Annotated in this window: 42 protein-coding genes and 1 tRNA gene (1 of these 43 cut by a window edge); 15 read left to right on the forward strand and 28 right to left on the reverse strand. The window is 69.3% G+C overall.

Going from position 1 to position 44,578, the window contains the following annotated elements:
- The 10 genes from BQ8420_RS08070 to BQ8420_RS08115 all read right to left on the reverse strand — a co-directional run.
- Positions 1–775: the 5' portion of a thymidine phosphorylase gene (locus tag BQ8420_RS08070; protein ID WP_087097197.1), read on the reverse strand. The gene continues 515 nt to the left of window position 1, outside the view; the window shows 775 of its 1,290 coding nt (coding positions 1–775); its start codon is at positions 773–775; its stop codon lies beyond the left edge, outside the window.
- 103 nt (positions 776–878) lie between these two features.
- A complete protein-coding gene (locus BQ8420_RS08075) occupies positions 879–1,298 on the reverse strand; it encodes a cytidine deaminase (RefSeq protein WP_087097198.1) in 420 nt (139 codons plus the stop codon).
- Positions 1,277–2,533, reverse strand: coding sequence for an ABC transporter permease (locus BQ8420_RS08080; RefSeq protein WP_087097199.1), 1,257 nt, complete (start codon positions 2,531–2,533; stop codon positions 1,277–1,279). The genes BQ8420_RS08075 and BQ8420_RS08080 overlap by 22 nt, the downstream gene beginning before the upstream one ends.
- Entirely contained in the window at positions 2,530–4,119 is a 1,590-nt protein-coding gene (locus BQ8420_RS08085; RefSeq protein WP_087097200.1) for an ABC transporter permease, read from the reverse strand. The genes BQ8420_RS08080 and BQ8420_RS08085 overlap by 4 nt, the downstream gene beginning before the upstream one ends.
- Complete coding sequence (locus tag BQ8420_RS08090) at positions 4,116–5,717, reverse strand: ABC transporter ATP-binding protein (RefSeq protein WP_087097201.1); 1,602 nt, start codon at positions 5,715–5,717, stop codon at positions 4,116–4,118. Before BQ8420_RS08090 ends, BQ8420_RS08085 begins: the two co-directional genes overlap by 4 nt.
- 189 nt (positions 5,718–5,906) lie before the next feature.
- On the reverse strand, positions 5,907–6,962 hold the full coding sequence (locus BQ8420_RS08095) for a BMP family protein (RefSeq protein ID WP_087097202.1): 1,056 nt from the start codon (positions 6,960–6,962) through the stop codon (positions 5,907–5,909).
- 347 nt (positions 6,963–7,309) lie between these two features.
- Positions 7,310–8,041, reverse strand: a complete 732-nt coding sequence (locus BQ8420_RS08100; protein WP_087097203.1) for an alpha/beta fold hydrolase — start codon at positions 8,039–8,041, stop codon at positions 7,310–7,312.
- 159 nt (positions 8,042–8,200) lie between these two features.
- A complete protein-coding gene (locus BQ8420_RS08105; RefSeq protein WP_087097204.1) occupies positions 8,201–8,542 on the reverse strand; it encodes a biotin/lipoyl-containing protein in 342 nt (113 codons plus the stop codon).
- A 5-nt stretch (positions 8,543–8,547) separates the two neighbouring features.
- The gene (locus tag BQ8420_RS08110) at positions 8,548–9,570 is read right to left on the reverse strand and encodes an alpha-ketoacid dehydrogenase subunit beta (RefSeq protein ID WP_087097205.1); all 1,023 of its coding nucleotides are present in this window, start codon (positions 9,568–9,570) and stop codon (positions 8,548–8,550) included.
- Complete coding sequence (locus BQ8420_RS08115) at positions 9,567–10,604, reverse strand: thiamine pyrophosphate-dependent dehydrogenase E1 component subunit alpha (RefSeq protein WP_087097206.1); 1,038 nt, start codon at positions 10,602–10,604, stop codon at positions 9,567–9,569. The genes BQ8420_RS08110 and BQ8420_RS08115 overlap by 4 nt, the downstream gene beginning before the upstream one ends.
- 749 nt (positions 10,605–11,353) lie before the next feature.
- Between BQ8420_RS08115 and BQ8420_RS08120 the strand changes: the two genes are divergently transcribed.
- Positions 11,354–11,848, forward strand: a complete 495-nt coding sequence (locus tag BQ8420_RS08120) for an Lrp/AsnC family transcriptional regulator (RefSeq protein WP_087097207.1) — start codon at positions 11,354–11,356, stop codon at positions 11,846–11,848.
- 12 nt (positions 11,849–11,860) lie between these two features.
- Here BQ8420_RS08120 and BQ8420_RS08125 read toward each other — a convergent pair whose 3' ends face one another.
- The 7 genes from BQ8420_RS08125 to deoC form a co-directional block, all read right to left on the reverse strand.
- Positions 11,861–13,534: a phospho-sugar mutase gene (locus tag BQ8420_RS08125; protein WP_087097208.1), complete on the reverse strand. Its 1,674-nt coding sequence runs from the start codon at positions 13,532–13,534 to the stop codon at positions 11,861–11,863.
- A gap of 31 nt (positions 13,535–13,565) precedes the next feature.
- Positions 13,566–14,363, reverse strand: coding sequence for a purine-nucleoside phosphorylase (locus BQ8420_RS08130; RefSeq protein ID WP_087097209.1), 798 nt, complete (start codon positions 14,361–14,363; stop codon positions 13,566–13,568).
- A complete protein-coding gene (locus BQ8420_RS08135; RefSeq protein WP_369825485.1) occupies positions 14,360–14,962 on the reverse strand; it encodes a GNAT family N-acetyltransferase in 603 nt (200 codons plus the stop codon). Before BQ8420_RS08135 ends, BQ8420_RS08130 begins: the two co-directional genes overlap by 4 nt.
- Before the next feature lie 2 nt (positions 14,963–14,964).
- Positions 14,965–15,600, reverse strand: coding sequence for an N-acetyltransferase (locus BQ8420_RS08140; RefSeq protein ID WP_235006000.1), 636 nt, complete (start codon positions 15,598–15,600; stop codon positions 14,965–14,967).
- Between the two features lie 65 nt (positions 15,601–15,665).
- On the reverse strand, positions 15,666–16,592 hold the full coding sequence (locus tag BQ8420_RS08145) for an aldehyde dehydrogenase family protein (RefSeq protein ID WP_087097212.1): 927 nt from the start codon (positions 16,590–16,592) through the stop codon (positions 15,666–15,668).
- Positions 16,585–18,015 carry an aldehyde dehydrogenase family protein gene (locus tag BQ8420_RS08150; RefSeq protein WP_087097213.1) on the reverse strand — a complete coding sequence of 477 codons (1,431 nt, stop codon included), beginning with the start codon at positions 18,013–18,015 and terminating at the stop codon, positions 16,585–16,587. Before BQ8420_RS08150 ends, BQ8420_RS08145 begins: the two co-directional genes overlap by 8 nt.
- Before the next feature lie 2 nt (positions 18,016–18,017).
- Entirely contained in the window at positions 18,018–18,965 is a 948-nt protein-coding gene (deoC, locus tag BQ8420_RS08155; protein WP_087097214.1) for a deoxyribose-phosphate aldolase, read from the reverse strand.
- Positions 18,966–19,322: 357 nt separating this feature from the next.
- Here deoC and BQ8420_RS08160 point away from each other — a divergent pair, with 357 nt between their 5' ends.
- On the forward strand, positions 19,323–20,009 hold the full coding sequence (locus BQ8420_RS08160; RefSeq protein WP_087097215.1) for a hypothetical protein: 687 nt from the start codon (positions 19,323–19,325) through the stop codon (positions 20,007–20,009).
- A gap of 9 nt (positions 20,010–20,018) precedes the next feature.
- On the opposite strand, the gene BQ8420_RS08165 is transcribed toward BQ8420_RS08160, so the two are convergent.
- From BQ8420_RS08165 to BQ8420_RS08185, 5 genes are all read right to left on the reverse strand, one after another.
- Positions 20,019–21,278, reverse strand: coding sequence for a heparan-alpha-glucosaminide N-acetyltransferase domain-containing protein (locus BQ8420_RS08165; protein ID WP_087097216.1), 1,260 nt, complete (start codon positions 21,276–21,278; stop codon positions 20,019–20,021).
- 168 nt (positions 21,279–21,446) lie between these two features.
- The gene (locus tag BQ8420_RS08170) at positions 21,447–23,459 is read right to left on the reverse strand and encodes an acetoacetate--CoA ligase (RefSeq protein WP_087097217.1); all 2,013 of its coding nucleotides are present in this window, start codon (positions 23,457–23,459) and stop codon (positions 21,447–21,449) included.
- A gap of 190 nt (positions 23,460–23,649) precedes the next feature.
- Positions 23,650–24,327, reverse strand: coding sequence for an HAD family hydrolase (locus BQ8420_RS08175; RefSeq protein WP_087097218.1), 678 nt, complete (start codon positions 24,325–24,327; stop codon positions 23,650–23,652).
- Between the two features lie 53 nt (positions 24,328–24,380).
- Positions 24,381–25,043, reverse strand: a complete 663-nt coding sequence (locus BQ8420_RS08180) for a DUF4126 domain-containing protein (protein ID WP_087097219.1) — start codon at positions 25,041–25,043, stop codon at positions 24,381–24,383.
- A 118-nt stretch (positions 25,044–25,161) separates the two neighbouring features.
- A complete protein-coding gene (locus BQ8420_RS08185) occupies positions 25,162–25,407 on the reverse strand; it encodes a DUF2630 family protein (RefSeq protein WP_087097220.1) in 246 nt (81 codons plus the stop codon).
- Positions 25,408–25,685: 278 nt separating this feature from the next.
- Here BQ8420_RS08185 and BQ8420_RS08190 point away from each other — a divergent pair, with 278 nt between their 5' ends.
- Together BQ8420_RS08190 and BQ8420_RS08195 are read left to right on the forward strand one after the other, a co-directional pair.
- Positions 25,686–25,976, forward strand: a complete 291-nt coding sequence (locus tag BQ8420_RS08190; protein WP_087097221.1) for a metal-sensitive transcriptional regulator — start codon at positions 25,686–25,688, stop codon at positions 25,974–25,976.
- A 70-nt stretch (positions 25,977–26,046) separates the two neighbouring features.
- The gene (locus BQ8420_RS08195) at positions 26,047–26,742 is read left to right on the forward strand and encodes a metal-sensitive transcriptional repressor family protein (protein WP_087097222.1); all 696 of its coding nucleotides are present in this window, start codon (positions 26,047–26,049) and stop codon (positions 26,740–26,742) included.
- Here the strand turns inward: BQ8420_RS08195 and BQ8420_RS08200 are convergent.
- Entirely contained in the window at positions 26,730–28,103 is a 1,374-nt protein-coding gene (locus BQ8420_RS08200; RefSeq protein ID WP_087097223.1) for an NAD(P)/FAD-dependent oxidoreductase, read from the reverse strand. The genes BQ8420_RS08195 and BQ8420_RS08200 overlap by 13 nt on opposite strands.
- A 314-nt stretch (positions 28,104–28,417) precedes the next feature.
- On the opposite strand from BQ8420_RS08200, the gene BQ8420_RS08205 reads away from it, so the two are divergent.
- On the forward strand, positions 28,418–28,963 hold the full coding sequence (locus BQ8420_RS08205) for a hypothetical protein (RefSeq protein ID WP_087097224.1): 546 nt from the start codon (positions 28,418–28,420) through the stop codon (positions 28,961–28,963).
- 61 nt (positions 28,964–29,024) lie between these two features.
- On the opposite strand, the gene BQ8420_RS08210 is transcribed toward BQ8420_RS08205, so the two are convergent.
- Entirely contained in the window at positions 29,025–29,612 is a 588-nt protein-coding gene (locus tag BQ8420_RS08210; protein ID WP_087097225.1) for a TetR/AcrR family transcriptional regulator, read from the reverse strand.
- A 102-nt stretch (positions 29,613–29,714) separates the two neighbouring features.
- Between BQ8420_RS08210 and BQ8420_RS08215 the strand changes: the two genes are divergently transcribed.
- The 3 genes from BQ8420_RS08215 to BQ8420_RS08225 are packed head-to-tail and all read left to right on the forward strand — an operon-like array spanning position 29,715 to position 34,583.
- Entirely contained in the window at positions 29,715–31,340 is a 1,626-nt protein-coding gene (locus tag BQ8420_RS08215; RefSeq protein ID WP_369825484.1) for a carboxyl transferase domain-containing protein, read from the forward strand.
- A gap of 7 nt (positions 31,341–31,347) precedes the next feature.
- Positions 31,348–33,429: a biotin carboxylase N-terminal domain-containing protein gene (locus BQ8420_RS08220; protein WP_087097227.1), complete on the forward strand. Its 2,082-nt coding sequence runs from the start codon at positions 31,348–31,350 to the stop codon at positions 33,427–33,429.
- Entirely contained in the window at positions 33,426–34,583 is a 1,158-nt protein-coding gene (locus tag BQ8420_RS08225; RefSeq protein ID WP_087097228.1) for an acyl-CoA dehydrogenase family protein, read from the forward strand. The genes BQ8420_RS08220 and BQ8420_RS08225 overlap by 4 nt, the downstream gene beginning before the upstream one ends.
- 89 nt (positions 34,584–34,672) lie before the next feature.
- Here the strand turns inward: BQ8420_RS08225 and BQ8420_RS08230 are convergent, their stop codons facing one another.
- The gene (locus BQ8420_RS08230; protein WP_087097229.1) at positions 34,673–35,455 is read right to left on the reverse strand and encodes an NAD(P)-binding domain-containing protein; all 783 of its coding nucleotides are present in this window, start codon (positions 35,453–35,455) and stop codon (positions 34,673–34,675) included.
- A 104-nt stretch (positions 35,456–35,559) separates the two neighbouring features.
- On the opposite strand from BQ8420_RS08230, the gene BQ8420_RS08235 reads away from it, so the two are divergent.
- The 4 genes from BQ8420_RS08235 (at position 35,560) to BQ8420_RS32280 (ending at position 38,556) form a co-directional block, all read left to right on the forward strand.
- A complete protein-coding gene (locus BQ8420_RS08235; RefSeq protein ID WP_087097230.1) occupies positions 35,560–36,147 on the forward strand; it encodes a TetR family transcriptional regulator in 588 nt (195 codons plus the stop codon).
- A 317-nt stretch (positions 36,148–36,464) separates the two neighbouring features.
- On the forward strand, positions 36,465–37,316 hold the full coding sequence (locus BQ8420_RS08240; protein WP_235006002.1) for a serine/threonine-protein kinase: 852 nt from the start codon (positions 36,465–36,467) through the stop codon (positions 37,314–37,316).
- A 298-nt stretch (positions 37,317–37,614) separates the two neighbouring features.
- Positions 37,615–38,295: a hypothetical protein gene (locus BQ8420_RS08245; RefSeq protein WP_087097232.1), complete on the forward strand. Its 681-nt coding sequence runs from the start codon at positions 37,615–37,617 to the stop codon at positions 38,293–38,295.
- Positions 38,296–38,394: 99 nt separating this feature from the next.
- Positions 38,395–38,556 carry a hypothetical protein gene (locus BQ8420_RS32280; protein WP_200815854.1) on the forward strand — a complete coding sequence of 54 codons (162 nt, stop codon included), beginning with the start codon at positions 38,395–38,397 and terminating at the stop codon, positions 38,554–38,556.
- Positions 38,557–38,631: 75 nt separating this feature from the next.
- On the opposite strand, the gene thrS is transcribed toward BQ8420_RS32280, so the two are convergent.
- The gene (thrS, locus tag BQ8420_RS08250) at positions 38,632–40,605 is read right to left on the reverse strand and encodes a threonine--tRNA ligase (protein ID WP_087097233.1); all 1,974 of its coding nucleotides are present in this window, start codon (positions 40,603–40,605) and stop codon (positions 38,632–38,634) included.
- A gap of 575 nt (positions 40,606–41,180) precedes the next feature.
- On the opposite strand from thrS, the gene BQ8420_RS08255 reads away from it, so the two are divergent.
- On the forward strand, positions 41,181–41,492 hold the full coding sequence (locus tag BQ8420_RS08255) for a PGPGW domain-containing protein (protein ID WP_087097234.1): 312 nt from the start codon (positions 41,181–41,183) through the stop codon (positions 41,490–41,492).
- Positions 41,493–41,631: 139 nt separating this feature from the next.
- On the opposite strand, the gene BQ8420_RS08260 is transcribed toward BQ8420_RS08255, so the two are convergent.
- Positions 41,632–41,705 (reverse strand) — tRNA-Val (locus tag BQ8420_RS08260).
- Positions 41,706–42,189: 484 nt separating this feature from the next.
- On the opposite strand from BQ8420_RS08260, the gene BQ8420_RS08265 reads away from it, so the two are divergent.
- Positions 42,190–42,612 (forward strand): SsgA family sporulation/cell division regulator, encoded by a 423-nt coding sequence (locus BQ8420_RS08265; protein ID WP_087097235.1) that lies wholly within the window; start codon positions 42,190–42,192, stop codon positions 42,610–42,612.
- A 127-nt stretch (positions 42,613–42,739) separates the two neighbouring features.
- Here the strand turns inward: BQ8420_RS08265 and BQ8420_RS08270 are convergent, their stop codons facing one another.
- The gene (locus BQ8420_RS08270) at positions 42,740–43,582 is read right to left on the reverse strand and encodes an aminotransferase class IV (protein WP_087097236.1); all 843 of its coding nucleotides are present in this window, start codon (positions 43,580–43,582) and stop codon (positions 42,740–42,742) included.
- A 363-nt stretch (positions 43,583–43,945) separates the two neighbouring features.
- On the opposite strand from BQ8420_RS08270, the gene BQ8420_RS08275 reads away from it, so the two are divergent.
- Positions 43,946–44,377, forward strand: a complete 432-nt coding sequence (locus BQ8420_RS08275; protein WP_087097237.1) for a roadblock/LC7 domain-containing protein — start codon at positions 43,946–43,948, stop codon at positions 44,375–44,377.
- Positions 44,378–44,578: the final 201 nt, after the last annotated feature.

Here is a 44,578-nt window from a genome sequence, read left to right on the forward strand (position 1 = left end):
CCTCCACGGCCTCGGCGACCTCCAGGGCGTTGCCGACCTGGCGGCCCAGCGGGCTCTCCATGTCGGTCAGCAGCGCCACGGTGCGCACCCCGTGGTCGTTGCCGATGTCCACCATGGTGCGGGCCAGCTCGGTGGCGGCGGTCAGGTCCTTCATGAACGCGCCCGAGCCCACCTTGACGTCGAGCACCAGCGATCCGGTACCCTCCGCCAGCTTCTTGCTCATGATGGAGGCCGAGATGAGCGGGATGGACTCGACGGTGCCGGTGACGTCGCGCAGGGCGTAGAGCTTGCGGTCGGCGGGTGCCAGTCCGGCACCGGCCGCGCAGATCACCCCGCCGGTGTCGACGATGACCCGGCGCATCTCCTCGGTGGACAGCGACGCCTGCCACCCCGGGATCGACTCCAGCTTGTCGAGGGTGCCGCCGGTGTGACCGAGCCCGCGCCCGGACAGCTGGGGCACGGCCGCCCCGCAGGCCGCCACGGTGGGCGTCAACGGCAGGGTGATCTTGTCGCCCACCCCACCGGTGGAGTGCTTGTCGGTGGTGGGTCGGGCCAGGTCGGAGAAGTCCAGGCGTTCCCCCGAGTCCAACATGGCCTCGGTCCAGCGGGCCACCTCGGCGCGGTTCATTCCCTTGAGGAAGATCGCCATGGCCAACGCCGACATCTGTTCCTCGGCGATCTCGCCACGGGTGTAGGCCCCGATCACCCAGTCGATCTGTTCGGGGGCGAGCTCTCCCCCGTCACGCTTGGCACGGATGATCTCGATGACGTCCATGTCATGTCCCTTCCATGGCTGTCCTCCGACGGAGAACGTGGCTGAAACGACGTCTCCCCGACCACGCGGGGCGGGGCCGGGGAGACGCCTGGTGATCGACTGATCAGGTGAGGTTGTGCGGTCCGAACGCCTGGGGCAGCACCCGTTCCATGGGGAGGATCCCCTCGGGGGTGTCCAGGAGCATCTCGGGACCGCCGTGTTCGTACAGCAGCTGGCGGCAGCGCCCGCACGGCATCAGGGCCTCGCCCCGGCCGTCCACGCAGGCGAAGGCGACCAGCCGGCCGCCCCCGGTGGCGTGCAGGGCGCTGACGAGCCCGCACTCGGCGCACAGGCCCACGCCGTAGGAGGCGTTCTCCACGTTGCAGCCGCTCACGACCCGGCCGTCGTCGACCAGCGCCGCCGCACCCACCGGGTACTTCGAGTAGGGCGCGTAGGCACGGCCCATGGCCTCCCGGGCGGTCTCTCTCAGGGCCGCCCAGTCCACCGTCGTCTCGGATGCGCTCATGACCGGCTCGCCCTCCATTGTTTACCGACCCCGGCGGGTGCCCGTAGCCGTTGCGAGGCCAGGGACAGCACCAGCAGGGTGGCGATGTGCGGGCTGTAGGTGGCCAACTCGCGCGGCAGCGAGTCGGTACTGAAGTACCACAGCAACAGCACGACCGCCGTGAGGAACCCGGTGATGGCGATGCCCTTGCGGTCCTTGCGCACCTGCCAGACGGCCACCACCAGCAGCACCACGGCCAAGAGCAACAGCAGGGCGTGGATGGCCGCGCCACCGCCGCGCACCTGGAGGGCGTCGGTGTAGCCGAACAGGCCCGCGCCCATCGCCAGGCCGCCCGGGCGCCAGTTACCGAAGATCATCGCGGCCAGACCGATGTAGCCGCGGCCGCCGGTCTGCCCCTCCTGGTAGATCTGCGAGGCGACGATCGCCAGGAACACGCCGCCCATGCCGGCCAGGCCACCGGAGACGACCACGGCGATGTACTTGAGGGTGTACACCGGCACACCGAGGGACTCGGCGGCGTCGGGGTTCTCGCCCACCGACCGCAGCCGCAGCCCGAAGGTGGTCTTCCACAGCACCAGGTAGGTGATCGGGATCAGCAGGATGGCGATGAGGGTGAGCGCGGACATGCGGGTGGTGAGTCCGATGACCAGCGACGCCAGGTCGCTGACCAGGAAGATCCCGCTCTGGGCTACGGGGGCGAGGACCTCGGGCAACCAGGGCACGTTCAGCGTCGGGAACGACGGCGCCACCGGGGACTGGGCCGCGCCCGCGCCCGGGATGTCGGAGTAGACCAGGATCGACATGTAGCGCATGGCGCCGAGGGCGAGGATGTTGATGGCCACACCGGACACGATGTGGTCCACGGCGAAGGTCACCGTGGCCACCGCGTGCATGAGACCGCCGAGCATGCCTCCCAGGGTTCCCGCGAGCAGACCGATCCACGGGTTGTCGAAGCTCCACGCGAAGTAGGCCCCGAACCAGGTCCCGAAGATCATCATGCCTTCGAGACCGATGTTGATGATGCCCGCGCGTTCGGCCCACAGACCACCCAGGGCGGCCAGACCGATCGGGACCGCGAAGGTCAGCGTGGTGCGGACGGTGCCCGCGTCGGTCAGCATGTCCTGGCCGGTGATGACCCGCAGGCCCGCCAGGGACACGAAGACCGCCATCAACAGGGTGAGGACGCGCCAGCGCGCCCACCCCTTGGGTCGGCGTTTGGTCACCGACTCCATCACGTTGAGTTCCTGGCTCACTGTGTCTCCCCACCGCTCTTGTCGTCGGTGCCGTCTTCCTCGGAGCGGCCGGGGGCGCCGTCGGCACCCGCGTCGGAACCGTGCTCCGGGCCGTGGGACACGGCCGCGGGCTCCGGTGTGGTCTCGGTCGTCCGACCGAGTTGCCTACCGATCTGCTGTTGCTGGTAGCGACGGCCCCAGCGGTGGACCACCTCGTAGACCACGACGACCGTGAGGACGATGGTGGCCTGCGCGATGACCGCGATCTCCTGGGGGATGCCGTCGAAGGGCAGGATCCCCGCCGCCTGGTTCAGGAAGGCCCAGAACAGGGAGGCGAAGACGATGCCCACCGGGTGGTTGCGGCCCAGCAGCGCGATGGCGATACCGATGAAGCCGATCCCGGTCGGGAAGTCCAGCGCGTAGTAGTGGGAGCTGCCGAGCAACTGCGGCAGACCCACCAGCCCCGCGACCATGCCGGAGAAGAGCATGGACAGGAAGACCATCTTCTTGACGTCGACACCGCTGGCCTCGGCCGCCGTCATGGACTGGCCGGTGGCCCGCAGTTCGAAGCCGAACCGGGTGCGGTTGAGCATGATCCAGTAGGCGATGCCCACGGCCACGGCGAGGAAGAGCAGACCGAAGATCTCCCGCTCCGAGCCGAGGAAGGTCGCCGGGATGCCGGGGACCCAACCGGACTCGGGGATGGGCGGGGTGCCGATGTTGTTGGTGCTGATCTCGACCGCGAGGCGCCCCTCGGTCAACAGGTAGGCGGTGATGCCGGTGGCGATCGAGTTGAGCATGATCGTGGAGATCACCTCGGACACGCCACGGGAGACCTTGAGGTAACCGGCGATGCCCGCCCACACGCCACCGACCGCGACCGCGGTGACGATGACGACGAACTGGCTGATCACCGGCGGCAGGACCAGGTAACCGCCGACCGCGGCCGCCAGCAGCGCCGCCAGCCGGTACTGGCCGTCGACGCCGATGTTGAACAGCTTCATCTTGAAGCCGATCGCCACGGCCACGGCGGCCAGGTAGTAGGTGACGCCGTCGTTGATGATCTGCACCATGCTGTTGGGCCTGGTGCCGTATTCGAGCATCCGCTCGAAGGTGGCCAGCGGCGGGATGCCACTGAAGTACAGCACCGCGGCGGTCACACCGATGGCGAGGATCCCCGCGGCGAACACCGCGGCGAAGGACAGCGCCAACATGGTGGACAACCGGTGGAACAGCACGAACGCCAGCGCCGATCCGATGGCGCCGCCGATCAGGGCTGCGGCCCACTCCTGGAGTTGCAGGTCCAGCAGCCAGGCGGACAGCAGGCCGGTCACCACGGCCAGGAGCAGCGCCGTGGGCACCACCAGGGTGTTGTGGAGGGCGGTCCCCTCCTCCTTGGCGCCGTCGGCCCCCGATCTGCTCTCCTCGGGTACCAGCGGGGCGGACCAGGCCACGAAGCCGAAGGCCACCACCACGCCGATGATGAGCGCCACCCACCACAGCAGCGCCAGGTCGAGCCCCACGGTGACCCCGGTACCCAGGACCACCGCGATCGCGGCGGCCACGGGTCCGGACATGGTCGTGTCGGGGCGGGGAAGCTTACTCATGCGCCGCCCTCGTTCTCTTCCGCGTCGGTGACGTCGCTCGCACCGGACTCACTTTCCTGGTCGCCCTCCAGACCGGCGCCGGTCATGGCGGAACCGAGCTGCTCGGGGGTGACGTTGGTCGGGTCGGCCTCGGCCACCAGACGGCCGCGCAGGATGACGTGCAGCGTGTCGGACATACCGATCAGCTCGTCCAGGTCCGCGGAGACCAGTAGCACGGCCAGACCTTCGGCCCGGGCCTCGCGCAGCTGCTCCCAGATCGCGTTCTGAGCACCCACGTCCACGCCCCGGGTGGGATGCGCGGCCACCAGGAAGCACGGTGTCCCGCTCATCTCCCGGCCGATGATGAACTTCTGCTGGTTGCCACCGGAGAGCGCGTCGGCGATGACGTCGATGCCGGGGGTGCGCACGTCGTACTCGGCGACGATGCGCTCGGAGTCCTGTCTGGCCCCCGCCCGGTCGATCCAGGGCCCGCGCACGCTGGGTTCGCGGGTCTGGTGGCCCAGAACGCGGTTCTCCCACAGCGGGGACTCCAGCAGCACACCGTGGCGGTGCCGGTCCTCGGGGATGTAGCCGACGCCCGCCTCTCGGATGCGCAGTGTGGACCACGAGGTGACGTCGTGCTCCTCCAGGCGGATGTGGCCGGAGGAGACCCGACGCATGCCCATGATGGCCTCGATGAGCTCCGACTGGCCGTTGCCCTCCACACCGGCGATGCCGACGATCTCGCCCTTGTGGATGTCCACGCTGACGTCGTCGACCACGTTGCGACCGTCGTTGGAGGTGACGGTGACCCCGTCCAGGGACAGGATCACGTGGTCGGTGACGGTGGACTCGCGCAGCTCGGGGACGGGCAGTTCGCCACCGACCATCAGTGTGGCCAGCTCCCGCGCAGTGGTGGTGCGCGGGTCCGCGGTGGCGACGGTGGTGCCGCGTCGGATGACGGTGATCTCGTCGGCGACCGACAGGACCTCGTCGAGCTTGTGCGAGATGAAGATGACGGTCAGGCCCTCGCGCTTGAGTTCGCGCAGGTTGTCGAAGAGTTCGTCGACCTCCTGCGGGACCAGGACCGCGGTGGGCTCGTCCAGGATGATGGTCTCGGCGCCTCGGTAGAGGACCTTGAGGATCTCCACACGCTGGCGGTCACCGACGCCCAGGTCCTCCATCAGGCGATCGGGGTCCACCCCGAGGCCGTACTGGGTGGACAGGGCACGGATCTGCACACGCGCCTTGTTGCCGATGCCGTGGCGGCGTTCGGCGCCCAGGACCACGTTCTCCAGGACGGTGAGGTTGTCGGCGAGCATGAAGTGCTGGTGCACCATGCCGATGCCGGTCTTGATCGCGTCGGAGGGCGAGTGGAACCGCACCTCTCGACCCTTGACGTGGATGGTGCCCTCGTCCGGCTTGTGCATGCCGTACAGGGTCTTCATCAGCGTGGACTTGCCCGCACCGTTCTCGCCGACGATGGCGTGCACGGTACCGGGAGCCACGGTGATGTCGATGTCGTGGTTGGCCACGACGCCGGGAAAACGCTTGGTGATCCCGCGCAGCTCAACGGCGGCGGGTCCATTCGACCCGCCGCCCGATGGCGTGCTGCTCATCAGACTCCTCTTGGGGAACTTGCGGCGAGGCGTGGGCGGGCCGGGATCGGCCACGTCCGGACACCTTCGTCGCGGTACGGCTACCGGGCGGAGCCGAAGGGGCGCAGGGCCCCCTTCGGCTCCGTTCCTCGTGACCGATGGGCCACGGCGCGGGCCCGGTGCCCGCTCGGTGATGGGTTCCGTGCCCGTTTACGGCTCGGTGGGAACCTCGATGTCACCGGCGATGATCTGTTCCTTGAGCTCGTCGAGCTCCTCCTGGATCGGAGCGATCGCCTCCTCGTTGGAGGTGGTGTAGTCGACGCCGCCCTGCTCGAGGTCGAAGCGCTGGATACCGCCCTCGACGTTGTCCTCGGTGGCGGCGCTGATGAGATCGAAGACCGAGACGTCGACCTGCTTGATGGCGGAGGTCAGCACGTAAGGCTTCTGCTCGTCCTCGGCGCTCTCGTACTGGTCGCTGTCCACACCGATGAAGGTGAAGTCGTTGTCGACGGCCGATTCCAGGACACCGTTGCCGGAGGCGCCGGCGGCGTGGTAGATGACGTCCGCGCCGCGGTCGTACTGAGCCTGGGCGACCTCGCGGCCACGCGCCGGATCCCCGAAACCACTGTCGTCTGGTGGCTGGCTCAGGTAGTCGATCTCGACGTCGATGTCCTCGGTCACGTGCTCGGCCCCGGCGGTGAAGCCGGCCTCGAACTTACGGATCAGTGGAACTTCAACACCTCCGACGAAGCCGACGTGGTCCTCCTCGGTGGTCAGCGCCGCGGCGGCACCGGCCAGGAAGGAGGCCTGCTCCTCGGCGAAGACCAGACTGGTGACGTTGTCGATCCCGTCGACCTCGGAGTCCACGATGGCGAAGTGGACCTCCGGGTACTCGGGCGCGATCGCCTGGATGGCGGAGTCGTAGGCGTACCCGACGGCGATGACGACGTCGTAGCCCTCCTCGGCCATGGTGGCCAGGCGCTCTTCCTTGGCGGAGTCCGGCTCGCCGTCGGCCGGCTCGAAGTCCTGGGTCTCCACGCCCAGTTCCTCGGCCGCCTGCTCCAGACCGCGGAACGCGGAGTCGTTGAAGGAACGGTCGCCGCGACCACCGACGTCGTAGGCCAGGCCCACGCGTACTTCGGAGGCCTCGTCCCCGCCGTCGGCACCGCCGTTGTCGCCGTCTTCGACCGCGCTGTCGCACGCGGTGAGTGCCAGCATGCCCGCCGCGGCCGCGGCGGCGAACTTGGCTGCGTTACTACGCTTCACTTGGGTAACTCTCCCCTTCGCCCTCTCAGCGGTGCCGCATTCCGCGCGGGACCGGCCTGAGTTCTGCTGCCGGACAATATCCCGTGACGGAAAGTACACCTAACCCACGGCCTGAGTTGTTATGAAGGCGAGAGCCAAGTGACACGGGGCCTTACTCGGAAGTTACCAAGAGCACACCGGGATCGGCCCGCCCTTCGGCTTTTCCCGGTTTTCGACCCCCTCTTCCAGGAAGAACACGGGCTTACCACCGGTTGTGCTGCGACCCTCACCTTTGGTCACACACCCACGTGGCAGCCGGCCGGTCTAGACCGGCCTGACCCAATTTCGGGCCCTTCGACTCCCACGGGTCAGTCGGCGAGGAAGTCCACCACGGCCTGCTTGAACACCCTGGAGGAGACCGCGTTGGCGTGGTCACGCCCGGGGATCTCCACGAAGGCGCTTTCGCGGGAGCCGGCCAGGTCCGCGGCGCCCTCGGCCACCGTGTCCTTCGCCCCGGCCACCAGCAGGAGCGGTACGCCCTCGGGCCCGGGTTCGACGGTGAAGGGGTCGGCGGCCTGGCCGCGCGCGCAGGCGGCGAGCGCCTCGGGGTCGTTTCCGGGCAGCCCGCTGACCGCGCGGAAGACGTGGTCGAAGGGGGTGTCCCCCGCCCCGGGTTCGTGCTCACCGAGCCCGGCCAGCGCGTCGACCGGGCCGAACCCTCCCAACACCACGCGACGCACCCGTTCGGGGGCGGTGAGCGCGAGCGCCCAGGCCAGCCTGGACCCCATGGAGTAACCGACCACGTCGACGCTCCCCAGACCGAGCTCGTCGAGGAGGCGGAGGAGGTCGGCGACGAAGTGTTCGGGCAGATAGAGCCCGCTGTCGGTGGGCTTGTCGCTGCCCCCGTGGCCGCGCAGGTCCGGACCGATCACACGGCGGCCCGCGGACTCCAGTGCGCGAGGCCAACCGGTGGCCCGCCAATTCATGTCGAAGGAGCTTCCGAAACCGTGCAACAGAAGCACCGGCACGGAGCCGCTCGGGGCCTGCGGCGGCAAATCCGCATAGCTTATTTTCACGTCTCCGGCGAGATTCGCGGTCATGAATCTTTCCGTGCCTTTCACGGGTTCGGGCATTTCACCAAAGAAAACGGAGGCCTATTCAGATGTTCCCATGAATGAATAACCCTGGCACGGGCCGGCACTCGTGTCGACATCCGAACAGGCCTCCAATAAAGATGGGACCTTTGACCGATCGGTTGATCAGTCCGTCGGGGGTTTGAGACGGACCCGGCGGCGCGGCGTCGCCTCCTCGGTGGGCACCTTGCCCACGATGCCGGCCCGTGGAGCCTCCGCCACCTCGACCGCGAAGGTCACCAACGGATCGCCCACGGGAACGACCGTCTCCTCCTCCGCGTGCAGTTCCACCACACGTCCGGCCTTGGGCGAGGGGATCACCACGGCGGACTTGGTGGTCTCCACCTCCACCAGCGGGTCGTTGCGGCCGATCACGTCACCGACCGCCACCTGCCACTCCAGGACGGTCGCCTCGACCAGCCCCTCACCGAGGTCGGGGAGGGTGAAGGTGATGTTCTCTTCTGCCATGTGGGCTAGTACTCCAGGGTGCGCTGGACCGCGAGCAGGACGCGGTCGATCGTCGGCAGGTACTGGGACTCCAGTGGGCCGGCCGGGTAGGGGACGTCGAACCCGGTGACACGTTGGACCGGGGCCGCCAGGTCGCGGAAGCAGCCGTCGGTGATCAGGGTGGCCACCTCCGCGCCCAGCCCCGCGGTGAGCGGCGCCTCGTGCACGACCACGGCGCGCTTGGTGCGCGAGACCGAGGCCGCGAGCCCGGCGGCGTCGATCGGCTTGAGCCAGCGAAGGTCGAGGACCTCCAGCTCCACGCCGTCCTCGGCCGCCAGTTCGGCGACCTGCACGCACTTGTGCACCATCGCGCCCCAGGCGACGAGGGTGGCGTGCCGGCCCGGGCGGACGATCCGGCTGGTTCCGATGGGGTCGGTGGGTTCGCTCAACCGGACCGGTCGACGGTCCCAGTAGCGGGCCTTGGGCTCCATGTACACGACCGGGTCGTCGGAGCGCACCGACTGGAGCAGCAGGCTGTAGGCCTCGGCCGGGTCGGAGGGCGCGGCGACCTTCAGGCCGGGGGTGTGCGCGAAGAGCGCCTCCAGGCTCTCACCATGGTGTTCGGGGGCCTGGATGCCACCGAAGGAGGGCAGACGCAGGGTGATCGGCATGGGCGCGGCGCCGCGGGTGCGGTAGTTCATACGCGCCACCTGGTTCACGATCTGGTCGATGGCGGGGTAGGCGAAACCGTCGAACTGGAGCTCGGGGACGGGCCGCCAGCCGTTCATCGCCAGACCGACCGCCATGCCCATGATGGCGGACTCGGCCAGCGGGGTGTCGAAGACACGCTGCTCTCCGAACTCCTTCTGCAGGCCGTCGGTGACGCGGAAGACACCGCCGAGGGCGCCGACGTCCTCGCCGAAGACGAGCACCTCCGGGTCCTCGTCGAGCAGGACGCGCAGGGCCCGGTTGATGGCCTGCTGCATGGACAGTTCGACCGTCTCGCCCTCGGTGCCCGGGGCGGCGGCGCGCTCGATCAACTCGGTCACAGCTCGACCTCTTCCTGCCAGGTGCGGTGCTGCCGGGTCAGATCCTCGGTGGTCTCCCGGAACACGTGGGTGAACAGTTCGGAGCCGTGGGGCTCGGCGGCCTCGGCGACACCGTCGCGGATCTCCTCGGCCCGCTTCGCGGACTCGGCGTCGATCCGGTCGAGGTGGTCCTCGTCGGCGTGGCCGGCCTCGATCATGGCGGCGCGCAGCAGGGTGAGAGGGTCGCGTTCACGCCAGCGGTCGGCCTCGGCCTCGTTCCGGTACCGACCGGGGTCGTCGGAGGTGGAGTGCGGTTCGACCCGGTAGGTGAGGGCCTCGATGACGGTGGGACCGCCGCCCTCCCTCGCCCGCCGAACGGCCTCGGCGGTGGCGGTGTGGACGGCGCCGACGTCGTTGCCGTCCACCAGGACGCCCTCGATGCCGTAGCCCTGGGCGCGCGCGGCGATGGAACCACCGGCGACCTGACGGTGGTTGGGCACCGACAAAGCCCACTGGTTGTTCTGGCAGAAGAAGATGACGGGTGCCGTGAAGACCCCCGCGAAGTTCATGGCCTCGTGTACGTCGCCCTCGGAGCTGGCTCCGTCACCGAAGTAGGCCATGGCCACGCCTTGGCCGCCGCGCAGTCTCTCGCCGACCGCCCAGCCGACGGCGTGCGGCACCGGCCCGCCGACGACCGCGTTGACGGCGCCGAAGCGGGAGTCCATGACGTCGTAGAGGCCGCCGTGCCACAGGGCGCGGTGAGTGGCCATGTAGCCGACCATCTCGACGCCGTAGGCGAGGGCCGCGGCCATCTCGCGGTAGGTGGGGAAGACGAAGTCGCGGGTGGGGTCGAGCGCGGCGGCGCCGCCGACCTGTGCGGCCTCCTGTCCTCGGACGGAGACGTAGGCGGGGAAGACGCCCTGGCGTTGCAGGGCGATGGCCTCGGTGTCGAGATCGCGCGCGGTACGCATGTCTCGGTAGAGACCGCGGGTGAGTTCGGGCGACAGGTGCTCCACGGTGATGGTGGCCTGGCCCGTCGACTCTCGGGGTGGCATGTCGAGCGGCTCCCAACGTGGCCCTGGAGCGCGCGGTGGCGCGCCCCGGGCTCGGGGTGGTCACGGTCCTGCCCTTGATTCTCCGCATAACTGGACGATTGCGCTAGATACAGCCAACCAGTCGAGACATTCCCGCACAGCTGGGCCTTTATCGTTCGCCAACGTCCAGGATTTGATGTCCAGGGATAAGGAAAACGACACGCCACGCCAAACATCACGAATCATGATCAACCGCCGCTGGCACGGACCCGCCCGGCGTCACCGCCGACGGACGTTCCCCGGCACCCGGTACGCCCCGGAACGGACACCGACGCGTTGCGATCCGAACACGAGGGGTGCCTGATCGGCGTCGCGCACCGTACCTTCGAAGCCCCGCCCACTGGAGCCGTTGTATGTCCGCACAGTTACGACAAATAGCACCGGAATGGCCTCTTTGGCGAGAACATATGGCTGATTTCGGCCACCAGAGTGTAGTTACCGACCAGTCGGGGAAACCGACGACTCATCCCGTGCGTCAACCATGAGTACAGTCGAACCCCACCATCGCGTTCACCACTTGGTGGGTTCGCACAAGAGTTCCGGAGCGCATCCCCCTTCCCCCGACCCCCGACGCCCGAACCCGCGCCCGTATCTCGCCGACTGAGATTTCAATGGACGAAAACAACGTTCACCTGGTATTTCCTTAGCTTCCTGTCAACGTCGACAGCGAGGAGCTGAGCACAACGACAAGAGCACACGAGGAGCACGCAATGGCCATGGGCGACCAGCGCAGGAACGGCCGGCGGCCGGACTCGACCGACCAGACCATCCTGAGCGCTCTCGCCAAGGACGCTCGGACCGGGATCACGGAAATCGCCGCACTGGCCAACGTCTCTCGCGCCACGGCCTACAACCGGATCAAGCGGCTCACCGACGACGGTGTCATCCGCGGGTACTCCGTGGTGACCGACCACTCCAAGATGGGCCTGGGCGTCACCGCGCTGGTGCTCATCTCCGGCAGCCAGCCCGACTGGCGGGCCAACCGGGAGATCCTCTCCTCCTACCCGGAGATCGAGTACTGCTGGTACGTGGTGGGGTCGGCCGACATCGTCCTGCTGGTCCGGGTCGCCAACACCAACCAGTTGCGCGACCTGATCCTGACACGCCTCCAGGCACTCCCCGGGGTCACCTCGACCCAGACCCTCACCGTGATCGACGAGGTCGTCCACCGCCCCGTCGTCGAACCCGCCGAAGAAGCGGAGTGAGCCTCCGCCCGATCATCCCCTGACCACTTCGGCGACCGAGGTCATCAGCTCGGACAGCACCTTCGAGCCATGCGCGCGGATGGCCGCGACGTCGCCCCCGACCCCCGACACCACCTCGGCGTAGGCCTTCAGCTTGGGCTCGGTACCCGAGGGGCGCAGCGTGACCCGCCCCCACGTCCCGCCCTCCAGTTCGAAGCGCAACGCGTCGGTCGGCGGCAGACCCTCGTGGCCGCCGGCGAAGTCGACGACCCCCGACACCTTCAGGGGGCCGAACGCGGTGGGCGGTTCGGCGCGCAGCCGCCGCATCGCCGCGGAGATCTCCGACAGATCCTGGACCCGTACCGACAGCTGATCGCTCAGGTGCAGCCCGAACTCGCGGGCCTGCTCGTCGATCAGATCCACGAGGGTGCGCCCCTCGACCTTGGCCGTCGCGGCCAGGGCCATCGCCATCAGCGCGGCGCTGATCCCGTCCTTGTCCGCCACCGGACGCCCCGCGTCACCTCCCACGCAGTAGCCCAGAGCCTCCTCGTAGGAGAACACCCGTCGCTGCCCCGGCGCACCCGCCCTGGCCAGCCACTTGAACCCGGTGAGGGTCTCCTCGTAGTGCACACCCCGGGCACGGGCGACCTTCTCCAGCAGACTGGAGGAGACGATGGAGGTGGCCACCACTCGTTCGGCACCGCTCGTGTGGTCGAGCACGTAACGCGCGAGCAGCCCGCCCACCTCGTTTCCGGTGAGCATCCCGTATCCGGGGATCGCCAGGGCCAGCCGGTCGGCGTCGGGGTCGTTGGCCACGATCAGGTCCGCGCCGATCCGCTCCCCCAGGGCCAGCGCCAGATCCATGGCGCCCGGCTCCTCCGGGTTGGGAAAGGCCACCGTGGGGAAGGCGGGATCGGGTGCGAACTGTTCGGCGACCACCGTGGGGTCGGCGAACCCGGCCCGCTGAGCCGCTTCCACCAGCACACGTCCGCCCACCCCGTGCATGGCCGTGTAGACCACCGACAGGTCCCGGTCCTCGCCCAGGGGCAGAGCGGTGACGGCGTCCAGGTACCGGTCCAGGGCCTCGGGGCCCAGCACCGTCCAGCCCTTCCCGAGCGGTAGGTCGCCCACGGGGCCGACCGCGTCGATGGCCGCGGAGATCTCGGCGTCCACCGGGGAGACGATCTGGCTGCCCGCGTCGTCACCGACCCCACCGACGTAGACCTTGTAGCCGTTGTCCTTGGGCGGGTTGTGGCTGGCGGTGACCACGATTCCCGCGTCCGCGCCCAAGTCGCGCAGGGCATGGGCGAGCACCGGGGTGGGCAGCGGCTCCGGCAACAGGGACACGCGGTGCCCGGCCCCGGTGAGGACGGCGGCGCTGTCGTGGACGAAGTCCGCCGACCGGTACCGGGCGTCGTAACCGATGACCACGTGCCGACCGCCCTTCCCCAGCCAGGAGGCGATACCCGCCGCGGCGCGCATGACCACGACCCGGTTCATCCGGTTGGGCCCGGCCCCGAGCTCACCGCGCAGACCGGCCGTACCGAACTCCAGCCCGGTGACGAACCGGTCCCGCAGGTCGGCCAGGCCGGCCGCGTCCCCGGCCTCGGCTCGGGTGATCAGGTCGGACAGTTCGTCCCGGGTGACGGGGTCGGGGTCTTGGACGTACCAGTCCCGGGCCCGGGCGAGGAGTTCGGTGTCGGTCAAGGCGGAACCTTCCGAGTGGGGACGCTGGTGGTCAGAGTTTGGCGACGATGTCGGCGAGCAGGCGGCCGACGGCCTGGGCGGAGTCGCGTCCGGTGGCCAGAACCTCCTGGTGGTCGAGGTTCGCGCCCTCCAGGCCGGCCGCGATGTTGGTGACCAGGGACATGCCGAGCACACGAGCGCCGGCCTCACGGGCGGCGATGGCCTCCAGGACGGTGGACATACCGACCAGGTCGGCACCCAGGGCCCGGAGCATGCGGATCTCGGCGGGGGTCTCGAAGTGCGGGCCGGGCATGGCCGCGTAGACACCCTCCTGCAGGTCCGGGACGACCTCACGGGCGATGGCGCGCAGTCCGGGGCTGTAGGTCTGGCTGAGGTCGACGAAGTTGGCGCCGGCCAGCGGCGACTTCGCGGTCATGTTGAGGTGGTCGGTGATCATCACCGGGGAACCGACGGCGTAGTCGGTGTTGATGCCGCCCGCGGCGTTGGTGAGCACGATGGTCCGGGCTCCGGCGGCGATGGCGGTGCGCACACCGTGCACGACGGCATCGGTGCCGTGCCCCTCGTACAGGTGGGTACGGCCCAGGAACGCGAGGATGTTCCGGTCGCCGTCGGTGATGGAACGGAGGGTGCCGCTGTGGCCGTCCACAGCGGGCTTCAGGAAACCGGAGAGGTCGGACGAGGGCAGTTCGTGCTTGGCGTCGCCGAGCAGGTCCGCGGCGGGAGCCCACCCGGATCCCATCACCAGGGCGATGTCGTAGGCGTCCACACCGGTGAGCTCACGCAGTTCGGTTGCGGCCTGCTCGGCGGCGGCCTGGGGTGTGCGAGTCACTGCGGAATCTCCGTTCGTCGGTGCCGCGGGCGCGGCGCGAGGTGGGTTCTGATGCCCAGGGGTCGTGTCATCACGTGCTGGGGCCCCGCGTCCCCGGGAACGGTGGTCCCGGTGAAGGCGAAGCCGGCGGCCGTGTAGACGCGCTGGGCCGAGAGGTTGGCCCGGTTCACGCAGAGCACGATCTCCTCCGCGTGCGGTGCTGCCGTCGAGGCCAGGCGGTCGAGCAGGGGCGGGGCGCAGGAGGCACGACCGACCCCTCGCCCCTGCCATTGTGGCGTGACGTAGTAGGCGCGCAGCAGCACCGCGCGTTCCGGCGCGTCGACCAGGTGCCCGTAGGCGTTCCCATCGAGGACGCCGAACCCCGCGCAGCGGGCGCGGGCCTGCTGTTCCTCGACGATCGCCTCCTCCCCGACGACGATCGCGTAGGGAAGTCGCGCGGGGTCGTCGTCGGCTTCGGGCAGGGTCTGCGCCGGCAGGCCGGTGAAGCGAAGCTGCTCGGGCGGCAGGTCGTGGTCGAGCAGCGCCTCGCGCAGGGCGGTGGTCTCCGGCGTGGCCTGGTCCAGCGGGACCAGGCGCACGTCGGGACGCCCACGGTCCACGGTCAACGGGGCTCCGGGAGTCGGGGAACCGGGTGCGATCCGGTCTGCAACGGTCGGGCGAACACACGCTGGGGCCCGTGCTCACCGGCGTCGTGGAGACGACCCGTGGGTTCGAACCCGGCGGCACGGTAGGTACGTTCACCGTCCTCGTTGCCTTCGTTGAGGCACAGGACGATCTCTTCGGTCCGGGGCGCGACCTGGGCGACGAGCAGGTCGAGCAGCGGGGCCGAGCACGCGGTACGGCCGATCCCCCTGCCCTGGTGTTCGGGTGCGACGTAGAAGGCGCGCAGCAGCACCGCCTTGTCGGGTTCGTCGACCACCTCGCGCAGGATCCCGCGTCGGTCCACGATGCCGAACCCGACGCAAGCCTCCATGGCGCCGGAACGGTCGGACAGATCGCCGTCGGTGAGGACGATCGCGTAGGGAAAACGTTCCGGGTCGTCATCGGCACGGGGCAGGGTGTGCACCGCCTCGTCGACGAACCTGCGCTGCCCGGGTGCGACCCGTTGACGGGCCACGACCTCACGGAGCAGGTCGACCTCGGGGTTGTTGCGGTCCAGTCGGACCAGGCGCAGTCCGGGGACCGTGCGATGTTCGGGAACTGGGGGCTGGGCCTGTTCGGGGGTGTTCGCCGGCACCTTCATCCTCCACTCGCTGTCGGAGCGGACCCGCCTCGATCGCGAAGCGGGCCCGACCGTCAGTCTTACACTCCGACCGGATGCCACACCGTCTTGGTCTCCAAGAAGGGCGTCATGCGGGAGGTTCCGGGGTCGGTGTCGAGCCAGGCCTCCTCGCCGCCGTCGGTCTCCGGTCCGGGGCGCAGCACCCGGGTGAGGGTGGTGGCGGCGGCCTTCTCGAACTCCACGGCCTGATCGCCGGTACCGGCCAGGTCCAGGGCGTTGACGTCGGCGTGCGCGGCCAGGTGCGGACCGAGCTCGCCCACCTTCCCGGTGAGGACGTTGACGACCCCGCCGGGCACGTCGGAGGTGGCGAGCACCTCGGCGAGCTCGATCGCGGGCAGCGGCGCGGCCTCGGAGGCGACCACCACGGCGGTGTTGCCGGTGGCGATGACCGGGGCCAGCACCGAGGTCAGACCGAGCAGCGGTGCGTCCTGGGGCGCGAACACCACGACCACACCGGTGGGTTCGGGCGCCGAGTGGTTGTAGTACGGCCCTGCGACCGGGTTGGAGCCCCCGATGACCTGGGCGAACTTGTCGGTCCACCCGGCGTAGTACACCCAGCGGTCCACGGCGGCCGATACGATCCGGTCGGCCTCGGCCCGGCCGATCCCCTGGGCGGTGACCAACTGGTCGGCGAACTGACCGTGCCGTCCCTCCATGACCTCGGCGATCCGGTACAGGATCTGGCCGCGGTTGTAGGCGGTGCGTCCGGACCAGCCGCCGAAGGCCTTGCGGGCCGTGGCGACGGAGTCGCGGGCGTCCTTGCGGGAGGCCAGCGAGGCATTGGCCAGATGGGTGCCGTCCGCTGAGGTCACGGGGTAGCTCCTGCCCGACTCCGAGCGGGGGAAGGCCCCGCCCAGGTAGAGCTTGTAGGTCTTCTTCACCGCCAGGCGAGCCGGGGCCTTCGCCGCGCCCTTGTCCTTCTTCTTGTTCTCGCGCCGCTCAGCCAAGGTAGGCCTCCAAACCATGTCGCCCGCCCTCGCGGCCGTATCCCGACTCCTTGTAGCCGCCGAAGGGGCTGGTCGGGTCGAACTTGTTGAACGTGTTGGACCAGATGACACCGGCGCGTAGACGCTCGGCGGTCCAGAGCATCCGTGAGCCCTTCTCGGTCCACACCCCCGCGGACAGGCCGTAGGGGGTGTTGTTGGCTTTGGCCACCGCCTCCTCGGGGGTGCGGAAGGTCAGCACCGACAGCACGGGGCCGAAGATCTCCTCGCGGGCCACCCGGTGGGCCTGGCTGACGCCGGTCAGCAAGGTCGGCGCGAACCAGTAACCGGATTCGGGCAGGTCACAGTCCGGAGACCAGCGTTCCACACCCTCCTCGTCGGCGGTGTCGGTGAGCTCGCGGATCCGCTCCAACTGAGCGGCGGAGTTGATCGCGCCGATGTCGGTGTTCTTGTCCAGCGGGTCGCCCAGACGCAGCTTGGCGATGCGGGCCTTGAGGCGGGGCAGGAATTCCTCGGCGATGGACTCCTGGACCAGCAGTCGCGAACCGGCGCAGCACACGTGGCCCTGGTTGAAGAAGATCCCGGACACCACGCCCTCCACGGCCTGGTCCAGGGCCGCGTCGTCGTAGACGATGTTGGCGCCCTTGCCGCCCAGCTCCAGGGTGAGGCGCTTGTCGGTGCCAGCCACGGCCCGCGCGATCTGTCGGCCCACGTCGGTGGAGCCGGTGAAGGCGACCTTGTCCGTGCCGGGGTGCTCGACCAGGGCCCGACCGGTCTCGCCCGCGCCGGTGAGGATGTTGACCACGCCCGGGGGCAGGTCGGCCTCCTGGCAGATCTCGGCGAAGACCAGCGCGGTGAGCGGGGTGGTCTCGGCCGGTTTGAGGACCACGGTGTTGCCGGTGGCCAGCGCCGGGGCGATCTTCCACGCCAGCATCAGCAGCGGGAAGTTCCACGGGATGATCTGGGCGGCCACGCCCAGCGGCTTCGGGTTCGGACCGAATCCGGCGTGGGCGAGCTTGTCGGCCCATCCGGCGTAGTAGAAGAAGTACGCGGCGACCAACGGAATGTCGACGTCGCGGGTCTCCTTGATGGGCTTGCCGTTGTCCATGCTCTCCAGGACGGCGAGCTCGCGCGAACGCTCCTGGATGATCCGAGCGATGCGGAACAGGTACTTGCCGCGCTCGGCGCCGCTCATGCGGCCCCACACGGTCTCCTGGGCGCGGCGGGCGGCGGCGACGGCACGGTCGACGTCGGCTTCTCCGGCCACCGCCACCCGGGCGAGCTCCTCCTCGTCGGCCGGGTTGAGGCTGGTGAGGTACTCACCGCTCCGGGCCGGGGTGAACTCGCCGTCGACGAACAGGTCGTAGGTCTCGCGCAACTGGACGACGGAGCGGGACTCCGGTGCGGGCGCGTACTCGAAGATCACGGCTAGTCCTGCGTGTAGTAGTCGGGGCCCGGGTAGGTGCCGGTGGACAACCTGGTGCGCTGCATGAGCAGGTCGTTGAGCAGGCTGGAGGCGCCGATCCGGAACAGGTCCGGGGTGAGCCACTCGGGCCCGGCGGTCTCGTTGACCAGGACCAGGTTGCGGATGGCGTCCTTGGTGTTGCGGATACCGCCCGCGGGTTTGACGCCCACCCGGCGGCCGGTGGCGGCGTGGTGGTCGCGCACGGCCTCCAGCATGATGAGCGTGACCGGGAGCGTGGCGGCCGGGGCCACCTTGCCGGTGGAGGTCTTGATGAAGTCCGCGCCGGCGCGCATGGCCAGGTGGGAGACGCGGCGCACGTTGTCGTAGGTGACCAGCTCACCGGTCTCCAGAATGACCTTCAGGTGCGCCTGACCGCAGGCTTCCTTGACCGCGACGATCTCCTCGTGCACCTTCAGGTAGTCGCCGGACAGGAACGCGCCGCGGTCGATGACCATGTCGATCTCGCTCGCGCCGTCGGCCACGGCCCGCCGGGTGTCGGCGAGCTTGACGTCCAGGTGCGCGCGTCCGGAGGGGAAGGCGGTGGCGACCGAGGCCACGCCGATGCCGGTGCCGCGCAGCGCCTCCACGGCGGTGGCGACCATGTCCGGGTAGACGCACACGGCGCCCACCTTCGGCACGGTGCGGTCGGCCGGGTCGGGCAGGGCGGCCTTGGCGCACAGGGACCGGACCTTGCCGGGGGTGTCGGCTCCTTCGAGGGTGGTCAGGTCCACCATGGAGATCGCCAGGTCGATGGCGAGAGCCTTGGCGGTGGTCTTGATGGACCGGGTGGACAGGTCCTGGGCCCGGGACCGGGCGCCGACCTCGTCGACACCGGGCAGGCCGTACAGATAGGCCCGGAGCGCGTGGTTCGTGGTCGCCTCGGGCGCGGTCGCGGTGTGTGACACGGGCACCTACAGCTTCGTCGGTTCACTGTGACCGTCCGCCACGGAAAGGGCGGGGACGGCCGGTCCCGGGTCGGTCGCGGGGACGCCGCGTCCCGGCCGGGGCCGTCGGGCAGTCACCATAACCCCGGGTCGCCCGGTGGCGCCGCCCCGCGCGTTCGGCGCCGCCAAGGTTGGAGGAGTCTCCAAGACAAATGGCCTCCACCCGCCGTTCTTTCCTCCGAATGACTGCTCAAATCACCCGAAAACGGCACTTTCCTCGATGCGAGTCACTCCCTTGTCGACCAGTGCGGTCTAGACCGGACCACTCCCTTCGACGACGCCGACCGAGCACGACCGTCACCCCGGGCGACTACTCTGGGCGCCATGGCGGAATTCCGGATCAGCAGTGACGACGCGCAGGTCGACCTGCGAAAGATGGCGACCGCCCTGGCCGAGGCCCAGGGGTGGGCGCGCGATGACGTGAGCATCTGGGACAACCGGCGGGGCGAGGTGATCGTGACCGTCGACGACACCCTGTTGCGCAAACCCGTCCTCGACCCGGAGCACCGGCCACGGCACACCCCGCACGCCGTGCACGAGGCCTGTGAGCTGATCCGACGGGAGGACCCGTCGCTGCGCGGAGTGGACTTCGCCTTCCTCAAGGACGAGTCCGCCCGCTTCTTCTCCGCCGGGTGGACCCTGGCCGACCTACGGCACGCCCTCCTCGAACGTCCCGACGGGACGGTCTGGGACCGCGGCGAGGAATTCCGGGGTGGGCGTTGGTTCGTCCACCGCCTGACCGCCTGGAAGACCCCCGACGGCGACATCCGCCCCTCCCATTCCCAGGAGGCCTCCCAGCTGCGGGTGATCGGCAGGGCCGGCCTGCCCATGGACATCGGGCTGCCGCAGGACGCCGAACTCTCCCAGCGACCGGTGGCACGGCCGGAGGTGGCGCGTTCGGCCGCCGACGACGCCCGCAGGTTGATCCGGCAGAACACCCGGACCACCACCGACTCGCTCGCCCACCGGGACCGCACCTCGGCGAACATCCGGCGACCCGAGAACGACTGACCGTCTCGCTCAGCCGCGCCGGTCCCGGCCGCCGACCCCCTCCACCATGACCACCGCGCCATCGGCGATCTCGCCCAACCCGCGTTCGAGCGGACCGCGCCCGAGCAGGTAGCGCCACAGGGTCGCGAACACGAACGAGCCGAGGATGAACCACTCCAGATAGAACGGTCCGCCCGCGGCGTTCTCCGGGTGGAACGCGACGATGACCGCCAGGACGAGGATGTGTCCGGTGTAGACGGTCAACGGCATCCGCCCCACCGAGGTGAGCGGGTACATCACGCGCGGCAGCCGCTCGGCCAGCAGCACGCAGATCACCAGCACCAGCAACGCCTGGCCGACCGCCTCGAACATCTCGAAGGTGGTTCCGGTGTGCGGAGTGCCCACCGCCAACCACCACCAGCTGTCGGTGGGCACCTGCCCACTGATGCTGTGCATGGCGTCGATGGTGTTCCATCGCAGTTCCTCGGCGGTCCCGGCGTCCACCTTCCTCAACGGACGTCCGTTGAGGAAGGTGCTGTCGGCCTCGGTGAGCCGATCCAGGCCGCCCATCGGGTAGAGCAGCGTCCACGGTCCGAGGTAACCGACGGCGGCCATGACGGCGCCGCCCACGGCCAAGCGCACACGCACCGCCGTCGCGGTCAGGTCCATGCGGCCCACCGCCATGCCGGCGAACATGAACGCCATGAACGTGATGGCCGGGTAGTAGCCGGTGAGGAAGAACTCCGAGAAGGAGGTGAGGGCGCCGGTGCGCGGCTCCACCGGGAACAGGTCTTGACGCAACAGGAAGGACACGACCGGGCCGAAGACGGCCAGCGTCGCGGCGGCGATCCACAGCAGGACCGCCCGGGCTCGGATCAGCGGGAGCGCCAGGACGAAGAACCCGGCGTAGTAGGTGAGGATGATGGCGACCGGGACCGCGAGCGAGTCCAGGAACAGCCCGAGCAGGCCGATGGTCACCGACCGGGCCACGATCTTGACCATCACCCGGCGCAGCGGCACACCCCCGATCGGCTCCGTGCGTCCGCTCATCAGGGCCAGGGACACACCGGCGAGGAAGGCGAAGAGCGCCGAGGAGTTGCCACGGACCAGTCCGTGCAGCTCCCAGCCCTGTTCCTCGGGCAGCAGTCCGAAGGAGACCACCCCGAGGTGGACCGCGAACATGCCGAAGACCGCGAGCGCCCGGGCGGCGTCGATGCCGTCGACACGACGCTTGGCCGGGGGACGATCGTCGGGGAGGGTTCCGGTGTCGTCAGACTGGTTCTGTGCCACGTTCGTCAGGCTATGCCGCTTCCGTACCGGCCACCAACCTCCTGACGTTCTCCTAACGGCCACACCCGGCCGGCCGCGAAGGCCGACCACGAAGCAACCTCCGAACGTGAACGGCGTCCCACGACGCGGGCCCGGGGTGCGTGTGTGTGCGCGCCCCGGGCCCGGTGTTCACCGGCGGGAGGGATCCCCGTCGACGATCTCGCTGAAGTGGTCCAACGCCTCGGGGTTGGCCAGCGAGTCCCGGCTGGCCACCTTCTCCGGGCGCTCGCCCATGAGGATGCGCTTGACCGGGACCTCCAGCACCTTTCCGGACAGGGTGCGCGGCACCGCCGCGATGGCGCGGACCCGGTCCGGGACGTGCCGGGGCGAGCAGTCGGTGCGGATCCGGCGGGCGATCTGTTTGGGCACGTCGCCCTCCAGGTCGGCGCCCTCGCGCAGCACGACGAACAGTTCGATCCGGGAGGAGCCGTCCTGCTGCGGAACGTCCACCACCAGGGCGTCCAGGACGTCGTCCAGGGCCAGGACGGCCCGGTAGATCTCGCTGGTGCCCATCCGCACGCCACCGCGGTTGATGGTGGAGTCCGAGCGACCGTAGATGATCGCGGTGCCCCGCTCGGTGATCTCGATCCAGTCGCCGTGCCGCCAGATCCCCGGGTAGACGGCGAAGTAGCTGTCGTGCAGACGTTCGCCGTCGGTGTCGCCCCACAGGAACACCGGCATGGACGGCGCGGGTTCGGTGACCACGAGCTCACCGACCTCCCCGATGAGTTCCTTGCCGTCCGGGTCCCAGGAGGCCACCGCCATGCCCAGCCCCCGGGACTGGATCTCGCCCTCGTACACCGGAAGGGTGGGGGTGCCACCGACCAGGCAGCTACAGATGTCCGTGCCGCCGCTGGTGGAGAACAGCCACAGGTCGGGGCCGAGCTCCTCGTACACCCAGGAGAACGCCTCGGGACTGAGCGGGGAACCGGTGGAGCCGATCGCCTTCAACGCGGACAGGTCGCGGCCCTCGCGCGGACTCATCCCCTCCTTCATGCAGGAGGACAGGTACCCGGCGCTGGTACCGAACACGGTCACCCCGGCCTCGGCCGCCAGGTCCCACAGCGCCTCCAGGTCCGGCGCCGCGGGACTGCCGTCGTACAGGACGATGGAGGCCTTGGTCAGCAACACGCTGACCAGGAAGTTCCACATCATCCACCCGGTGGTGGTGAACCAGAAGACCCGGTCGTGCTCCTGGGCGTCCAGGTGCAGGTTCAGGTTCTTGAGCTGTTCGAGGAGGATGCCGCCGTGGCCCTGGACGATGGCCTTGGGCAGACCGGTGGTGCCCGAGGAATAGAGCACCCACAGGGGGTGGTCGAAGGGGACGGGGGCGAAGGTCAGTTCGGCGCCCGAGCCGGAGGCCGTGAGGTCGGTCCAGGACAGGACCCCCTCCAGTTCGGCGCCGGGGGTCAGATAGTCGAGCAGGACCGTGTGCTCCACGGTGGGCAGGGCGCCGCGCAGTTCCTCCACCACGGGACGGCGGTCGAAGTCCTTGCCGCCGTACCGGTAGCCGTCCACGGCCAGCAGCACCTTCGGTTCGATCTGGGCGAACCGGTCGATGACGCTGCGAACACCGAAGTCGGGCGAGCAGGAGGACCAGATGGCGCCGAGCGAGGCCACGGCGTAGAACGCCGCGGCGGTCTCGGGCAGGTTCGGTAGGTAGGCGGCGACCCGGTCGCCCTCGCCCACGCCCAGTTCGCGTAGTCCGGCCGCGATGGCGGCGGTGCGTTCGCGCAGCTCACCCCAGGTCCACTCACCGAGCACGCGCAGTTCGGTGGCGTGTCGGATGGCGACGGCGTCGTCGCGGCGGCCCTCGAAGACGTGTCGGGCGTAGTTGAGGGTGGATCCGGGGAACCACCGCGCCCCGGGCATGCTCCGGTCGGCCAGGACCGTCTCATGGGGGGTGTCGGCCCGAACCCCGTAGTAGTCCCAGATGGAGGCCCAGAACCCGTCGACGTCGGTGACCGACCAGCGCCACAGGGCGTCGTAGTCGAAGTCCCGCGCCTTGGTGGTGTCGCCGCCCCCGAAGGCGTCGACGTCCTTCTCCCGTGCGGCCCATCGTGCGAACGCGACGATGTTGGCGGAGTCGATCCGCTGTTCGTCGGGTTCCCAGAGCAAACGGGGCACGCTGCTCTCCGTCATTGACCCGCCTTCCGATCGCGTGGCTTTGCGTTGCTGTGAGACCCATCTAACAACACGCCACGCCCGCGTTCACGGGCCGGTTCGGCCTAGTGGACACACCGGCGTTCGCAGGTCACCGTGGTGATGGCGGAACGTGGAAACCCCACCTCCGCGGGTGCGGAAAGAGTGGAGTCCCCACGTTGACCGGGGATCATCCGAGGGACATCGCCATGGCGACGGCCTCGGTCGGCGAGTCGACGACCACGGCGCCGGTGGCCTCCAACCGAGCGCGGGACATCAGTCCACTGGCGACCAGGATCGACTGCGCGCCGGCTTCGTGTGCGGCACGGGCGTCGTCGTCGATGTCGCCGATGAGGACGACCCGGGCCGGGTCCAGTTCCTGGTGGCGCAGGTGGTGGACCAGGTGTTCGGCCTTGGAGTCCTGTTCGGTCTCGAACCTGCGCCCGTCGACCCGGGTGAAGTGCGGGGTGAGCCCGCGTTCACCGATCAGCGGGACCAGGTGGTCGTGGGAGGCCATGGACAGCAGCGACTGGGTGCCGCCCTTGCCGTTCCAGTCGTGCAGGACGTCGGGGACGCCCTGGGCGAGGTCGCACGTGGGCAGGTGCTTCACGTAGTTGCTGTCGTACAGCTCCTCGGCCCGCTCCCACTCCCCCTCGGCGAAGGACCGCCCGAGGAGTTCCTCGTAGCAGGAGATGAGCGGGCGGCGGAAGATCGAACGCCAGTACTCCAGTTCCACGGATTCGCGACCGAACCCCGCGCAGACGGCGTTGACCGCGGCGAGGTTGGCGTGGTTGTCGTCCAGGAGGGTTCCGTTCCAGTCCCAGACGATGTGGTGGGGATTGCGGTTATCGAAAGTCATCTCAGCCATCGGATGCACTTTACGACCAGACGCCGGTTTTCGGTATGCGGTTTCGGCCACTCTCAGGCGGGGCCACCCAGGTCATGGCCGCCCTGACCGACCTGACCGGTCTGACCGGCCGACCGACGTTCCCCGCGCAGCCGTCGACGTCGGCGCACCACCCACACCGCGAACAGCACCATCAGCGGGAACACGATGAGGATGAACACCGGCAACAGGATCGCCATCAACGAGGCCAGGAAGCTGACGACGTCCTCCAGGAAGGACACCACCGGGGCGGCCGCACCGAAGCTCATCGCGTTCATCACGGGGCGGGCCAACGCCTTGACCAGGTGGAAGGCCAGGGCGATGACCGCGCCGGCGATGACGGCGCCCCACAGCACCCCACCGGAGGTGGCCGCCGCCCCCGAGGCCTCACCGGTGATCTCGGTCAGTTCCATCGTCGACGCGCCGGCGCCGAACGTGATCCCGCCGGAGGTCGGCCGGATCACCGTCTGGACGATGTCGTTGAGACTGTCCAGCGCGGGAATCTTGTCCGCCGCGAACTCCACCACCAACAGCACCGTGAGACTGATCAGGGTGACCGGGTGTTCCAACCAGGCCCAGGACGGGCCGAGCGGGAGCAGCTCGGTGAAACGGGAGATCAACCCCACCAGCAGCAGGGGGACGTAGGCGTTGAGCCCGGCCGCCGAGGCCAGGCCCAACCCGGTGAGGGTGGCGAACATGCGGTTCCTTCGCGCAAGACGGACAGGAAGCGGTGCCGACCCGTGGGGCCGGCACTACTGGTGTTGATGCTCGCCGTGAGTGTTCGGTTGCGGAACCCGCGTCATCCGTGGTTCGACGTCATTGCCGGTAGTTCTCGACCTCGGATACCGGCCGCGCCCGGGCCTCGTCCGGGTCCTGCCCGAACTCGCTCTTGGCCCGGCGCTGACGCAGCAGGTCCCAGCACTGGTCGAGTGCGCCCTGGAGGTCCTTCATCCGACCGCGTTCGTTCGGGTCCAGGCCCTCCGAATCGGAGCGCAGAGCGTTCTCCTCGTCGATCAGGCCACGGATGGTCGTCAGGATGTCCTGTTCTTCGCTGTCGCTCATAACGCCATGGTCGGTACGGCGCGGACGCCGGGGCAAGGGTCCCGGGCGTCGATTGCCCGGTTCGGACCGAACGTTTACGCGGGGCCGGGCCGAAGGGTTCCACCGACACGCACCGGCCGACCCTGGCCGTCTGGGAAACTCCTACTACGGCCGCGTTGGTGGTGAATCGTTCCGTGTCTGCGGCCGGCCGGGCGGAATAGACCACGAGGTCCAGCCCTTGGATACCTTGAGGGGGTATTGTTATGGTAGCTGAGCAGGCACAAGAGGGAAATGGCGGCATGACGGCGAACCACGGTTACAGCCACGACAAGCAGAGCCACATCAACCGACTCCGCCGCATCGAGGGGCAGATCCGCGGCTTGCAGCGCATGGTCGAGGACGATCAGTACTGCATCGACATCCTCACCCAGACCTCCGCCGCCAACAAGGCACTGCGCTCCTTCGCGCTGTCCATGCTCGACGAACACCTCAAGCACTGTGTCGCCCACGCCGTGGCCAACGGAGGCGACGAAGCGGAGGAGAAGGTCCGCGAGGCCTCCGACGCCATCGCCCGCCTGGTCCGTTCCTGAGGACCGTCCCACTCGACCGGACCCGGCCACGGGTTGCCGGCACCGTCCCCGCTCAGGCTACGTTTTCGCCATGTCCCCCGAACAGATCAGGCCCCCCGAACAGAACAGCCTCTCCACCGCGCTCGAACGCCACCTGGCGATCCCCGTCCTGGTGAGCGCCGTCCTCTCCGTTCCGGCGGTCTTCCTCGCCCTGTGGGGGCAGGGGATCTGGTCCGAGATCGGGGCGCGGGTCAACTGGTTGGCCGGGTTGGTCCTGTGGGCGGAATGGATCCTGCTCATCGTCCTGGCCGAGGACAAACTCGGTTGGCTGCGCACTCACCGGTGGAGCACCTTCGTCGCGGTGTTGACGGTACCGGCCGTCGTCTTCGCCCTCGGCCCCGCCCAGCTCCTGCGGTTGACCAAGGTCGCCGGAACGCTGCGCTTGGTCCGGGTGACCCGCATCATCGAGGCCGGTGGGGTGCTGCGGCGACGCATGGGGCTGCGGGGGCTCTGGGGGAAGGTGGCCCTGATCGTCACCCTCGCACTGTCCGCGGTGTTCATCGCGACGGTCCTCCTCGACCCCGACTCACCCGCCCGCCGTTTCCTGGCCGACCTGCCCGGCCTCTTCGAACCGTGGAAACTCCTGCTGGCGGCGGTCCTGATCGCGATCGCCGGCGCGCTCATCCTCGCCATCGGTCGACGCGGCGCCCGGAACACGAAGGACCCCGGAACCCAATCCTCCGATGGTTCCGGGGCCCTGGACGACGACTCGACTCAGTCGCCGTAGCGGTCCCGATCGTTCTCCAGCAGGCGCGCGCTCGTCTTGCGCGCGCCCTCCGCGTCCAGGTAGTCCACCTTCTCGTTGGCCACGAACGACGACGGGCGACCCTCGTCGGCGAACCCCATCCGGGCGACCTCTCCCCCGGTGATGGCGCGGATCCCCCAGTTGGCGATGATCCGCGCCCGCGCCGTGGCCGAGGGCACCGACATCACGTGGTAGCCGCGGGTGACGCCCAGCGCCGGCAGACCGCTCAGGTCGAACTGCATGATGCGGGCGAGCGCGTCGCTGCCGCTCAGGTCCACCACGAGCCCCATGTCCTTGTGCTGGAACTCGCGCAGCGGCCGTCCCAGGATCGAGTTGACCACGTTCTGGGCCACGGTGGCCGCCTGCCTGCTGGCGTACTGGGCGGTGGGCGGGCAATAGGCGCTCTCGGCGCTCGACAGGTTGGGCACGGCGGCCGCGTCGCCGATCGCGAACACGTCCGGCTGCCCGGGAACGGACAGGTTCGTGCCGACCTCCAGTCGGCCGCGCATCGTCGGCTTGCCGAGTGTCTCCATGAGCGGGCTGGGAGAGACCCCCGCGGTCCAGATCAGGGTCCGGCTCGGTAGGGCGCGCCCGTCGGTCAGCACGACCTTGTCGGCGGTGACCTCCCGGACGGTCACCTTGAGCTTGACCTCGATTCCCAGGTTCCGCAGCAGGTCCAGGGCCTTGCGGCCGAGCCGGTCACCGAGTTCGGGCAGGACCTTGGGCGCGATGTCGACCAGGTGCCATCGGATCACCGAGCGCAGTTCCGGGTAGCGGTCGGCGGCCTCCTGGCACAGGCGCATGAGCGAGGCCGCGGTCTCCACGCCGGTGTAGCCGCCACCGACCACCACGAAGCGGCAGCGTTCTTCCCGTTCGATCGGGTCCTTGGAGTCGTTGGCCAACTCCAGCTGTCCCAGCACGTGGTCACGGAGCAGGACCGCTTCGGCGAGGGTCTTGGCCCCGTAGGCGTGCTCGGTCAGCCCGGGGATGTCGAACTCCCGGGTCAGACCACCGGGCGCCAGGACGAGCCGGTCGTAGGGCACGGGCGCGAGTTCGCCGGTGGGCCTCCGCACCACCACGGTTCGGTCCTGGGTGTCCACGCCCACCGCGTGCCCGGGCACGAACCGGGTCTTCTTCATGAGCCGGTGCACCGACATGGCCACCGACTGCGGGGTGAGGAGCCCTGAGGCCACCTGGGGCAGCAGCGGGCTGTAGAGCATGTAGTCGTTCGGTGCCACCAAGGCGATATCGGCCGCACCGTTGGGGATGCGGCGTTCGAGGTGGCGCACGGTGTGAAGTCCACCGAATCCCGCACCGACCACCACGATCCGAGGCCGAGACATGTATTCACAGCTCCTTCTTCGTATCGGGGGCGGGACGTCCTTCGCGTCTGCGGGCCGTCGGACGCAGGACTACCCACTTCACCGCGGCCGAATGTACGAGTCCGCGCCCTGTTTTCCCCAGAACCCACACGGAACGTTCCCGGGACTTTGTGCTGCGTTGGTCCTTCCGCGTGATGGCATACGCGAACTTCGCGAGGACGAAACCTCCCGTTTGTTGCCAGAGCGGCCATCCACCGCACACGGTTGATTACTGTGCGTAGTTAGGCACATAGGGAACGTGCTGACCCATGACAGGAAAGGGGCAAGGAACTCGTATGCGATCGTTCACCAGGATCGCCGCCACCACCGTGCTGGCCGGAGGACTGACCGTGTTCGGTGTCGGGGCGGCCTTCGCCGACCCGCCGGATGAAGTGACCGAGCCGAGCGAGGAGGTCACCGACACCACCGACGAGGTCGCCGAACCGGCCGAGGAGCTGTCGCCCGAGGCGGTGGCGCTCCTAGAGGACCCGCAGGTCCAGGAGGTCCTCGCCGATGAGGACGCCGTCGAACTGCTCAGCGACCCCGAGGCGCTGGAGCTGTTCGGGGCCCTCCTGGAAGTGAAGGGCCCGGCGGAAGCCCTGGAGGAGTTCGACCTTCCGGCGCTCAGCGACGACGTTCCGGAGGAAGAGGCCCCGGAAGAGGCCGATGAGGCCCCGGAGTCCGAGGAAGCCGAGGAAGCCGACGAGGTGACCGAGGAGGCCCCGGTCGAGACCGACGAGGCCCCGGAAGCCGAGGAGTCCGACGAGGTGACCGGCGACGCTCCGAACGAGAACGTCACCCAGCCGGTGGAGAGCGCCACCGAGGACACGGAAACCTCCTAGGTTCCCGGTCCACCAGGGGAGGACGGCCCAGCGGCCGCCCTCCCCCTTCGCGTGGGCCCGGTCAGGTGTCGTCGGCGAGCAGGGCCGCCGCACCCATCCGCAGGAGCAGGTCGGCCATGGCCTCGCGGGAGAGCGGCCCGCGGCTGTGCGGGGTGGAGTTGAGCAGGCCGAACGCGGCGTGCACCGAGGCGCGCAGGGTGGGCGCCGGGGTGTCGGGGCGCAACCCGGCCAGGACACCGACCCATTCCTCCACATAGCCGCGCTGGAGCCGGCGGACCCTGCGCCGGTCCTCGGCGGTGAGGTTGCCGAGTTCACGGTCGTGCACCGTGATGAGGTCGGGTTCGTCGAGCGCGAAGGCGATGTGCCCGCGCAGCAGCGCCGTGAGGGCCTCGCGTGGATCGTCGGACCCGGAGACGAGGGCGCGCCCGCGTTCGGCGAGGCGTTCACTGATGTCCACCAGGACGGCGCCCAGCAGAGCCTCCTTCCCGGGGAAGTGCCGGTAGAGCGCGGGGCCGGTGGTGCCCACCGCCCGCCCGAGGTCGTCGATGGTCACTCCTCGGTAGCCGTGGGCCGCGAAGAGTCGGGCCGCCGCGCCCAGGATCGCCGTCCGTCGCCCGCCCGTTCTGGGTCCTCTGGCCCTCGCCGCCATCCGCCCGCCCTCCTGAATCGCTCCGACCCTGGACAGCCATGTTAGTAGTTACTAACATCATCTGTGTTAGTGAGCATTAACATCCCTCCATGAGAGGACAACATGAGCAGGGCACCTGTGCTCGGTTCGGCGGTGGACACCGCCGGGCCCGCGTTCGCCGCCAACGAGGCCGCGAACCGCGCCCTCGCGTCGGAGCTGCGAGAGCGGATCGCCACCGCGGCCCTCGGCGGCCCGGAGAAGACCCGCGTGCGCCACGTCGAACGCGGCAAACTCCTCCCCCGCGACCGCGTCGACCTACTCCTGGACCCCGGTTCCCCGTTCCTGGAGATCGCCCCACTGGCCGCCTACGGGCTCTACGGCGAGGACGGGCAGGACGCGCCGGGCGCCGGGATGATCGCCGGGATCGGGCGCGTGGCCGGCCGCGCCATGGTGGTGGTCGCCAACGACGCCACCGTCAAGGGCGGCAGCTACTACCCGATGACGGTCAAGAAGCACCTGCGCGCCCAGGAGGTGGCGCTGCACAACCGGCTCCCGTGCGTCTACCTGGCCGACTCCGGCGGCGCGTTCCTGCCGATGCAGGACGACGTCTTCCCCGACCGGGAGCACTTCGGCCGCATCTTCTACAACCAGGCCACCATGTCCAGGCAGGGCATCCCGCAGATCGCCGCGGTCCTGGGCTCGTGCACCGCCGGTGGCGCCTACGTTCCCGCCATGAGCGACGAGGCCGTCATCGTCCGCGAGCAGGGCACCATCTTCCTGGGCGGCCCTCCCCTGGTGAAGGCCGCCACCGGCGAGGTCGTCACCGCCGAGGAACTGGGCGGCGGCGACCTGCACTCGCGGGTCTCCGGCGTCACCGACCACCTCGCCGACGACGACGCCGACGCCCTGGGCAAGGTGCGACAGATCGCCGACACCCTCGGCCCGCTCGACCCGCCGGCCTGGGAGACGCGCGCCCCGCGCCCACCGAAGCTGGACCCCGAGGAGCTGTACGGGGTGGTGCCCGCCGACACCCGCACCCCCTACGACGTGCGCGAGGTCATCGGCCGCGTCGTGGACGGCAGCGAGTTCACCGAGTTCAAGTCCGAGTACGGCACCACGCTGGTCACCGGGTTCGCGCGCATCCAAGGACACCCGGTGGGCATCATCGCCAACAACGGCATCCTGTTCGCCGAGTCCGCGCTCAAGGGCGCCCACTTCATCGAACTGTGCGACCGCCGCTCCATCCCGCTGGTGTTCCTGCAGAACATCTCCGGGTTCATGGTCGGCCGCGACTACGAGGCCGGCGGCATCGCCAAGCACGGCGCGAAGATGGTCACCGCCGTGGCCTGCGCCCGCGTCCCCAAGTTCACCGTGGTGATCGGTGGCTCCTTCGGCGCCGGCAACTACTCGATGTGCGGCCGCGCCTACTCCCCCAGGTTCCTGTGGATGTGGCCCAACGCCCGCATCTCCGTCATGGGCGGCGAACAGGCCGCCTCCGTGCTGTCCACCGTGCGCCGTGACCAGAAGGAGGGGCGCGGCGAGGAGTGGTCGGCCGAGGACGAGGAGGCCTTCAAGGCCCCCATCCGCGACCAGTACGAGGAACAGGGCAGCCCCTACTACTCCACCGCACGGTTGTGGGACGACGGCGTGATCGACCCCGCCGACACCCGCGACGTGCTCGCCATGGCCCTGTCCGCCGCCCGCCATACGCCCCTGGAGCCGGTGGGCTACGGCGTCTTCCGGATGTGAGGAACCCTTGAGCACGACACCACGAACCAGCCCGGGGACCCGTGTGCCCTCGCGTGTGCTGGTCGCCAACCGGGGCGAGATCGCGCTGCGCGTCATGCGCACTCTGCGCCGGATGGGCATCGGCACGGCCGCCGTGTACACCGACGCCGACGCCGAAGCCCCGCACACCCTCGCCGCCGACGTGGCGATGCGGGTGGGGAACTACCTGGACGCCGACGGAATCGTCGCCCTGGCCCTGGACTGCGGGGCCACCGGCGTGCACCCCGGCTACGGGTTCCTGTCGGAGAACGCCGACTTCGCCCGCGCCTGCACCGACGCCGGACTGGTCTTCATCGGACCGCCGGCCTCGGCAATCGAGGCCATGGGCGACAAGATCCGCGCCAAGGACACCGTGGCCGCCGCAGGTGTGCCCGTCCTGGGCGGGTTCACCGAGAAACCCGGGCAGCCCCTCAGCGACGACGAACTACTGCGCGCCGCCGAGGAGACCGGCTACCCACTGCTGATCAAGCCCTCCGCCGGGGGCGGCGGCAAGGGCATGCGGTCCGTGCACGCGCCGGACACGCTGCTCGCCGACGCCGCGTCCGCCCGACGCGAGGCCCTGACCTCCTTCGGTGACGCGACCCTGTTGGTGGAGCAGCTGGTCCAACGTCCCCGCCACATCGAGGTGCAGGTGATGGCCGATGCCCATGGCAACGTCCTGCACCTGGGCGAACGCGAGTGCAGCCTGCAACGCCGCCACCAGAAGGTGGTGGAGGAGGCGCCCTCTCCCCTGCTCACCGACGCCCAGCGCCAGGTCATGGGCGCGTCCGCCGTGGCCGCCGCCCGCTCCTGCGGGTACGTGGGCGCCGGCACCGTCGAGTTCATCGCCGAGACCGGCTCTGAGGGGGAGCTGTCGTTCTCCTTCCTGGAGATGAACACCCGCCTCCAGGTGGAGCACCCCGTCACCGAGGAGGTCGTGGCGGTGCGCGGCGAGCGCGGCGTGGACCTGGTGGAACTCCAGGTGATCGCGGCCTACGGTGAGCCGTTGCCCTTCGCCCAGGAGGACGTGTCGTGGGTCGGGCACGCGGTGGAGTCCAGGATCTACGCCGAGGACGCCGACCGGGGCTTCCTGCCCTCGGGCGGACCGATCCTGCTCCTGAACGAGCCCGAAGGCCCGCACGTGCGGGTGGATTCAGGGCTGGCCGAGGGCGGGGCGGTCACCTCCGACTTCGACCCCATGCTCGCCAAGGTCATCACCTGGGGCGCCGACCGGTCCGAGGCCTTGAACCGGATGGACGGGGCGCTGGCCTCGTACACCCTGCTGGGCTGCGTGACCAACACCGCCTACCTGCGCCGGTTGCTGCGCCACCCGCGCGTGGTCGAGGGCGACCTGAGCACCGACCTCATCGCCTCCGACCCGCCCGAGCCGGCTCCCGACCGGTTGCCGGAGGTGTACGTGGCGGCGGCCCTGGACCACCAGCTCGACCTGGAGAACGGCGCCGGCGCCGACCGGTTCGCCGTGCCGGACGGTTGGCGGATGGGAGGTCCCGCCTGGACCCCGTGGCGGCTGCGGGCCCCCGGGCACGACGTCGTCATCGCCCGGGTCCGGCGCGATGGCGGGCCGGGGCGCTACCAGGTGGCTCTGGAGGAGCGGGAGCCGATCTCCGTGCGCGCCCGCCGCTCCGCCGACGGCACCCGGCTCACCGTCACCACCCCCGAGCACACCCGCACCTACTCGCGTGCCGACGAGCCCGAGACCGATCACCGGTGGCTGGGTTCCGGCGGCGCCGTGTGGAGCGTGCACGAGGAACCCGTCACCGCGGCGCTGCGTGAGGACGACGCCGCCACCGACGGCACCGTGCGCAGCCCCATGCCCGGCACCGTCCTGGACGTCCCCGTCCAGGTGGGCCAGCGGGTCACCGCCGGCACCACCCTCGCGGTGGTCGAGGCGATGAAGATGGAGCACTCCGTGCCCTCACCCGTGGACGGCACCGTCGCCACCGTGGCGGTCCGTCCCGGTTCCTCCGTGCCCATGGACGCCGTCCTGGTCACCGTCGACGCCGAGACCCCGGCCGACGCCCCTTCCACCTCCACCGAGGAGCAGCGATGAAGCGCCACGAACTGTCCACCGAGCACGCCGACCTGCGGGCCGCCGTGGAGACCTTCGCTCAGACCGAGGTCGCGCCGGTGATCGGCGACTTCTACGAGCGGAACGCCTTCCCTTACGAGCTCGTCGCCAAGATGGGGCGGATGGGGCTGTTCGGGCTGCCCTTCCCCGAGGAGCACGGCGGCATGGGCGGCGACTACTTCGCCCTGTGTCTGGCCCTGGAGGAGCTGGCCCGGGTCGACTCCTCCGTGGCGATCACCCTGGAAGCGGGGGTCTCCCTGGGCGCCATGCCGATCTTCCGGTTCGGCACCGAGGAGCAGAAGAAGACGTACCTGCCCAAGCTGACCGCCGGCGAGGCGCTCGGCGCGTTCGGGCTGACCGAACCCGATGGTGGTTCGGACGCCGGGGCCACCAAGACCACCGCGCGGTTGGAGAACGGCGAGTGGGTGATCAACGGGACCAAGTCGTTCATCACCAACTCCGGGACCGACGTCACCGCGCTGGTCACCGTGACCGCCGTGACCGGCCGACGCGAGGACGGGCGCCCGGAGATCTCCGCCATCCTCGTGCCCAAGGGCACCCCGGGCTTCTCCGTGGGACAGAAGTACTCCAAGGTCGGGTGGAACGCCTCCGACACCAACGAGCTGGTGTTCGAGGACTGCCGGGTGCCCGAGGCCAACCTCGTGGGTGAGAAGGGGCGCGGGTACGCGCAGTTCCTGCGCATCCTCGACGAGGGCCGCATCGCCATCGCTGCGCTGTCGGTGGGTCTGGCCCAGGGTTGTGTGGACGAGAGCGTGCGCTACTCGCACGAACGTCAGGCCTTCGGCAACAGCATCGCGGCCTACCAGGCGATCCAGTTCAAGATCGCCGAGATGGAGGCCCGCGCGTACACGGCACGCCTGGCCTACTACGACGCGGCGTCCCGGATGCTGGCCGGCGAGCCGTTCAAGAAGGAGGCGGCGATCGCCAAGCTCATCGCGTCGAACGCCGCGATGGACAACGCCCGCGACGCCACCCAGGTGTTCGGTGGATACGGGTTCATGAACGACTACGCGGTGGGCCGGTTCTACCGCGACGCCAAGATCCTGGAGATCGGGGAAGGCACGAGCGAGGTCCAGAAGATGCTCATCGCGAGGGAACTGGGTCTGCCCGCATAGATCCACGACGCCACGCGGCCCCGGACCGTGCCTCCATGATGTGGTGGCGCCCCGGGGCCGCGCTTCGTGTAGCCCGCGCCTTCCCCCGGTCAGTCGTCGAAGAACACGTCCGCCCGGCCACGCACGGCCTCGGCGGCCAGTCGGGCGACCTGGCCGGCGGGCACGGGTCCCCCGGGGGTGCCGAGGAACCACTGGAGCACCTCGGGACCATAGAGGCCTTCGGGCATCTCCTCCCCGGCGTAGACCAGGGCGTACAGCGCCGTGTTGGGGCCGAACCGCCAGCTCTGCCCCAGGTCCCCGACGTCCACGGCATCGAATCCAAGGTCGCTCAGCAGAGCACCGGCTTCCTTCTTGGCCTCTGTGTCATCACCCGCGATGGGCAGGGCGTTGCGGTCCGCCACGTCCTTGGGCCTGGGCAAGGCGGCCAAGTGGTCGGTGGTGATGTTGTTGAAGGCTTTGACCACGCGGGAGTCGGCCAGGTGGCGCTGCGTCATGCCGCTGGAGGTCAGCTCGTTGGAGTCCAGTTCCGGCAAGTGGCCGTCGCGTTCGACGGTGTAGTTCATGGTGTCGATGACGATCTTGCCCGCCAACTCGCGCTTGGGCAGCTGGGCGTGGGCGATCAGCGGGACCGCCGCCACGACGAGATCGCCCGCGATGGCGGCCTCGGCGACCGTCGCGGCTCGGGCCTTGGGGCCCAACTCGGTCACCAGGTCGGTGAGGCTCCGAGGCCCGCGCGAATTACTCAGGACGACGTTCCATCCACCGGCGATGGCCAGACGGGCGACGGTCTGGCCGACCGCCCCCGCACCGATGATGCCGAGGGTTCGGGACATGTTGCTCTCCATGGGTTTTCTCGGTTCGGGTGGTGACATCGCCGCTCTCAGACACTCGTGACCCTAGTTGATACTGAGTGTCAAAGTCGAGACTAAGATTCTGTTGAGACCACAAGTGGCAACCGTGGAGATAGCCTGAGGGCATGAGCACTTCTCGCATGAAGACCCGTGACATCGGACGCAGTGCCGTGCGAGATGAGTTGGCACGGACGGCCTTCCCCCTCTTTTGCGATCGGGGCTTTGACGAGGTCACCTTCGAGGAGCTGGCCACCGTCGCCGGCGTCTCGCGCAGCACGTTCCTGCGTTACTTCGGCAGCAAGGAAGAAGTGGTCCTGTTCAGCTTCGATCCGCTGGGCGCACAGATGGTCGAGGCACTGCTGGACCGCCCCGCTCACGAGAAGGACAGGACGGCGCTACGGCACGCCCTGAGCCCGGCCACGGGCTTCTTGAACCGCGACCCCGCCGAAGGACTGGCGTTGCTACGGCTGATCGGCCGCACTCCCGCCCTGTGCGCTCGCCTGCGGGAGAAACAGGCCGGCTGGCGCCCCGGTCTGGCTCGGGCACTGGCCGAACGTCCCGGTGCGCGACCGGGCCCCGATCTTCGCCGGCAGGTGTTGGCGGGCACCGCGCTGGAGTGTCTGACGGTCTCCCTGGAGCACTGGGCTTCGTCCGAAGGCGACATCGACCTGGACGGCCTGATCAACGACTCCTTCAGCGCTCTCTCCGACTGAACCGCCGTGTGGCGCGTTTCGACACCGCGCCGACCGACTCACGCCCTTCAGCCCCGGGGCGTCATCGAAACCCGACGATCGGTTCGGGGACCAGGACCGGGTCGACGAAGGCGACTGAGTGGCGGAGACACCTCGGAACGTCAAGGTCCGCGACACCGGCCATCGCGAACCGGGGTACCGCACCTTCCCCTCCCAGGAGTGGGTGGCCCTCCTCCGGAGCTCCCGATACCCCGGGGTCTGAGATCCGTAGCCTTCGGGCCACTGAGAGTATGGGCGCGCTCGACGTACCCGCCCTCTCCCCCCGAGGACTCGGCACCGTGCCCACCCCCCTCTTCTCGCCGTCACCCGACCCCGACGGCGCCGCCCCTCTCGGGGCACACGACCCCTCCCGCCTGGGCCCCTACCGCTTACTCGGCAGGCTCGGGTCCGGCGGGATGGGGACCGCCTACCTCGCACGTTCACGCCTGGGCCGGCTGGTGGCGGTCAAGGCGGTCCACCCCGAACTGGTCGACGAACCCGAGTTCCGGCAACGCTTCACCCGAGAGGTGGCCGCCCTGCGCCGGGTGCGCAGCCGGTTCGTTCCCCGGTTCGCGGGGGCCGCACCCGAAGCCCTCATCCCCTGGTTGGCGACCGGGCACGTCCCCGGCCCCACCTTGAGCGAGCAGGTGCGCGACGTGCGCCCGCTACGGGACCACGCCCTGGCCCGGGTCGTCACCGGGGTCGCCGCGGCGCTGGCCGACATCCACCGGGCCGGGATCGTGCACCGCGACCTCAAACCCGGCAACGTCGTCCTCTCCCCGCGCGGCCCCCGCGTGTTGGACTTCGGGGTGGCCACCCGACGCGCCGAACAGACCCCGCACCGCCCCGTCTGGGGTACCCCCGGGTGGATCGCGCCCGAACGCCTGTGCGGCGCCCCCGCCTCGGCCGCCTCGGACGTGTTCGGGTGGGGCCAACTGACCGTGTACGCCGCCACCGGGCGCAACCCGTTCGGCTCCACCCCGGAGGCGATCACCCGGAGGATCCTGCGCGGGGAGGCCGACCTGATCGGGCTGCCCGGGGAGTACCTCCCCACGGTCCGCGCGGCACTGGCGACCACACCCGAACTCCGACCGACCCCCGAGCGGATCCTGCTGGCCCTGACCCGGAACGGCCTCCTCCGCCCCTACTGAACGTGGCCACATCCGGACAACGTTCACGCTGGGCCGGTGATGCGTCGCCCGCTGTGCAGGCCGGATGTGGCCGGTCACACCGCGGATGAGGCGGGTGTGCACAGTGCGTCGAAAGTGTGTGCCGGGTCGTCAGGTAACGCATCCCAGGGGTGACAAGCAGCGACAAACGGCACAGAATGGGCGCACATGGCCGGCGCGGGCCCCCTGACCCATCCGGGCGCGCGTCCGATCCGGACCGCCGCGGAGTCCCCGCTCCGGGTCCCAGGGCCTTCTCACTTCCCTCATGAGGAGATACCGGATGGAAGGCGCCCTGCCGCTGATCGCCCTGGTCACCGTTGTGGTGTCCACCGGCGCGATCATCGTCGCCGCGCACTTTCGCAAGGAACGCGTCACCGAGCTGAAGGCCTGGGCCCATGAACACGGCTGGGAATACGTCGAACAGCGATCTCTGCCCCTGGAGGGCGCCACCCTGCCCGACGCGCTGCGAGGTCACGACCCCCGTGCGCGTCACGTGCTCAGCGGCCACCGCGGCCGGCACCCGGTGACGATCTTCGAACTCACCCACACCGCCGACCGACGAGGCGGCGAGACCACCACGCACCGGGTCGTCGCCGTGGGCACCCCCGGGCCCGGGGCGGACCTGGAGATCCACCGCCGCGACCTGGCCAGGACCGTCTCCTTCGACGGCCGGGGCGCACCCGCACAGGTCGAGGTCTCCTTCTCCGGCGCCTTCCACACGGTCGGCGCCGACGAACACTTCACCCGGTCGGTGCTCGACCACGAAACCGCCGCGTGGCTGCTGTCGGACTGCCGCTCGCGGTCGCTTCCGATCCGGTTCACCGGCGACCACATCCTCACCTGGGCGCCGATGCGGCTGGACCCCGACCGCGCGCTGACCGCGGCGGGCTACCTGATCGACCTGGTGGACCGGATCCCGGACCGGGCCTGGGGAGGCCACTCCACCGGTTCCGGTTCCTGATCCCGTCACGACCGTGTGTGCGCGAACCCGGACGTTCGGCCACACTATGAGCTACGGATAAAATTCGGGGTACCCCGACCCTCGACGAGTAGGACCCCCATGAGCGACCCCAATGCCACGCACCGCATCTCACGTGCCGACCTCTTCAAGGACGACGAAGAAGAGGAGACCACCTCCGACCCCAACGCCACGGCGCAGATCTCCCGCGAGGACCTCTTCAAGGACGCCGATGAGCCCCGTCGACCGCGCGAGCAGTCCTGACCGGCCGCCCCGCCGCACACGAAGAGAGCGCCCGACCCACCGGGGACGGGCGCTCCGTGCCTTCATGACACAGGGTCAGCGGCGTTCGCGGACGGCCGCGACGATCTCGGCGATCGCCTCGTCGACCGGAACCCCGTTGTTCTGCGAACCGTCCCGGTAACGGAAGGACACCGCGCCCTTGGCGATGTCGTCGTCACCGGCCAGCAGCATGAAGGGCACCTTCTGCTTCTGGGCGTTGCGGATCTTCTTCTGCATCCGGTCGTCGCTCGCGTCCACCTCGACACGGATGCCCTCGGCCCGCAGCTTGGCCTGGACCTCCTGCAGGTAGGGCACGTGCTCGTCGGCGATCGGGATACCCACGGTCTGGACCGGGGACAGCCACGCCGGGAACGCGCCCGCGTAGTGCTCCAGCAGCACCGCGAAGAACCGTTCGATGGACCCGAACAGGGCACGGTGGATCATCACCGGGCGCTGCCGGGAACCGTCGGCCGCGGTGTACTCCAGGTCGAACAGCTCGGGCAGGTTGAAGTCCAGCTGGATGGTGGACATCTGCCAGGTCCGGCCGATGGCGTCCTTGGCCTGCACGGAGATCTTCGGACCGTAGAACGCGGCGCCGCCCGGGTCCATGACCAGGTCCAGCCCCTGCTTCTCGGCGGCCCCGCGCAGGACCGCGGTGGCCTCCTCCCAGACGTCGTCCTCGCCGACGTACTTCTCCGGGTCCTTGGTGGACAGTTCCAGGTAGAAGTCGTCGAGGCCGTAGTCGCGCAGCAGCTCCAGCACGAAGGTGAGCAGCGAGTCGAGCTCGCCGGCCATCTGCTCCTTGGTGCAGTAGATGTGCGCGTCGTCCTGGGTGAAGCCGCGTGCGCGGGTCAGACCGTGCACCACGCCGGACTTCTCGTACCGGTACACGGTGCCGAACTCGAACATGCGCAGCGGCAGCTCACGGTAGGAGCGCCCGCGCGCGTCGAAGATCAGGTTGTGCATCGGGCAGTTCATCGGCTTCAGGTAGTAGTCCTGACCGCCGTCGAGCTGCATCGGGGGGTACATACCGTCCGCGTACCAGCTCAGGTGCTGGGACTTCTCGAACAGGGTGCTCTTGGTGGCGTGCGGGGTGTAGACGAACTCGTAGCCGCTCTCCTCGTGGCGCTTGCGCGAGTAGTCCTCCATGACCCGGCGGATGATGCCGCCCTTGGGGTGGAAGACCGCCAGACCGGAGCCGATCTCGTCCGGGATGGAGAACAGGTCGAGTTCGGAGCCGAGCTTGCGGTGGTCGCGCTTCTCGGCCTCCTCCAGGAAGGTCAGGTACGCCTTGAGCGAGTCCTTGTCCTCCCAGGCGGTGCCGTAGACGCGCTGGAGCTGCGGGTTGGTCTCCTTGCCGCGCCAGTAGGCGGCGGCGGTACGCATCAGCTTGAACGCGGGGACGACCTTGGTGGTGGGCATGTGCGGGCCGCGGCACAAGTCCTTCCAGCACAGCTCGCCGGTGCGCGGGTGGACGTTGTCGTAGATGGTGAGCTCACCGGCGCCGACCTCCGCGGAGGCGCCCTCGGCGGCCTCGACCGCCCCACCCTTGAGGCCGATCAGCTCCAGCTTGTAGGGCTCGGTGGCCAGTTCGGCTCGTGCGTCGTCCTCGGAGACCACCCGGCGGTCGAACCGCTGGCCCTGCTTGATGATCTGCTGCATCTTCTTCTCGATGCTCTTGAGATCGGCGGGGGTGAACGGCTCGGCGACGTCGAAGTCGTAGTAGAAACCGTTCTCGACGGGCGGACCGATGCCCAGCTTGGCCTCGGGAAAGAGCTCTTGGACGGCCTGGGCGAGGATGTGCGCGGTGGAGTGGCGCAGGATGGCCCGCCCCTCCTCGGAGCCGATCTCGATCGGTTCGACGGTGTCGCCATCGGCCAGTTCCCGGAACAGGTCGCGGGGCTCACCGTTGACCATGGCGGCGATCACGGTCCTGCCGTCCGCTTCCAGGGCCTGTCCCGCGGTAGTCGTGACCGCCACCGCACGCGGGGTTCCGGCGAGGGTGATGTGCAGCTCAGGCGCGGCGGACACGGTGACTCCTAGGAATACGTTTCGGGTTGGTGGGTGCGTCTCGGGTCGATAGGTGCATCTTGAGTCGACACCGGCCACCGATGTGGGCGGCCTGGTGTTTTCGTCTTCGATGCTAGCGGCTTCGAGACGGGGTCGACGCGTTGTCCACAGGGTCGAGGAGGAGATGAATGGGGCTCGCGGGTTCGGGAAGGACGACTGGTGCGGGAGTGAGGACGGGCCTCGTGATTCGGTCGATGGATTCGGCCGCCGCCGGACCAGGCCACCGAGGCGCTCTGGAGAACCCGTGTCGGCCCACCCCGGACGCGTATGCCCTGGAAAGTCGGCTTTCCACTGGTTCTTCCCGGGTTCGGTACCGGCCCATTGATCCGACACCCGAGATCGACGAGAATCGGCAGACCACCCGACCCGTACCGAGTACGGCCCGAATGCCGACCCGAGCTCCGACCGAATACTGTGAGCGCATGTCAGCGAGTCCATCCGACGGACCTCCGGCACCGGAGACATCCCCCGGCCACCGAGCGCATGTACGCCGATGGCGTCGCCTTCGGGCGCGACTCCGCCTGTTCCGGAGATACATGCACACCCACCCGGTCCTGCACATGCCCTGGCGCCTGTTGGTCGGCACCGTGGGCGCGGTGGTCGTCCTCGCCGGGGTCGTGATGTTGGTGGTCCCCGGGCCGGGGATCGCTTCGATGCTGTTGGGACTGCTCATCCTCAGCACCGAGTTCCGCTGGGCCCAGCGGCTGCTGCACCCCGCGAAGGTCTGGGCGGTGCGCGGCGAACGATGGGCCGTGCAACTCAAGGACGACTACCTGAGGCGGTTCCGCGACCATCGCGCCCGGCGCAAGGCCGTCCGCCGCACGCGCGAGGGTCGCGACAGAGAATAGGCGCGGACCTTTCTCGGGGCGGACCGGCGCCGAAACCAGCGGCCCAGCGCAAAGTCGCACGTTGCTCGGGCTTGGACCGACCAAAACCAGAAAAAGAAGGGCCGGATCCGTGCGATACGGATCCGGCCCTTCATGTTCGTGGGCGATACTGGACTCGAACCAGTGACCTCATCGGTGTGAACGATGCGCTCTAGCCAACTGAGCTAATCGCCCCTGTGGGGCTTGCGTCCCCGCCCGGCCTCGTCGGCCTGACAAGAAAAACTTTAGCGCATGTTCGGGAGTGCTCGGCACGCCCCCGTCCGCCCGGCGAACCCACGGGTGTGTGATGGAGGTCACATAACGCCGTTCGGGTTCCCCCAAAAGGGGTCGCCGGCGGCCGCGATCCCCGCAATGAGTAGGAGTTCCCGGCTTCGTGGACCCTCCCAGGACGAGCGCGAGTTGACCTTCGCGTGACACGGGACACTCAACATGGGGAAATCTTTGGTTTCCCCTGGTCATTACAGTGACCAAGGATCGTGCTGCCGCCCCGCGGCGCGCTGCACCCGCTGGGCGGGCAGCGAGACCTCCGGTCCCATCGACCAAGAAAAGTCTCCGTACTCACGTCATGATCCGCGGACAGCCGCGTTGGAGCGAGTGAGACGGCAACCGGCCGGCGCCCCAGGAACGCCTGGGCCGGACGAGAAAAGGTTTGGCGAACATGAACAGTAGCGACACCACTGCCACCGCCGAGCTGGGCCTGCGACTCGTGGTCCCGGAGCGCACCGCGGTTCCCTTGGTCGCGCGACTCGACTACAGGGCAGACGATCCCTATGCGATTCGCGTGGCCTTCCACACCGGCGAGGACACCCCCGTCGAGTGGATCTTCGCGCGTGAACTCCTCACCGTGGGCATCGTGCGCCCCGTCGGTGAGGGCGACGTGCGCGTCTGGCCCTCCAAGGACGAGGAAGGCGAGCGATCGGTGAGCATCGCGCTCTCCTCTCCCTTCGGCCAGGCCGAGTTCGACACCAAAGTCTCGCCACTCGCAGAATTCCTGCACCGCACCTACGAGATCGTCCCCGCCGGGCAGGAGGGCACCTTCGTCGACCTCGACGAAGAGATCCAACAGCACCTCCACTCCTGAGCGACCGGTCGGCGTACCGCAGCTTCCGCGGGGCGGCACGGAGGCCGGACACCACCGAAGCGAAGAGAGAAGGGGACGGCGCCTGGACGCCGTCCCCTCTTCTCGTTCCCTCACCCGGGCATGGGGATCACGGGTCGAGGTCCGCGGCCGAGCGTTCGGCGAACACCGCCATCGCCTTGACGGTGATCGGCCCGGGCTCGGCCGACACCCTCTGGTCGTCGATGTGGAGCACCGGCTGCACGTCACGCCCGGTCGAGGTCAAGAACGCCTCGGTGATCTCGGGCAGACGCTCCATCGACACGTCCTCCTCGGCAGCGCCGTACCACTCCAGGACGAGCTCCCGGGTGATCCCGGCCAGCGGGCCGGCCGACAGCGGCGGCGTGACGAGTCGCCCGTCGAGCACCACGAAGATGTTGCTTCCGGTGCCCTCGCACAGGTTCCCCGAGACATTGCGGAAGATCGCCTCGGTGGCGCCGCGCTCCCGGGCGTAGGCCAGGGCGCGCACGTTGTCGGCGTAGGAGGTGGTCTTCAACCCGGCCAAGGCGCCGAACTCGTTGCGCGGCCACGGGGCCAGCGCGACGTTCGTGTGCGGAGGGATCCCGGGGAACGGGCCCATGGCCACGATGACGGTCTGTTCGCCCTTGCCCCGGTCCGAGCCCAACGGCCCGACACCATCGGTGACGGTGACGCGCACCCGCGCGTCGGTCATCTCCGGGTTGGCGGCCACCGCCTGGGCGACACCGTCCGCGACCAGTTCCAGGTCGGGTTCGTCCATACCCAGGCCCGCGGCGGAACGGGCCAAGCGCTTCAGGTGCCGGGTGAGCGCGAACGGCCGGCCGTTCTGGGCCCGCACGGTCTCGAACACCCCATCGCCAACGGTGATGCCGTGGTCTACCACGGGGATCCGGGCGTCCTTCTCCTCCAGCACGGCGCCGCGGCCGTAGCCGGCTCCGGCGATCCACACCCTCATCTCAACCCCCAACTCTCCATGACCCTGGTCGGGCCGGTGTTCCCCTCGAATCCTCCCACCTTCGCGCCTCGCAGTACCTTCCGGCGGCGCACCTTGGCAAGTACATTGACCGGCACCGGCCGCAGGTCCGCGCTTCTGGGACTTTTTCCACACCGTCCGCACTGGTCAGGACGGCATCGGAGGTAGGCGGACCGCGCTGGGTCTGGGACAGTGGCCGGACAGATAAGTTACGAATGACTATCATCTGGGCAACGCTTATGCGGGACCGGAGGACAGCGCCCCCGACACCCTTCCGCCTCGCACCGCGCCCCCGCAGAGCGCGTGCTCCACGCACGACCCACGACTGACACAGCGAAGAGAGACATGACTCCACCGAGCACCGCCCGCGGCGAACTCAGCTGGCTGCTGGACGACCTCCTGACTCGCGCCTCGGGCACACAACACGCCATCGTCCTGTCCACCGACGGGCTCCTCATGGCCACCTCCAGCGACCTCGACCGCCCCGCCGCCGAACACCTCTCGGCCATCGCCTCCGGCCTGCACAGTCTCGCGGGAGGGGCCAGTAAGCAGTTCTCCGCCGGCAACATCCGGCAGAGCATCATCGAGATGGACCGGGCCTTCCTCTTCGTCGCCGCGGCCGGCGACGGCGCCTGCATGGCGCTGATGGCGGACGCCGACAGCGACGTGGGCCTGATCGCCTACGAGATGAACAAGGTGATCGAACGGGTCGGCCAGTACCTGTCCGCACCTCCCCGCCCGGACATGCCTTCCACCCCCGCGCATGTGGAGAAGTAGTTCCTGCCGCCGCGGCGGGCCACGACGGCCTGCCTCGGCAGGGCGCACGATCCCCTCTCCGAAGTCGATTTCGCACTTGCCCGAACATCCGCTAGAGTTCTTAACGCAGCGAGGGACACGGTGAAGACCGTGAGATGAACTCGCCGCGCGGACGTGGCTCAGCTGGTAGAGCATCACCTTGCCAAGGTGAGGGTCGCGGGT

The organism is Nocardiopsis sp. JB363 (genome assembly GCF_900143625.1).
In the GTDB taxonomy this organism is placed as follows: domain Bacteria; phylum Actinomycetota; class Actinomycetes; order Streptosporangiales; family Streptosporangiaceae; genus Nocardiopsis.

Coding starts and splice junctions, on each gene's coding strand:
- BQ8420_RS08075 (WP_087097198.1), bottom strand. CDS start 1,298: ATGGAGGGCGAGCCGGTCATGAGCGCATCCGAGACGACGGTGGACTGG.
- BQ8420_RS08085 (WP_087097200.1), bottom strand. CDS start 4,119: ATGAGTAAGCTTCCCCGCCCCGACACGACCATGTCCGGACCCGTGGCC.
- BQ8420_RS08090 (WP_087097201.1), bottom strand. CDS start 5,717: ATGAGCAGCACGCCATCGGGCGGCGGGTCGAATGGACCCGCCGCCGTT.
- BQ8420_RS08100 (WP_087097203.1), bottom strand. CDS start 8,041: ATGACCGCGAATCTCGCCGGAGACGTGAAAATAAGCTATGCGGATTTG.
- BQ8420_RS08105 (WP_087097204.1), bottom strand. CDS start 8,542: ATGGCAGAAGAGAACATCACCTTCACCCTCCCCGACCTCGGTGAGGGG.
- BQ8420_RS08115 (WP_087097206.1), bottom strand. CDS start 10,604: ATGCCACCCCGAGAGTCGACGGGCCAGGCCACCATCACCGTGGAGCAC.
- BQ8420_RS08120 (WP_087097207.1), top strand. CDS start 11,354: ATGGCCATGGGCGACCAGCGCAGGAACGGCCGGCGGCCGGACTCGACC.
- BQ8420_RS08160 (WP_087097215.1), top strand. CDS start 19,323: ATGGCGGAATTCCGGATCAGCAGTGACGACGCGCAGGTCGACCTGCGA.
- BQ8420_RS08170 (WP_087097217.1), bottom strand. CDS start 23,459: ATGACGGAGAGCAGCGTGCCCCGTTTGCTCTGGGAACCCGACGAACAG.
- BQ8420_RS08175 (WP_087097218.1), bottom strand. CDS start 24,327: ATGGCTGAGATGACTTTCGATAACCGCAATCCCCACCACATCGTCTGG.
- BQ8420_RS08180 (WP_087097219.1), bottom strand. CDS start 25,043: ATGTTCGCCACCCTCACCGGGTTGGGCCTGGCCTCGGCGGCCGGGCTC.
- BQ8420_RS08185 (WP_087097220.1), bottom strand. CDS start 25,407: ATGAGCGACAGCGAAGAACAGGACATCCTGACGACCATCCGTGGCCTG.
- BQ8420_RS08190 (WP_087097221.1), top strand. CDS start 25,686: ATGACGGCGAACCACGGTTACAGCCACGACAAGCAGAGCCACATCAAC.
- BQ8420_RS08195 (WP_087097222.1), top strand. CDS start 26,047: ATGTCCCCCGAACAGATCAGGCCCCCCGAACAGAACAGCCTCTCCACC.
- BQ8420_RS08200 (WP_087097223.1), bottom strand. CDS start 28,103: ATGTCTCGGCCTCGGATCGTGGTGGTCGGTGCGGGATTCGGTGGACTT.
- BQ8420_RS08205 (WP_087097224.1), top strand. CDS start 28,418: ATGCGATCGTTCACCAGGATCGCCGCCACCACCGTGCTGGCCGGAGGA.
- BQ8420_RS08210 (WP_087097225.1), bottom strand. CDS start 29,612: ATGGCGGCGAGGGCCAGAGGACCCAGAACGGGCGGGCGACGGACGGCG.
- BQ8420_RS08215 (WP_369825484.1), top strand. CDS start 29,715: ATGAGCAGGGCACCTGTGCTCGGTTCGGCGGTGGACACCGCCGGGCCC.
- BQ8420_RS08225 (WP_087097228.1), top strand. CDS start 33,426: ATGAAGCGCCACGAACTGTCCACCGAGCACGCCGACCTGCGGGCCGCC.
- BQ8420_RS08230 (WP_087097229.1), bottom strand. CDS start 35,455: ATGTCACCACCCGAACCGAGAAAACCCATGGAGAGCAACATGTCCCGA.
- BQ8420_RS08235 (WP_087097230.1), top strand. CDS start 35,560: ATGAGCACTTCTCGCATGAAGACCCGTGACATCGGACGCAGTGCCGTG.
- BQ8420_RS08245 (WP_087097232.1), top strand. CDS start 37,615: ATGGAAGGCGCCCTGCCGCTGATCGCCCTGGTCACCGTTGTGGTGTCC.
- BQ8420_RS32280 (WP_200815854.1), top strand. CDS start 38,395: ATGAGCGACCCCAATGCCACGCACCGCATCTCACGTGCCGACCTCTTC.
- BQ8420_RS08255 (WP_087097234.1), top strand. CDS start 41,181: ATGCACACCCACCCGGTCCTGCACATGCCCTGGCGCCTGTTGGTCGGC.
- BQ8420_RS08265 (WP_087097235.1), top strand. CDS start 42,190: ATGAACAGTAGCGACACCACTGCCACCGCCGAGCTGGGCCTGCGACTC.
- BQ8420_RS08270 (WP_087097236.1), bottom strand. CDS start 43,582: ATGAGGGTGTGGATCGCCGGAGCCGGCTACGGCCGCGGCGCCGTGCTG.
- BQ8420_RS08275 (WP_087097237.1), top strand. CDS start 43,946: ATGACTCCACCGAGCACCGCCCGCGGCGAACTCAGCTGGCTGCTGGAC.